This is a genomic window from Sphingomonas sp. P3_C6 (assembly GCF_056402595.1).
Genome location: NZ_JBFUHB010000004.1, coordinates 114,099 through 169,428 on the forward strand (window position 1 = coordinate 114,099; position 55,330 = coordinate 169,428).

Sequence of the window (55,330 nt, forward strand, 5' to 3'; positions counted from 1 at the left end):
TCTCGGCCCAGACCTGGCTACGGAAGTCATCACGCATCGCCATTCTCCTCTTCGCGTTGGCGTTGATCACGAACAGGGCTATGCGCTTTCCCGTTACGCGGGGCCAACAAATCGTTGGACATGATCCATAAGGCTGCCTTATCCAAAAGACATGCGCCGCATCCCGCCGCTCTCCGCCGTCCGCGTCTTCGAGGCCGCCGCGCGCCACGAAAATTTCACCGCCGCAGCGGCCGAACTCGGCATGACCCAGGCCGCGGTCAGCTATCAGGTGAAGCTGCTCGAGGAACGGCTCGGTGTTCAGCTTTTCCGCCGCGAGAAAAAACGCGTTGTGCTTACCGAGGCGGCACGGCGCATCGCGCCGCAGGTCGGCCGGGCCTTCGATGCGCTCGATTCGGCCTTCGCCACGATCCGCGCCGAGGATGAGGGGCTGCTGACTGTCTCCACCTCCAATACCTTCGCCAATACCTGGCTCGCCTGGAGGCTGGGCAGTTTCCAGATGGCGCATCCCGACATGGCCGTGCGCCTGCTGACCAGCGACGCCCTGTCCGATTTCGCGACCGACGATGTCGACGTCGCGATCCGCGCCGGCCGCGGCTCCTGGCCCGAGCTGTCGCAGGATCTGCTGTTCAAGATCGATTTCACCCCGATGTGCAGCCCCGGCTTCATGCGACGCCATGGCCCGAGCTTCGCGCCGACCGACCTGCTCCGCCTGCCGTTGATCAGCCCGCAGGACCCGTGGTGGCCGCACTGGCTGCGCGAGGCTGGCGTCGATATGCCCGAAGGGCCGATCCGCGCCGGTGTCAGGCTCGATTCCCAGGCGCATGAGGGACATGCTGCGATGGCCGGGCAGGGCATGGCGATGTTGACGCCCTTTTTCTGGCGGAACGACCTGGCGGAGCGGCGGCTGGTGCGGCCGTTCGATCTCGTGTCGACCCGCGGCTATGCCTATTGGCTCGTCTGCCCCGAAGCGCGACGCGGGGTGACGAAGATCAAGCGTTTCCGCGACTGGTTGATCGCCGAGCTGGCACGCGACCTGCCGAGCCCGGTCTGAGCACGCCGCTCTGATCCTAGCCTTGCCCGATTCCGCCTGCTAACCGGGGACCAATGCCTACGGAAATCCTTGAGCCCGATCCCTTCAATGCCATCGTCGATGCGCCTTTCGACAGCGCCCTGTCGGAGCGCTATCTCGTCTATGCGCTGTCGACGATCACCGCGCGCTCGCTGCCTGATGTCCGCGACGGACTGAAACCGGTGCACCGCCGCCTGTTATGGGCGATGCGGCTGCTGCGGCTCGATCCCACGCAGGGCTACAAGAAATGCGCCCGCGTCGTCGGCGACGTGATCGGCAAATATCATCCGCATGGCGACCAGTCGGTCTATGACGCGATGGTCCGTCTCGCCCAGAGCTTCGCCATGCGCTACCCGCTGGTCGACGGCCAGGGCAATTTCGGCAACATCGATGGCGATAACGCCGCCGCCTATCGATATACCGAGGCGCGGCTGACCCAGGTCGCGATCGACCTGATGGACGGCCTGGACGAAGACGCCGTCGATTACCGCCCGACCTATAATGGCGAGGAACAGGAACCCGAACTGTTCCCGGGCATGTTCCCGAACCTGCTCGCCAACGGCGCCGCCGGTATCGCGGTCGGCATGGCGACCAGCATCCCGCCGCACAATGCGGCCGAGCTGTTCAACGCCGCGATCCTACTGATCGACCAGCCCGATGCGACTGACGCCCAGGTGCTCGAGCATGTCACGGGGCCTGACTTCCCGACCGGCGGTCTCGTCGTCGACAGCGCCTCGGCTATCGCAGAGTCCTATGCCACTGGCCGTGGCGGCTTCCGCGTTCGCGCGCGCTGGCATGTCGAGGATCTGGGCCGCGGCACCTGGAACGCAATCGTGACGGAGATCCCGTACGGCGTGCAGAAGGGGAAGCTGATCGAGCAGATCGCGACGATCATCAACGACAAGAAGCTGCCGATCCTCGCCGACATCCGCGACGAATCCGATTCGGAAGTCCGCATCGTCATCGAACCGCGCGCACGCACGGTCGACGCGACGATGCTGATGGAAAGCCTGTTCCGGATGAGCGATCTGGAAAATCGCGTCAGCCTTAACCTCAACGTCCTGGATGCGCGCCGCACCCCGCGCGTGATGTCCCTGCGCGAGGCGTTGCTCGGCTGGGTCGAGCATCAGTTCATCGTGCTCCAGCGCCGCACCGCGCACCGGCTGAACAAGATCGCCGACCGGATGGAGCTGCTCGACGGCTACATCATCGCCTATCTCAACCTCGACCGGGTGATCCATATCATCCGCACCGAGGACGAGCCCAAGCCACTGATGATCGCCGAGTTCGAGCTGACCGAGCGCCAGGCCGAGGCGATCCTCAACATGCGCCTGCGCTCGCTGCGCAAGCTCGAGGAGATGGAGTTGCGCAAGGAGCGCGAGGGGCTGGAGAACGAGAAGGCGAGCCTTGAAGCGCTGTTGGGCAGCGACGCGCGTCAGCGCACGCGGCTGAAGCGCGACTTCGGCAAGCTGCGCGACCGCTACGGCCCCGAGACCGCGCTGGGCAAGCGCCGTACCACGATCGAAGAAGCGGCCCCCGCACGCGAAATTCCGCTCGAGGCGATGATCGAGCGCGAGCCGATCACCGTGATCCTGTCGCAACGCGGCTGGATCCGCGCCATGAAGGGCCATATCGAGGATGCCGTCGCGGCGGACCTGAAGTTCAAGGAAGGCGACGGGCCGTTCCTGCACTTCCCGGCGCAGACCACCGACAAGATCCTGCTCGCGGCCGAGAATGGCCGTTTCTATACCTTGGCGGCCGACAAGCTGCCCGGCGGGCGCGGTTTCGGCGAGCCGGTGCGCGCGATGATCGATCTGGACGGCGATGTCGGCATCGTGGCGCTGATGCCGGCAAGCAAGGCGGAGAAGTGGCTGGTTGCCGCCACCGACGGGCGCGGCTTCATCGTCAAGACGGCGGATACGATCGCCGAGACCCGCAAGGGCAAGACGGTGGTGACGCCGCGCATCGGGGCGAAACTAAAGATCGTCCGGCCGGTCGATCCGGAAGCCGATTATGTCGCGGCGATCGGCGACAATCGCCGCATGCTCGTCTTCCCGCTGGCCGAGCTTGCCGAGCTTTCGCGCGGCCAGGGCGTCCAGCTCCAGCGCTATCGCGACGGCGGACTGTCCGATGCGATCACCTTCGTCTTTGCCAACGGGCTGAGCTGGCCGATGGGCGGGGAAACCGGGCGTACGAGGACCGAGACGGATCTTGCCCCATGGCGCGCCGCGCGCGGTGCCGCTGGGCGCATGCCACCTACGGGATTTCCCAGGGATAACCGATTCTAGCCATTTTGACGGGATCAAGTGGCTGAAATATCGACAAGCTTCAGCCGCTCTTAACCTGTTTGAGATAGCACTACCCTGGATGATGCCGTTCAGGTCCCGGGTCTTGAAAACGGAAGAACCTCCCATGCCGGAGGCCGATGAGACGTGCATGAGCGACTCGGACCGGATCGCCGCTACGTTCGACCTGTTGCCGATCCCCGCCGCGATCGTCGTCGCATCGGGCGGCAACGTCTCCATCCAGATGGCGAATCGCCCGTTCCGCCAGGCGGGCCTCGGCAGCAGCACCGGATCGTCCCCGCTGATCTCGCTGATCGCGGCGCGAATCACGAACTTCATCGAAAGCGATTCGCTGCGTCAGGATTTCCCCTGGCAGTTCGGCGACGCGGTCGATTGTCGCTATTATCAGGTGACGCTCGCCCGCCTGTATCGCAATCCCGAGGGTCGCTGCCTGGTCACCCTGATCGACCAGACGTCGGAATTGCGCACCGAACATAATCTCCGCCGCGAGATGCTGACTGACAGCCTGACCGGCCTCGCCAACCGTGCGGGCTTCAGCGACCATCTGGAAACGCTGATCGATGACACGAACCAGCAGGCGCGTTACGCCGTTCTGATCGTCGATCTCGACCGGTTCAGCCGGGTCAACGCCTGTCTCGGGTCGATGGCCGGTGACGAACTGCTGATCACCGTCGCCCGCCGCCTCAAGGGGATTTTGCGGACGCATGACGTGCTGGCCCGCACCGGCGGTGACGAGTTCGGCATATTGCTGACTCTGGAAGACGGGCCGGGCGACGCCGATCATGTCGCAAAACGAATCCAGGGCGCGCTGGCCACGCCGTTCCAGCTTTCCGATTTCGAGATTCGCGTCGCCTGCTCGATCGGCATCGCCTTCGGGTCGAGCCAGGTCGATGACGCGGAGGAACTGATCCGCCACGCTCAGTTCGCGGTGCGGCGATCGAAGACCAGTGGTCGCGCCGAGGCCTATCAGACCCAGGCCTTCGACATCGCGCGCGAACAGTTCGGCATGGAGACGGCGCTGCGCCGTGCGCTCGATCGCGGGCAACTCAGGTTGAGCTATCAGCCGATCTGCGATCTCGCGACCGGGCAGATCGTGTGCTTCGAATCCCTCGCGCGCTGGCAGGACGAGAACGGCACCGAGCATTCGCCCAATGATTTCATTCCCGTTGCCGAGGAATCGGGCCTGATCGTGCCGCTCGGCCGCTGGGCGATCGAGGAGGCGGCCCGCACGCTGTCCAGATGGGATGCGCAGGCCGGGGGTGATTGCGGCGTGAAGCTCGCCGTCAACCTCTCGGCGATCCAGCTTCAGCGCGACATCATCGCCCCGGTGGTCGAACGGGCGCTCTCCGCCAACGGCCTGGACGGGTCGCGCTTCACGCTCGAATTGACGGAGAGCGCGCTCGTCTCTGATCCCGATCGCATCGCCGGCATCATGCATGCGCTGAAGGGCCTGGGCACCACGCTGGCCATGGACGATTTCGGCACCGGCTATTCCAACCTCGCCTATCTCCAGAAGCTGCCGATCGACATCCTCAAGATCGACCGCAGCTTTGTCACCGGCATGCTGGCCGACCGCGACAAGATCGCGATCGTGCGCGCCATCCTGTCACTCGCCCAGGCGCTCGGCATGCAGACCACGGCGGAGGGGATCGAGACCAACGAACTCGCCCAGACACTCGCCGCCCTTGGCTGCAGCTATGGCCAGGGCTTCGTCTATGCGCGGCCGCTCGAGGCCGACGCTGCCTATTCGCTGCTCGAAGCCCGCAGGAACTGATCGGTCGCCGCATCGGCGATCTGGTTCACACGTGCCGCGTCGGGGAAACCCTCGGCGATCCATTGTTCCTCGACCAGACGCAGCGTCTTGGCGACTTCAGGCCCCTTGCGCAGCCCACGCTCGACCAGCGCGCCGCCGGTCAGCGGCAGGGCAGGGGATTCCCATCCGATCAGCGACGCCGGTTCGCTCTCCGGCCGGCTCGACAGGAGCAGCCGATCGATGGCCAGATCCTTGCCGAGCCGATAGCCGATCACCGTCGCGGGCTCGTCGCCGACCGGTTCGACGGCACTGATCAGTCGCCGCCGTTCGATCTTGGAAAGCTTCAGCCGCGCACCGACGTCATCGGCGGCGCCCGTGTCGGCGGGGAGCAATGCGGAGAGCCGCCTGATCGGATCGGGCGCAATTCCGGCCGCCGCCTCGCGCCCGACCAGCCGCGCCAGCCGTTCGGCGCTGTCGATCTCGGGCAACACCGGCGCAAAGATGCCATGATCGATCATCAGCTCGACCACCCGCACCGCGTGCACCGCTACCAGCAGCCGAAGCAGTTCGGCGGCGATCCTCTCGCGCGACAGGGCCATCAGGTCGTTGGCCCGCTCGGTGCAGGCGTTCAGGCCAGCCTCATCCGGCTCGTCGCCGAATCGGGCGTGGAACCGGAAGAAGCGCAGGATGCGCAAATGATCCTCGGCAATGCGCTTCAGCGGATCACCGATGAAGCGCACCCTGCGCGCCTCGAGATCGTCGATGCCGCCGAAATAGTCGGAAATGCCGCCGGTCAGCGGATCGGCGTAGAGCGCATTCATCGTGAAATCACGCCGCGCCGCGTCTTCCTGCCAGTCGTCGGTAAAGGCGACGGTGGCATGTCGGCCGTCTGTCGCGACGTCGCAGCGCAGGGTCGTGACCTCGACGGGGCCGCCCGGAAGCACTGCCGTCACGGTGCCGTGCGCCAGGCCGGTCGGCACGACCTTGATGCCATTGGCCTTGAGCAGCGCGATCACCCGTTCGGGAGAATGGGACGTCGCAAGATCGACATCGGCGACGTCGATGCCGAGCAGCGTATCGCGCACCACGCCACCGACGAAACGCACCTTGCCCGCCGTCGCGCCGAGCACCTCGCAGAGTTCGGCCAGGCCGTCCCGCGTGCGCCACGCGGCATGCGGCAGGGTCACCCGTTCCATCGCAGCCGCCGCGAAAGATTGACGATCATCGCTGCGGTCGCACCCCAGATCCGGTGGCCGTCCCAGGTGATCTCGTAATAATGCCGGTTGCGGCCCTGCCATTCGACGGTCGCCTCGACGTGATTGGCGGTGTCGAGCACGAAATCCAGCGGCACCTCGAATACCTGCGCCACTTCGGCCGCGCTGGGAATCAGGATCAGGTCGGGCGGCACGATGCCGATCACCGGCGTCACCTCGAATCCGGTGACGGTGCGATAACGGTCCGCCTCGCCGATCACGGTCACGCGGTCGCGGGGCAGGGCGATCTCCTCCTCCGCCTCGCGCAGGGCCGCGGCGACCGGCCCGCTGTCGCCCGGGTCGATCCGGCCGCCGGGAAAGGCGATCTGGCCGGGGTGGCGCGACAGCGTGTCGGTGCGCTGGGTCAGGATCACGCCGGGCTCGGCCCGGTCGGTCACCGCGACGAGTACCGCCGCGTTCATCAGCGGTGCCGACTGGTCGAGTTCAAGGTCGCGATGGTCGCCGGTCAACAGCACGGTGTCCATGCCGTGTCCGGTTTCCAGGGCGTTGCGCAGGCGGTCGGCGAGGCTCATTCAGTCGGCTCCAGGGGAAAAAAGGCGCCGCCGCTCCACACGCCGGGCGGTACGTCGTCGCTCGCCAGCGCCATGGCGGCGAGATCGTAATAGACGGGCCGGGCGATCAGCGCCTCGAGCCCGCCGCGAACATGGAGATAGGGACGGGGACCGTCCTCGCGCTCCTCGAAACGCAGCGGGTGGTCGCCGCTTGCCGTTACCAGGTCGCCGGTATTGAGCCGAAAGGCCAGGCGCGTGTCACGACCTTCGCCCTCCGCTTTCATCTCGACGGCAATGAACGGCGCATCTTCCACCGCAATGTCGAGCTTTTCGACAGGGGTGACGAGCACATAGCCGCCATCCGCCTCGCGCCGCAGGATCGTCGAGAACAGCCGCACCATCGCCTGGCGCCCGATGGGCGATCCCTGGTGGAACCAGGTGCCGTCGCGCGCGATACGCATCTCGCTGTCGCCACAATGGCTTGGATTCCAGCGTTCGACTGGCGGCAGCTTCTGCTCCTCGGCCAGGCGTGCGATATCGGCGAGCGACAGCGCGGCAAGATCGGGAAGCGGTTCCATCGGCATCGGTCCGCGGTAGGACAGGCCCGCCCGGGCGTAAAGCTCGGGACGAAATGCTGGTGCGCCGCCGCTTTGGCCGGAATTGCTCTGTGCACCCTTCCATGTCGTCACCGCCGGGACCTGTACCGATGGCCATCGCGCCGCGAGAATCAGGTCGAAGATTGTGGAAGACCGGATGCTGGAACGAGTCCGGCATGATGGTTCCTTCAACCGATCGTGATGACGTCGCCTCGCGGATGCCCAACTAGGCGAGCGCGGCGATTCGCGGGCCGAGCATGCCGGCGCCGTCGGGCACCGAATCACCGAGTGCGAGGAGGCGGCGCTGCTCGACCGGCCCCGGGGCGCGCCAGCCAGCCGTGCGATCGGCGGTAAAGCCGAAGAAGCGGCCATAATATTCCGGGTCACCGATCAGCATCAGCGACCCGGCCTCGCCCGTGGCCACGGCGGCGTTCAGCGCGCAGAGCATCAGGTCTCGCCCGATCCCGTCGCGCTGCCGCGCCGGCTCGACCGCCACCGGGCCTACCATCACCAGCGGTACGTCATGGCCATCGTCGCCGTCGAACAGGATCGGCCAGCACTGGATCGTGCCGACCAGCGCGTCGTCCTCAAGGGCTGCGAAACTCAACCGGGGGATCGCCGACATGCCCTCGCGAATCCGGTAGGCCGTTCGCTCGTGCCGGCCCGTGCCGAACGCGCGGTCGAGCAGATGCTCTACCGCCTGCGGTTCAACTTCGGAAATCGGCGCGATCCTGATCAATAGAGTGGCTCCTGTGAGTCCCGGCATGGACGCAGCGGGCCGCGCGCTTTAGCGTTGATGCGCCTTAACACAAGCCGAATTGGAGGCGCGCGATGAAGCTGTACGATGCCGAATTCGCCCCGAGCCCACGCCGGGTGCGCATCTTCCTCGCCGAAAAGGGCGTGGAGGTTGAGCGCGTGATGGTCGATCTGCGCCGGAACGAGCAACTCGCCGACCCATATCTTGCGGTCAATCCACGCGGTGCCGTCCCTGCGCTCGAGCTCGACGATGGCGAGGTGATCTGCGAATCGGCTGCGATCTGCCGTTATTTCGAGGCGCTGCACCCGGAACCGACCCTGTTCGGCGCGACCGCGCTCGATATCGGGCGAATCGAATCCTGGACCAGGAGAATCGAGTCGGACGGCTATGCCGCCGCCGTCTATGCCTTTCGCAACGCGCATCCGGCGTTCGAGGATCGTGCCGCGCCCGGCAAATGGCCCAGCATGCCGCAGATACCGGAACTCGGCGCACGGGGGCTCATCATGTGGGGCGCCTTTATCGACGCGCTCGATGCGCGGCTCGCCGAGCGCGAATGGATCGCGAGCGACGCCCATAGTTTTGCGGATATCAGCGCGCTGGTGACGATCGACTTCGCGCGCGCTGCCAAGCTTCAGGTGCCGGAGAAGTGCCGGGCCGTCGCACGCTGGCACAAGGCGGCGAGCGCCCGGCCGAGCGCCTCGGCCTGACGCGGCTTTCCACCGCGCCGCCATCTGCTATGGCGCCCGCCACATTATGAAAGGCCCACGCTTGGACGATCGTCTCAGCCTCGAAGTGCATGATCTTGAGGTGCTGGTGCTCACCGGCATCTATTCGGAAGAAACCCATCTGCCGCAGCCGCTACGCATCTCGCTGACGGTCGATCTCGACTGCCCGGCGCATTTTGCGCCGGATTCGCCGCTTGGCGCGACCAAGAATTATCTCGACCTCAAGCGCGCGGCGACCACCGCGCTGCCCGAGGGACTGCACTTCACCCTGGTCGAAGGCGTGGCCGATCATATCGCCGAGACGCTGTTCCTTCAGGACAAGCGTGTTGCACGGGTCAAGGTGAAGATCGTCAAGCTGGCGATCGCCGAGGACGGCGAATCGATCGGCATCACATTGGTCCGTCACCGGAAATGACCGTCGAAGAGGCCGTTCGCGAATCGCTTGCGACGGCCCCTGGCGCGGTGGTCGTCAGCGCGGCGGCCGGACAGGCAGCGGAGGTGGTGCGGCAGATTCGCGCCTCCGGCGCCGATTTCGTCCTGCTCCTGATCGATTCACGCGTTCCGGCGCTCGAACGCGCGATGCTGATGGGGGCGATCGGCCCGCTTGCGATCGAGTTGGCCCCGACCACCCGAATCGGGGCGATCGACGCAGCGACAGGGGCCGATCCCGGTGACGTTGCCGCGGCGGCCCGCTTTCTTGCCGCTGCCAGGTCGACGACCGGCCAGATCCTGACCGTCGCCGCCGAGGCCTAGAAGCCGCCGCCGCGGTTGCAGGGGCCGAGTGAGCGAATCACGAATTGATAGTCCTCGCGCGCGATGGCCGCGTTGCTCTCGGTGAGCGAGGCCAGGCTTGAATCAGGCAATGCCTGGGGTAGCGCGCAGGCGAGGCGATACCAGAGCAGCGTATCGCGGGCCGGCGGCACGGCGCCTTCGCCGACCAGTTCGCTCAGGGCAACCGACCAGCGCGGCGGTTCCCCGGGGGTGCGCTGGATGCCGATCGATACCGGCCGGTTATCGGCCGTGGTGAGGAATATCTGGGTTTCGCCCGATCCCGGGAGGTCGCCCGTCACATGGAAGGCATTGCCGATTCCCGTCACCTTGGGCGCAGCATCCGGGCTGATCGTTTCCTGAACGATTCGCCGGGTCAGGGCGTCGACATCGGGCGACCAGTTGCGCTGTGCATCAGGTCGGACGAGTTGAATGAGCGTCGCATTACCCGGAACGGGCCGGGCGAACAGCAACACGCGCAACTTGCGCAATTTCGGCAAGTTGCCGCGTGCATCTACAGGAACATCAAGCACATAAGCGATTCGCGGCGGCAGGGCCGCCGGCCCGCGAATCAGGGCGAGAACATCCGCTTCTACATAAAGTCTGGCCTTTCCGGGGGCGACGCCGATCGCGTCCGGACCCTTCAGGCGGGTGGAGCTGCGAATGGTCGCGTCGATGATCGCGGGGGCCATCAGAACGAGGTCCGCGTAATCGGCGTAAAGGGGGCTAACTACCACCGAATCGGCGGGAATCGGCGCTCTTTGCTGAGCGGAGAGGGGGGCTGTGGCCGCTGCGAGCGCGACGGCAAGCGCGAGTTTCGGAGCTTTAATCATAGCTCGGGAGTTACGCTCTCGTTCCGATATTAAACAGAAATAATTCTGCCACGTCGGGATTGTACGTTTGTTGCGTGAGACAAAGCGTTTGCGTCAGAGTTTGGGGGGTCATATAGGATCGCCCCTGTCCAAGGATACATCAGCCCATGACAGGCGGATCGAACGAACGGACGTTACGGATCGGCGATACGCGTCGTGTACGGATAGAGGAGTTTCGTTTCTGAATGGCTTATGCTGACCGTAATGTAAGCGGTAACCGCGTGGTGGCGATCGTGATCGTGTCGGTGCTTGTCGCCGTCATGGGTTACGCGTTCGTCACCGGCCTCACGTACAAATACGTGAAAGCGGTGACGGAGAAGTTAAAAACCTTCGACGTAGAAGAACCGCCACCCCCGCCGCCCGATGAGCCGCCGCCTCCTCCGCCAGATCAGCCGCTGGAACCGCCCCCCGTGGTTTCGCCGCCGCCGATCGTGCAGACCCAGGCGCCGCCGCAAGTCGTCATCCAGACGGTGCAGGCTCCGCCGCCGGTTTACGTGCCGACGCCGGTCGCTGCTCCGCCGCCACCGCCCCCTGCGCCGCCCCGCATCTCGCAGGCAGCGTCGGTGAAGGGTAACCCCGGCCAGTTCTTCGGCAACGACGCCTATCCATCGGACGCGATCCGCGCCGGTGCTCAGGGTCGCGTTGTCGCTCGACTGACCGTTGGCACCGATGGTCGCGTGACGGCATGTACCGTGACCACGTCCAGCGGGAATAGCTCGCTCGACGACACCACCTGCCGCATCGCGCGCAGCAGGGTGCGGTACACGCCGGCAAAGGGCGAAGACGGTCAGGCGATTGCATCGACCGCAACGCTGCCGGTCCGATGGGTCCTGCCCGAGGATTGAGGATGAGGGATTCGGCCCGGCGCGCCACGCCCCGGGCCGTTTCTCGAAAATACGCAGTTAAAAATACAGCCTAGAGGAAACCCACAATAATGCTCACCACCATCCTTGCGGCCGGCGCCGCAGCAGCCGCCCCCAAGGGCGACAACCCGTACGGCCTGGTTCCCGCCCTTCGCGAGGGCGGTCTGATTTCGCAGACCGTGTTCGGCATTCTCGTGCTCATGCTCTTTGTTTCTCTCTACATCCTGTTCACGAAGCTGTTCGAGCAGCAGAAGGTGATCAACCAGTACAAGCGCGTCACCGCCGGCTTCTGGAACAACAACAGCCTGCGTGAAGCATCGGCCAAGCTCGAGAAGAACTCGGCTTACAAGCAGATCGTCGATGACGGCCTGTCGGCTCAGGAGCAGCACACCCGCCTGACCGATCCGGTCGAGGCTCATGACTGGCTGCACGGTTCGCTCGCCCGTTCGGAAGCGACCATCAACTCGCAGCTGAACTCGGGTCTGGCCTTCCTCGCGACCGTCGGCGCTACGGCACCGTTCATCGGTCTGTTCGGTACGGTTATCGGCATCTACCGCGCGCTCATCAAGATCGGCGCTGCCGGTCAGGCATCGATCGACGCCGTCGCCGGCCCGGTCGGTGAGGCGCTCATCATGACCGCTCTCGGTCTCGTCGTCGCCGTTCCGGCGGTGCTTGCCTACAACTGGCTGCAGCGTCGCAACAAGTCGATCGCCGAAGACCTGAACTCGTTCTCGAACGACGTTCTCGGTTACCTGGCATCGGACGGTGCGGTTCGCCCGACGGTTGCAGCCCGCAAGGGTCCGGCAGCTCCGGCAGCCAAGCCGGCTGCTACCACCACGGCTGCACGCTGATGATAGGGGCGGGGCGCGCCGTGTCGGTGCCGCCCCGCCTATCGCCGCCGGAGTTTCCCGGTGGTGCAGTTGCAAGGATAGGATAGTCCTCAATGGCAATTAGCGTTGGCGGCGACGGCGCCGAAGAAAAGCCGATGTCGGACATCAACACGACCCCGATGGTGGACGTGATGCTGGTGCTCCTCATCATCTTCCTGATCGCGGTTCCCGTCGTGTTGCAATCGGTGAAGCTGAAGCTTCCCGACATTCGTTACGATCCCACGACCACGAAGCCCGAGAATGTGTCGCTCTCGATCCTGCAGAAGCCCGATGGCAGCTGCGGCATCTATTGGGGGACGTCTCCGGTGGGTCATCAGGAACTGCTCGACCGGGCGGTCGCGAAGCTGAAGGCGGAGATTGCGCGTCAGGGTGGCGTCGGCAATCCCGACCTGGAACTTCCCGAGGCCCATATCCGCGGTGACGTGAACACGCCGTATCGTTGCATCGGTGGTGCAATCTACACGATGCAGATGGCAGGCTTTGCCAAGGTCGGCTTCATTTCCGAGCCTCCGCCCGGCGGCAACGCCGAGCGCATGTGACCGGTCAGAGCTTAGGAGTAATATGATATGGCAATGAGCGGTGGTTCCGATGACGGCCAGCCGATGATGGATCTGAACACGACGCCGCTTATCGACGTCATGCTCGTGCTCCTCATCATGTTCATCATCACCATTCCGATCCAGACTCACGCGGTGAAGGTCGATCTTCCGATCAACGACCCGAACAATCAGCCGCCGCCGATCGATCCGCAGAAGAACAAGGTCGTTATCGATCCTGCGGGCACGATCACGTGGAACGGTGCGCCGGTCGACAAGGTCACTCTCCAGCAATATCTGGAAGCGACCAAGGGTATCAACCCGGAGCCTGAACTCCACTTCCAGCCGGATCCCCAGGCGCGTTATGCGCGGGTTGACGAGGTTCTCGCGGTGATCAAGCGCTCTGGCGTGTCCAAGCTCGGCTTCATCGGGAATGAGCAGTATCGCAACGACTTCTGATTTTTCGATCAGGGTGACATCAAGGGCGGTCCTTCGGGGCCGCCCTTTTTTTATTGCCTGAAAGCCATGGTCTTCCCTCTCGCCGCTCTGTCGCAAAACTGTTGCGGAAGAGTCTCCGAAATGACACAACACTGTCATAAAAGTGAAACCTTTCGTGGAAAGGTCGGTAAGGAGAAGAGCAATGCGTATCGGTTTTGGAGTCTTGATCGCCGGAATTGTCGTGGCAGGTGCGGGCAGCGCCGCTGTTGCGAGCGACCGCACCGGCTACACGGCAATCAAACAGGGGGATTTCAGCACTGCTGAGAAGACCCTGGTCAACGAACGACGGATTTTCCCCGCACGTCCCGAGCTGATGCTGAATCTGGCGGCTGTCTATCGCAGCACGGGTCGCCAGCAGGAAGCGCGTGACCTCTATCAGGCTGTTCTGGAGCGGCCTGACATGCTGATGGACGTCACGACCGAACAGACGGCGTCGTCGCATATGCTGGCCAGTGCCGGCCTCGCTCGCCTCAATGCACGGCAGATGTCGTCACGCTGAAGGCAAATCGCTGGCCGGGCAGAGTCCAGCCATCTGACGAATTGGTCGCCGCGCGCGTGAGCCACGTGGGACGGCGGCCAACAGGTCATCAGGCCGGACGGAGCATTTAGCCTCGTCCGGCTTTTCTCTTATCGTGTTGGAAGGCGTCGAAGGACCCTATCAGAGCCGCGGCAGCGTCACGCCGCGCTGGCCCATATATTTGCCGGCCCGGTCGGCATAGCTCGTCTCGCAGGGCTCGTTGCCCTCCAGGAACAGGAACTGGCACGCCCCTTCGTTCGCGTAGATCTTCGCGGGCAGGGGGGTGGTATTGGAGAATTCGAGCGTCACATGCCCCTCCCAGCCTGGCTCGAGCGGGGTAACGTTGACGATGATGCCGCAGCGCGCATAGGTCGATTTACCGAGGCAAATCACCAGCACGTCGCGTGGTACCCGGAAATACTCCACCGTCCTCGCCAGCGCGAAACTGTTGGGCGGGATAATGCAGACGTCGGTCTTTCGATCGACGAAGCTGTTCGAGGAGAAATCCTTCGGGTCGACGATCACGCTGTCGATGTTGGTGAAGACCTTGAACTCGTCGGAAACGCGGGCGTCATAACCATAGGACGACAGGCCGTAGGAAATGCATCCGTCGCGCTGCTGCCGATCGACGAACGGCTCGATCATCCCATTGTCGAGCGCCTGCTCGCGAATCCACCGGTCCGACATGATCGACATAAAGCGCCTCCCTTTAGCCGACCGCTTTCGCGGGAATGGCCGTTCGGGGCAAGGCCGATCGAGTTGAAACCGTGACGGCCGGCACGCCCTCGCGACGCGTGCCGGCGCGCCCGGCGCTTACTGGGTGAGGATGCTGGCGATCAGGCCGGTGGCGGCGGCTACGAGCAGAAAATCGCCGCTGTTGTTGTTCTCCCGCACCCACTGATAGCCGCGCGGCGGCGTGCGCAGGCCGCGGCGATTCCAGTCGCTCACGACATAGCGACGGTCGTTGCGGGCCAGCTTCTGGCCCTTGCGCCATTTATGGCCGTGCGAGACGCCAACTTCGCGCCATGCGTTGCGTTGCGGACCATGTCCCTGAGGGGCGCGTCCTTGAGGACCATTTGCGTGAGGGCCGTGTCTGTCGGGACCATTCGGGCGGTACTGCGCGGCTGCTGGAAGGCTGACCGACGTGGCAAGCAGCGCGGCGACGACGCCGGCGCAAATTTTATTGTTCATGGGGGAGGTTCTCCTGGATAACCTCGGTCAATACGCGCCGCGGTACAGGACGTTCCAATAGGCCCGATGAGGCCATTTATTTCGTTGTAATAACGAGATAGTTTTTCCAAACCGCTTCGATTGTCGGCAAGGCTCCAAGGAGTGGAATCGCCGACATCAATCCTGAGACTTACGCCGTAGAGATTCACTGGACTTGAAGAATAGGTTCGCCGGGCCGCCGCGGCGGTTCGGTGATCAGTCTATCCCGAGATCGCCCGGCCCAAAAGCGTGGGGCAGCAATTCGGATAGCACATGCCGCTCATGGGCGTCGCCCTCGGCGCCTGCGCACCACACCACGATGTCGCGTTTGCCGAGCTGCGCCGCCTCGTTGATCACCTGACGACAACGGCCGCACGGGCCGACAGGCTTGGTACCGGTCGGCTTGCCCGTGGCGTCCATCACGCCGCCGATCACGCCGATCGCCACAACGTCGCGCAGCCGCCCCTGGGCGTTGGTAGTGGCCAGGGCAACCGTCTCGGCACAGAGGGACAGGCCATAGCTGGCATTTTCGAAATTCGTGCCGGTCACCACGCTGCCGTCAGTCAGCAAGACCGCCGCGCCGACGCCAAAGCGGGAATAGGGCGCATGGGCGTTCAGCGCCGCCTCGCGTGCAGCGGCGATCAGCCGGTCTCGGATCTCGGTCTCGGCCATCATGGTGCGACCACGTTCCAGCGCACCGGTCCGTCGATCCCGTCGATCCGCCGCATGTCATTTGCCTGCCACATGCGCCAGGGCCTTGCCGTATAATCGGGGGGAAAGAAATCCTGCATCGCCCACACGGTCCGCGGGATTGCGCCGGTCACCTGATAGGCCGCCTCGAACCGCTTGCTGATCTTGATCAGCGCCGGCTTGCCGCTGTGCGATTCGACCATCGTCAGGAAGCGCCGCAGCTCGCCGAGCACCACGTTGCGAACCGGGCGCGACTCGCAATCCGGGTCGAAATCAAGTTCGACGGCGGGCGGCAGGGCATCATCGACTCGCGGCACGGTGGTGTTGAAGTTGTTCGCCTGGTCGGCAGCGAGCCGGCACAGCGAAAAGACATGGATCGCCCCGCGCCGCAGGCCGGCGGCATAGGCATCCGACCAATTGGTCGCGAACCGCTCGTCACGTCCGTCGGCACCGAAGGTCGCGCGCAGATAGGCGAAATCCGCCCCGCCGGCCTTCACCGTCGACCATTCGATCACGCCCTGGTCGTCGGATATCTCGACTCCTTGGAAGCCATATTTGTCCGACGGGCGCCAGCTGAGTGCAAAGATCCAGGCGCTGACGCCGACTAATATCAGGACGATGCCGAGCGCGCCGATCTGTCCGATCCGGCGGCCCCAGAGAGGCGATGCCATGCCGTCAGCCCTTGATGTGCAGGACGCAGATCAGCGTGAACAATCGCCGCGCGGTGTCGAAATCGATCTCGATCTTGCCCTCCAGCCGTTCCTTCAGCAATTCGGCCGCCTCGTTGTGGATGCCGCGCCGCGCCATATCGACCGTCTCGATCTGCGCGGGTGTCGCGTTTCGGATCGCTTCGTAATAGCTGTCGCAGATCGCGAAATAATCTTTGATCGGCCGGCGGAAGCGCCCCATCGCGAGGACATAGGTCTCGAGATGCGACTCGTCCTCGCGGTGGATCGCAATGGCCAGCCGCCCTTCCTCGACCGCGAGCGCGATCCGGAAAGGCCCCGCATAGCCATCGGGGTAGGCGCGCTGCGGGCAGAAATAATTCCCTTCGACCAGATCGAAGATGGCAATGCGCCGTTCCTGCTCGATATCCGCCGACCGCCACAATATGGTGCGCTCGTCGAGGGAGACGGCGATGATGCGCGGGTCGGCCATCACGTTCCCGTAAAGAGGAAGGCCGCCGGGAACAACATGCTCCCTTCATCCGGGCCTTTCATCCGTCGCCGGAAACTTATCCCCGCTATTGTGCTGCGCTGTCCCTTGAGCCCGAGGGCGACCTCTGGAAAGGGATGGTAATGGCCACAGCGATCCTCCCGACACCGATTCTCCCTGACGCTCCCTCGCTCCCCCAGAATGTCGAGGCCGAGGCAGCGATGCTCGGCGCGATGATGATCGACAACCGGCTGGCCGACGATCTGATCGACCGGCTCGAGCCCGATCATTTCTTCGAGCCGGTGCACGGCCGCATCTTCGCAGCGATCAAGATGGCGCGCGGCAACGACATGCTCGCGACGCCAGTGACGCTTCGCCCGATGTTCGAGCAGGACGAGGGTATGAAGGAGCTTGGCGGCCCAAGCTATCTCGCCCAGCTCACCGGGTCGGGCGCCGGCCTGATCGGCGCGCGCCAGTTCGCCCAGCAGATCTACGACCTCGCCATGCTCCGCACGCTCGTGCGCGTCGGTCGCGGGCTGGTCGAGGGCGCAATGGACACCTCGGAGGAGGTAAATCCCCGCGCCCAGATCGAGGCGGCCGAGGAGGAACTGTACAAGGTCGCCGTCGACGGCGGCAGCGAGAACCAGACCAAGAGCTTCCTCCAGGCCGCCAAGGTCACCCTCAAAATGGCCGAGGTCGCCCTCAATTCGGGCGGGCACATCTCCGGCATCACCACTGGCATCGAGAGCCTGAATGCCAAGATCGGCGGCATGCACCGGTCCGATCTCATGATCCTGGCCGGTCGACCGGGCATGGGCAAGACCTCGCTCGCCACCAACATCGCGTTCAACGCCGCCCAGCGCTGGATGCGCGACATGGAGGACGGCATCGAGCCGGACCGGTCGCTCGGGGCGAAGGTCGCGTTCTTCAGCCTGGAAATGTCGGCCGATCAGCTTGCCGGCCGTATTCTGTCCGAACAGGCGCGGATCAACTCCGACGTGCTGCGCTCGGGCAAGATCAGCCACCAGGAATTCAGGCAACTCGCGACCACGGCAGGCGAGCTAGAGAATCTGCCGCTCTTCATCGACGATACGGCCGGCCTGACGATCGGCGCGCTGCACACCCGCGCCCGCCGGCTGCAACGCCGACACAATAATCAGCTGGGTCTGATCGTCGTCGACTATCTCCAGCTGTTGACCGGCTCGGCGAAGAGCGCAGGCGACGGCCGCGTGCAGGAGATTTCGGAGATCAGCCGCGGTCTCAAGAACGTCGCCAAGGACCTGAACGTGCCGGTGATCGCGCTGTCGCAGCTCAGCCGCGCGGTTGAGCAGCGCGAGGACAAGCGGCCTTTGCTGTCCGATCTTCGCGAGTCGGGCTCGATCGAGCAGGACGCCGACATGGTGATGTTCGTGTACCGCGAGGATTATTATCTCAACATGACCCAGCCCGAGATCCCGTCGCACGGCTCTCCGCCCGGCGTGGCGGACAAGCATGCGATGTGGACCGAGCATTTCATGCGTGTCCAGGGCCAGGCGGAACTGATCATCGCCAAGCAGCGCCACGGCTCGACCGGCAAGGTCACGCTCAAGTTCGAGCCGCACATCACCAAGTTCAGCGATCTGGCGCCCGGCGAGGGCTATCCGGCATAGCCGATCGCGCCGAGCAGGTCAGAAGACCGGTTCTTCGCCCGGCTTTTCGGCGACATGGATGCCGCACTCGACCTTGTCCCAGCCGCGCCAGCGACCGGCGCGCGGGTCTTCGCCCGGCTGCACCTTGCTCGTGCAGGGCTGGCAGCCGATCGACAGATACCCTTCGGCCTCAAGTGGATGGCGGGGCAGGGCGTTCGCCTCGAAATAGGCCTCGAGATCGCCCTTCACCCAGTCGCCTAGCGGGTTGACCTTCAGCCGGCCGTCCTCGACCTCGAAACGCGGAATGTTCTGGCGGGTGACCGACTGGAACGCCTTGCGGCCCGAGATCCAGCTGTCGAGCCCGGCCTTGGCCCGCCTCAACGGCTCGACCTTGCGGATGTCGCAGCACCCATCGGGATCGTAGGACCAGCGCAGGCCCTTGTCGTCCTTCGCCGCGAGGACCGCGGCATCGGGCTCGACCACCCAGCTGTTGGTCAGCCCGAACCGGCTCACCAGCGTCTCACGATAAGCGAGCGTCTCCGGGAACATCTTGAGCGTATCGACGAAGATCACCGGCACACTGGGATCGGCCTGCGCGACGAGATGCAGCAGGACGGCGCTTTCGGTGCCGAACGAGGAAACGACCGCCGTCGCGCCGAGCAGGCCTTCGGCGAACAGCGCCTTCAGCATTGCCGGCGTGTCGACACCCGCGAAACGCGCGTTCAGCGCGTCCGCATCCGCCTGGGTAAAGACGGGCCGGGCATCGATGACGTCGATCTTCCGCGCGGCCTCAGCCATGCCGAAGCTTCCACACTGGTACCCGGCCATCGGCCGCCGCCTGATAGACAGTGTCGTACCGCGCGAGCGACGCCTGCAGCGTCTCGCTGTCGATCTCGGCCTGGGGCGCGAAGCTGTCGAAGCCGCAGCGCTTCATCAGCGGGATCTGGTCGACCAGCACGTCCCCGGCCGCCCGCAGCTCGCCGGTATAGCCCGCCTCGCGCAGGATCCGCGCCGAGGAATAGCCGCGCCCGTCGCGAAAGGTCGGGAAGCTCACCTCGATCAGCGCGATCTGGCCGAGATGCGGGATCAGCCCGCGGACATCGTCGCCCGACTCGACCCGCACCGCGGTCGCGTTGGTCTGGCCCATGAAGGCGTCGAGCGTGACCGCCGGCTCGTCATGCGGCGCATCCTCGCGGAAGCGCAGCCACTGCTTCTCCTGAGAAGCGGACATCGGGGCCTCACCCATAGATCGCCTCCTTGAACGGATCGATGCCGACACGGCGATAGGTGTCGAGGAAACGTTCGCCCTCCTCGCGGAGCGCGACATAGCGGTCGGTCACGCGCTCGACCGCATCGACGATGCCGTCCTCGTCGAACCCGGGCCCGGTGATCCGGCCGAGGCTCGCATCCTCGGCCCCCGATCCGCCGAGCAGCAGCTGGTAATTTTCGGTGCCTTTCTTGTCGACGCCCAGGATGCCGATGTGACCGGCATGATGGTGGCCGCACGCATTGATGCAGCCGCTGATCTTCAGCTTCAGTTCGCCCAGGTCACGCTGTCGCGCCGGATCGGCGAAACGGCTGGCGATCTTCTGCGCGACCGGAATGGAGCGCGCATTGGCCAGGCTGCAATAATCCAGGCCGGGGCAGGCGATGATGTCGCTGATCAGGTCGAGATTGGCCTCGGCCAGCCCGCCTTCGTTCAGTGCCTGCCATACGGCGTAGAGATCGGCCTTGCGGACATGCGGCAGCACGATGTTCTGCGCATGGGTCACGCGCAGCTCGTCGAACGAATAGCGCTCGGCCAGCGCCGCCATCAACTCGATCTGCTCGGCCGTGGCGTCGCCCGGAATGCCGCCGGTCGGCTTCAGGCTGATGTTGACGATGGCATAACCCGGCTGCTTGTGCCCCTTGACGTTTTGGTCGAGCCACACCGCGAAATCGGGATCGCTGCGGCTGACCAGCTCGCTCGCGCCCTGTTCGAACTTCGGCGGCGCGAAAAAGGCGGTGATCCGATCGAACTCGGCCTTGGGCGGGTCGATGCCCAGCGCCTTCACCGCGATGAATTCCTCCTCCACCTGGCGGCGATATTCGTCGGCACCAAGCTCATGGATCAGGATCTTGATCCGCGCCTTGTAGATATTGTCGCGCCGGCCATAGCGATTGTACACGCGCAGGCATGCCTCGATATAGCTGAGCAGGTCGTCCGCGCCGACAAAATCCTTGATCTCGGGCGCCACCATCGGCGTACGGCCCATGCCGCCGCCGACGAAGATCTTGCCGCCGAGCTCGCCGTCCCGCTCAAGCAGCTGGATGCCGATATCGTGCAGCCGCATCGCCGCCCGGTCCTCATCGGCCGCGATCACCGCGATCTTGAACTTGCGCGGCAGATAGGTGAACTCCGGGTGGAACGTGCTCCACTGGCGCAGTAGCTCGGCCCAGGGGCGCGGATCGGCCACCTCGTCCGCTGCGGCGCCGGCATATTGATCCGACGAGATGTTGCGGATGCAATTGCCGCTGGTCTGGATCGCATGCATCTCGACCGTGGCGAGCTCGGCCAGGATATCGGGCGCATCGGCCAGCTTGATCCAGTTATACTGGATGTTCTGCCGCGTGGTGAAATGCCCGTACCCGCGATCATATTTGCGCGCGATATGGCCGAGCATCCGCATCTGCCGCCCGTCCAGCGTGCCGTACGGGATGGCGACGCGCAGCATGTACGCATGAAGCTGCAGATACAGGCCGTTCATCAGCCGCAGCGGCTTGAACTGGTCCTCGGTGATCTGCCCGGCAAGGCGGCGCTTCACCTGGTCGCGAAATTCCTCGACGCGCGCATCGACGATCGCCTGGTCATATTGGTCGTATTTATACATCTCAGATCACCCAGCTCCCCGCGGCCGGATCGGCGGGCTTCAATGTCAGGTCGAGCCGCACCGTCGGGCCCAGGGCGCGCACGCGGTCCTTGATATGGGCAGGGCGGGGGCCGTTCTCGGTCAGCGTCGCGTCGATCACATAAGCCGCATTGGTGCGGCGCGCGCCTTCCTCGGCGCGGGCGATCGCCTCGCCCATGTCGCCGACATCGGCGGCGTCTTCGACATGGCGCGACCAGCCTTCACCGGTCCACCAGATCACGTCGCCGGTCGGCAGGTCGTTCCCGGTCAGCAATTTCACGCCACGCTCTCCGCAATTCTGGCCCAGCGGCCAAGCTTGTCCTCGGCGTCCGACAGCTCGACGACCTCGCCCACGACGATGATCGCCGGGCTCGCCACCTTCTCGCGGTCGACCATGGACCCGAGATCGGCCAGCAGCGTCCTGATCGCCCGGCTGCCCTTCAGCGTGCCGCGCTCCAGCACCGCGACCGGCATGTCGGGCGCAACGCCGTCGCGCATCAGCTTGTCGGCAATGTCGTTCGCCGTCGCGACGCCCATATAGATGACGAGGGTGCGGCCTTTGCCGGCGAGCCCCGACCAGTCCTGCTCGGTCAGGCCTTTGCACTGGCCGGCGACGAAGCTGACCGCGCTCGAATGGTCGCGGTGGGTGAGGGGCAGCATCGCCTCGGCAGCGCAGCCAAGCGCCGCGGACACGCCGGGAATGACTTCGACCGGCAGCCCGGCTGCGCGCACCGCCTCGACCTCTTCGCCGCCACGGCCGAAGATGAACGGGTCGCCGCCCTTCAGCCGGACGACGATCGCGCCGGTCTTCACATGCGCGACGATCAGCGCGTTGATCGCCTCCTGCGGCAATGTATGCCGCGCGCGCTGCTTCGCGACCGAGATACGCTGCGCCGAGGCAGGCGCGATATCGAGAACGCGCGGATCGATCAGCCCGTCATGGACCAGTATGTCGGCGGTCTTCAGCGCCTCGACCGCACGAACGGTCAACAGCCCGGGATCGCCCGGACCGGCACCGACAAGAATCACGCGCCCACGCGCGGAAGGATCGAGAAGGCTTGCCATGGAGAGGGCAGATGGTCCCCGGGGCGGCAAGTCGCAACGGATGCTTGCTTTGCGGGGGCTTAGCGAATCTATGCGGCTTGTCGGACGAGGCCCGCCACGGCAAGGGCGTCGCGCGACGGCCGGTTAGCCTGTCCCTGCCTTCTGCCTCGAGGCGGCGACCTGCCAAAGCCAGAAGCTGGTCGAAATGAACCACGACATCAGAATGGCGACGAAGACGCGGTTGGTGATGCCATAGGGCGCTCCGCGGTGAAGGCTGAGGAACTGGGCGACGAATGCGGCAATCAACAGTGCCGCAAATCCCAGCGCGGGATATTTTCGGCGCTGCCAATGGTCGCTGCCGCCGTAGCTCAGCCCCAGGAAAATGGCCGCCAGAAGGGCGCTGGCGACATTCACGAGGAAGCTCAACGTGTGGATATCCCCCGTTCGCGTCGACGGGGCAGTTTCAAGGTCCGTGGGGAAAATGGCCGTGACCATCAGACCTGCGGAAACCACGATCAACGCGGTCGAGCCAAGTCGGCCCGGCCACGTCGCCGGCCCTTCCCGGAACATCCCGATCGACAGCGCCAGGCAACCCACCGCGGCTGCGACGAAGGCTGTCGTCATGATCCAGCCGAACCGTCCCACCGCATAGTCGCTGATCATATGATCCACGATCGTATAATCCGGCCGAATGAGGTGCATCACCAACAGGGCCGCGACGAAGTAGGAGAAGCAGCACGCCGCTATCGTCGCCAGCAGCGTGGAGGGCGGGTTGGGCGCAATATCGCCTCGATCGTTTCCTGCCGTCACCAGAATCGTCCCCCATATAGTCTCAGTCCCGACGTCCCCGCGGCCGGCAGGCCATCGCGGATCGTCGCTGCCTCGGGCGTGAGCGCGACGGAACGGGGCAGCGCATCCAGCACCCGCTTCGCGGTGGCACGGTCGCCGACATTGGCGCTCAGCAGGCGAGGGGCTTCACTGTTGAGAAACAGCAGGTGCACGCTGCCGAACCATTCGCGAACCTCGACATGGTCGATGCTCGCAAAGGGCAGCCGGCTTTCCCGGAACACCTTGAAATGGATGGCGCCGGGCGCGATCACGAAGCGCGGGTTGATGCTGTTGTGCGCGTTGCTGCCGAACAAACCGCCCTGGCGCCGGTACAGCGCGCGTACGGGCACAGTCATCGTCCCGCCCGGCGCGGTGACGGGTGGTGCAGCCTGCGAAGCCGTCACTTTTCGCCTGCGCAGCATTACCACGGTGCCGATGATCGCGAACAGCAATACCGGCAACGCCGTCACCAGGGCGTGAAATATGACTTGGCCGGGCGCGACGCTCATGGCTCTGCCCGGTCGGGTTCCACCAACCGCATCCGGGCGAGTATGGCACGCGCCTCCGGCGTGTCGGCGACGGCGTCGAGCCGGGGCGAGGTGCGAACCAGGCCCATCGAGGTCCGGATCGCGAAGATCATGATCGCGCCCGGCGCCACCGCGATGTCGAGCGGCGCGACGGCCGATGGACCGGGGGCGCCGGGGATGTCTGCAAACAGGCGGTGTGCCCCTGCCGGCAACGCCATCATGGTGAAGCGCTTCGGCATCAACTGGGCGATCACCACGTCATCGACCGACACGTCGAAGCCGATCGACCCCGCGGCGTTGGTCTTGTCGCGCATCACGACGATCCAGCCGGCCCCAGGGCTTGGCGGAAAGGCGAGCAATTCCGCCTTGCGAGCATCGGTCGCTACCGGCATCCGTCGATTGCGCGCCAGCGCATTCAGGCCGGTAAGCAAGCCCGAGCCGAGGACCATCGGCAGGACGAACTTGGTCGCGCCGAGGTCCAGGCCAGGCGTACTGGCCTCGGCAAGGATCAAGGCGATGAACAAGCAGCCGCCGACGGCGACCGCAATCGCCAGGTTTCGCAGCGTCCTCATCGTCTTTTACAGGCCGAAGCTGATGCCGACGCGCCCGGCGGTCGATCCGCGCACGGTCGATCCGCCGACGCCGGCATTGACATAGACCTTGGGGCTCAGCCGCCCGACCACCGCTCCCGAAAAGCCCTGTTGCCCGCGATAGGTCGCCAGGTTGAACGACATCGAGAGCGCGCTGTCCGGCACGATCATCGTGCCACCCAGGGCCACTGCCGCGGCAATGCCGCCATTCGCCTCCTGGATGTTCCGGCGCAGCCCGCTGACCGAGGTCTGCAGCCCGCCGACCTGATCCTGCAACGTGCTGATCTGGTTCGACTGGACGGTGTTCACCGCCTCGATCGCCGTCATCCGCGTATCCTGGGTGAGGTTCCTCGCCTCGACCGATGTCAGCCTGGTATTCTGCGTGACATTCTCGGTTTCCACTGAATCCAGGCGCGTGTTCTGCACGCTATTAACATTCTCGACCGAGGTCAGCCGCGTATCCTGCACCTTATTGACGGTCTCGACGTTGGTCAGCCGCGTGTCCTGCTGGACGTTGGTCGCCTCGACGGCGGTGATGCGCGTGCCCTGATCGTTCACCTGGTTCGTCAGGTTGGTGACATTCCCGGCGACGCTCTCGATCGCGCTATCGACATAGTCCTTGTTCGCCGCATCGGTCCCGGCGATCGGCGCCCCGATATTCTGGATTCGGTTTCCGCCGGCGTCGATCGTGGTGCCGGGGGTGATCGCCAGCTTGCCGCTGATCGTCACCGAGGAATTGAACGTCGCTTTCGACGTGCGGAGCTCGGTGATCTCGGCCAGGCCGGTCGCGAAGCTGTTCGACGTCAGCGATCCGCCGAAGCTTCCATTGCCGGTCGCGGCGAGCGACCCGGTGTTGATGCTCCTGGTGGTCAGATTGCCGGCATTGTTGATGGAGTTCGTATTGAGCTGGTCCACAGTCGTGAAGCCCGTGAAATTCGCCTGGCCGTTGAACTGCGCCCCCCCGTTGAAAATGGCACCCCCGTTGAAGGTCGCGAGGCCGTCGACACCGTCGAGAATGACATCCCGCCCGTCAGGACCGACCCTGATCCTGGTTTCGTTGTAGTAGACCGGGAAGCTGTCGCAGCCATCCTCGTCACCAAAGCCGATCACGCCGCCCGAGGAGCAGATAGCCGCCTGACCTCCTCCGCTACCTGGTTCGATGCGGACCTGGGCTGCGGCGGGCAGCGGGATGAGCGCGGCGGCGAGTGCAAGGCCGCCAAGGCCGCTAAGGTTGATCGGCGTCCAGATGCCGCGGTGACGCAGCGGAAATTCAGTGATCATCGACGAAGCCCTTTCCCGAAATAATGGGTTACCGACGCCCGAATTCCCGCCGTCGCTACCACTTCGGGGTCATTCGGTCGTTGATTGGGCTATGGCGGAGCGGTACCGTGCTCAGCGCTCCCCGTTTGGGTAGGAGGTCGAGAAATCGCCATGAAGTTCGCGGTTGTTGATGTCATGCCGGACGAGCGGTGCATCCATGACCGCCTGCTGCTCGGGTAGGAGACGCCCGACCGGCTGATCGGCCAGATCTACGAATGCCCCCTTGGTCCGTCCCGGTGGGACGGGACGATCGAGCAGACCAGAATGGCGCTGCGCCCGGCCGAATGGCGAACCCGCGCGCAACGGGCAACTGATCGATACTGACGACATCCTGCCGCGCGAGGAACTACGAAAGAACGGCCTCTACGAGAATTTTCTGGCGGCGATGAAGGTCGATCGGACGCCGTGCCTCATGCTCGATCGTCGTGACGGCGAACGGCTCGGCCTCTTGCTGACAGGGCTGGGAGATGCCGATCTCACTATGCTGTGCCGTGGCCTCCGGGTTCTGGGCCCGCATATCCAGCGCGCCGTGCGGATCAGCCATCGCATTGCCAGCCTGGAAGTGGCGGCGGGGGCGCCGCTCAGAAGGCGAGCCGGACGCCGACCGACCCGCCATTGTCCTGCCAGTTCGATCCGAACTGGCCGCGATAGGAGACGAAGCCGGTCCAGCGGCCTTTGTGGACGGTGAGGCTGGTGCCGAGAGACAGGCTGTCCTGAGGCAGGCCGATGCGGTTGCCGGCAAAGGCAGTGCCGTCCTGCGCGACCAGCGTTATCGGCATGCCGCGCGCGGACTCGCTATGGCGGTAGCCGAACTGGACGTCGGGAATGATCTGCGTCCCGTCGGCCCGCTCGACCGTGTAGGACCAGCCGACCTGCGCGAAGGGCGTGACGAAAGTGCGTGCGCCTTTTACACCGCTGACCAGGAATGCCGCCGGAGCGCCGCTTTGCTCCGCGAAACCGTCGATCTGCAACCGTGAGACGATCACGCCCGCAATGGGGGTGATCGTCGCGCCGGCCAGCTGAAACGGGATCGCCGCCTGCGCGCCGCCAAGCCACTGCGTCGCCGCCCGCTTCGCATGGGCCGCGCCGATCCCGGTCGCGCGATCGGTGTCGATCCAGGCATGGGCGTAACTGCCGACCGCCGAAAGACCGATCGGTCCGAGCGATTGCGACGCATAGACGCTGACGCGCACCGTGTCGGAACGGCCGCTGCCGCCGGACGCATCGTCGAGCGCCTGGCGATCATAGCCGACGGCACCGCCGAGCCGGCCCGTGCTTCCGACGGTGGCGTCCACGCCGCCCTCGATCGCGTAGTTGGTCGACTGGAAGGGCAGGGGCACGCGCGATCCGCTGGCCCGCAAACCGCTGCCGCCGGCCTGAATCCAGGTGCGGACATGCGGGCCGGCGGCAAGGCCCAGATTGTAGGAACTATGCCCGCCGCCGTCCGCGTTGGTCCGTGAAAGCAGTGCGATGGCGTCCTGCTCGTTGGCCGTCGCGAAGGCGAAGGTCTGCGCACTGAAAATCCGTGCGTCCGCCGGAGCGACGATCGTGGGGGTTGGCGTTGGGGTCGGCGTCGGCGTCGGCGTCGGCGTGGGTGTTGGGGTCGGCGTCGGCGTGGGTGTTGGGGTCGGTGTTGGCGTTGGGGTCGGCGTGGGTGTCGGCGTCGGTGTCGGCGTCGGTGTCGGTGTCGGTGTCGGTGTCGGCGTCGGCGTCGGCGTCGGCGTCGGTGTCGGTGTCGGTGTCGGTGTCGGAGTGGGCGTAGTACCGGCGAGCTTCAGTTGCGCATCGGTGTTCGTGTAGGCCACGCTGATGTCGAACCCGCCGGGCGCGCTGGTCCCCGAAGCGTTGGCGACGGAGGCAAAAATGCCCGAGAGCGCAGTCGTCGAATGCAGGAAGCTGCGCGTGCTGGCGGTGTAGGTCCCCGGCGCCCAGGCAAAGGTTACCTTCCCGGCCACGCTGGCATTGCCGGTCACCGACACCTGGTCGATCGCGCCGGGCGACACGCCGATCACCAGATTGCCGGTTGAAGTCTGCGTATAGCCGCCCGTGACGCTCAGCCGATTGCCGCCCAGGCTGCCGTTGGCGAGGCTGACGGTACCCGCGTTGACCAGATCGACCACGATGCCGCTCTGGCCGATCTTGGGGTTCACCCCATTGCCGGCATAGAGCGTGGATGTGGGGTCGATCGAGACGGTGCCAGCACCGAGACTGGGGCCGAATAGATTCCCGGTCAGCGTCAGTGCGCTGCCCCCGGTAAGGTTGACCGTCTGCCAACCCTGAATCCCTATGCCGCGGCTGGCGTCGCTCGAGAAGTCGCCGCCGCGCAACAAGACATTGTTCAGATTCAAGGTGTCGTAGAAGCCGCCTTGCAGTCGAGTCGTCGCTGCGAGGTCGGCGGCCGTGAGGCCGGTCAGGTTGACCACATTGCCCGGCGCGTTCGAGCCGAACGTCGCGCTACCGAGATCGACCTGAATGGCGCCAGCCAGCGAGCCGCTCGTCCAGTCGATCGTGGCCGGGCCGCCGGCGCTGCGGGTTCCGCTCACGATGATGTCACCCGTCACCGCGCCGCCTCGCAGATCGACTCTGCTGTTGGGGCCCAGGATGACGACGGCCGGCTGCCCTCCGACGCCAGTGATCGTGCCGGTGTTGATAAGGGTGGTCGTCGGGCGCGAAAAAAGGGTCTGCGTGATAGTGCCGGCATTGGTGATGGCCATGTTGCCGCCCTGGCTCGTATAGCGGTTTACCGACACCTGCCCATCGACCACGCCTCCCGCGCCGATCGAGAGCGAGGCGCTCTTGCCGAGACCGACCTGAAGCTCAACCGCAATAGGGGCGTTGGGGGCATAGCCGTTGTTGCCCGCCTGTCGGCCGATCACCTTGCCGTTGACCACGACCGCGACCGCTCCTTCGGCGGCGATCGCGACGCCTGCGTCCACCGTCGCGCCCGCGCCCACTGCGATGTTCAATTGACCGGGGCCGCTGGCATGGATACCCGCCAGCGTTCCGCTCCGGTCGGTCACATCGGCGTTGGCGTTGATCGTTACCAAACCCGGCGTGGACGACGAGGCGACCGTCTGGTCGGCGCCGATCACGCTGTCGTGGAGCAGCCCTGAGATCAACGGACCAGTGCGCGTGATCGCGCCGTCGGCGGTGATGGTGATCGCGCCGCCGTTCGTGCTGGTGGCATAGATGGCCCGGTAGGTTGAATTGACGGTGCCGCTGCTTGTGATGTGGATGTCGGTTGGGCCGGAAGCGGCGTGGGTGAATATCCCAAAGGAATTGGTGGGGGTGCCCAGCGCGCCGCTGCTCGCGACGGCACCGGATGCCGTCACCGATATGGCGCCGGCGCCCGGTGTGCCGACTTCGATCGCCCTGCTCGTGGCAGAGACGTTGTGGACGTTCACCGTCACGATGCCGCCGGTCAGGCCTCCGCCACTGCCGTTGACCGCGAACACGCCGTGCTCGTCGCCAGTCAACGTGCCTGTCGACGTTACGGTGACATTGCCGCTGCCCAAGGCGCTGGCAAAGATCGCGCCCCCGTTGGTGCCGGTCACGTCAACCGTGGTGATCGTGAGCGTGCGTGCGGCGTTGGCGTCGCTCGCTTCGGCATTGATGCCCCACTGGGCGTAGGGACTGCCGCCGGCCTTCTGCACCACCGGGCCGGTGGTGGTGATCGCGATATTGCCGCCGAAGCTCTGGGCATGAATGCCGGAGTTCGCGCCATTCACTGCAGCGGCGTTGATCGTGAGATTGCCCTGGCTCTGGGCGTAGATGCCGATGTCGGTGCGGCCGGTGACGACACCGTTGGTGGTCAGGCTTATGTCCCCGCCGGGGGTGGAGCTGAAGAATTTCACGCCCACGGCCTGGCCGGTGATCGTCGCGTGGTTCGTGTCGGTGAAGCTGCCTTGGGCGGAGATGTCGATCGCATCGCCGCTGGCTGTGTCGATCGAAAAGCCGGGATCGGTGGTGATGGTGAGAGGCGTGGAAGACGTGATCGTCTGGGTGGTCGTCACCGTGCCGGCCGGCGAGGTGCAGATATAGGTGTTGCTGCCCGGCGATTGCGGTACGCAGCCCTGCGCAGCCGCCTCCCCGCGTTGCGAACCCATCACGGCCGCCAGGGACGATGCGCCAAGCGCAAGGTGCCGAACGCTCAAATACCGCCGATTCATGATCGCCCCTTTGCTGCCGGATTGCCGTCTCGCCGAAAAGTCCATTCGGTCGTTGATCGGGATATGGCCGGGCGGTACCGTGCGCAGCGCTCTTCGTTTGGGTAGGAGGTTGCAAAATCGCCATGCAGTTCGTGGTTGTTGAGGCTATGCCGGAAGAGCGGCATATTCGGGATCGCCTGCCGCTTGGGTGGGACACGCTCGACCGGCTGGTCGGTCAGATCTACGAATGCGCGCTCGACCCGTCCGGATGGGATGCGACGATCGAGCAGATCAGGCTGGCGCTTTGTCCGCCCGAATGGCGAACCGCTTTTCTGATGCTGGAACGACGCAATCCCCCAAGCGCGAAATTTATCGCGTCGACCAATGTCGGGCCGGGTGTCGAATTAATGTACAGCGCGGTCTTCGCGTACAACAACCCTTGGTCGCAACGGACATGGCCGGCGCGAAATGGCCAGCTGATCGATACCGACGAAATCCTGCCGCGCGAGGAGCTCCGCAAGACGGGCCTCTACAAGAATTTCCTTGCGGCGATGAATGTTGACCGCACGCTTTGTCTTATGCTCGACCGTCGTGATGGCGAGCGTCTCGGCCTGTTGCTGATCGGGCCGGGGGATCGCGACCTCACCGTGCTGCGCCGTGGTCTCCGGGTTCTGGGCCCGCATATCCAGCGCGCCGTGCGGATCAGCCACCGCATCGCCAGCCTGGAAGTGGCGGCGGGGGCGGCTCGGGCGGCGGCTAACCGGTCGCGTTACGCCCTGATCAGCCTCGACAAGGATTTCAATATCCTGTCGGCCAATGATCGTGTCGCGCATTACGAGGCGGCGGGCCTCATAACGACCAAGGGCGGAAAGCTGGCCTTCGTCGATCCGGCCAGCCAGCAGAAGCTGGCGATCATGGGCTCGAGCCCGTCGCGCGACGACCTCGCCTTCCACGCGATTGACCGCGCGGGCCTGGAACACCCGGTGCTCGGCATGCTGATCAAGCCCAAGACCGTGCCCTATATCGGCGGTGCCATTCCCGATGCCGCGATGATCGTCACCATCGGCAGCGGGGTGGGCGAGGGGCCGGTCCTGGGCATCGACCGATTGGCGCAGTGGTTCGGACTGACACCCTCCGAGGCACGCGTCGTCGACGCCCTGGTCGAGGGGCAGACACCCCAGGATTATGCAAGCCGCAACGGCGTCAGTGTTAACGCAGTGCGCTTTCACCTGAAGCACATCTTTCTCAAGACCGAGACGGCCAGCCAGGCGCAACTCATTGCCCGGATCGCAAATATGCCGCGGTGAAGTGTGGGTGGACAATAGGGTTTGACATCCCCCTGGGTCAGCACCTGCACCTTGCCGTTGAACGAAGACTAAAGTTCGCGAGCCTTACGCCCAAAAGGGGCTTTTGGGGTATTGCGGGCTGTCTGGAAGCTGCCGATTGGCTCAGCCCGTCAATCCCTTGGCAAATGCCTGCCAGGCCGGAGTCGCATTGAGGGCGAGGCGCAGAACTTGCGTCGCTAAAAAGAACCCGCCGCCCCAGATCGTCGCCGGGTGCAACCTGCCGCGCGTCCGTACGTCGTGGAATATCAGGGCCGCCAGCATGATATCCGTCAGGATCATCCCGCCCAGCGCCGGCGTCAGGCCGATATGGGTAAACCGCGTGATCCGGGCGAGCGGCGTGGTCAGGATCGCCGCCGTGCCGAGCAGCATCAGCCGTTTGTGCCAGGCAGGCCGCTTGCGGATCGCGACTCCGGCGCCAACCAGCACTGCGAACGTCAGGATCGCGCCGAGGGGAAAGATCAGGGGCGGCCCCTGCGGCGGCACGTGATGGGCGACGGCAACGCGCTTGGTGGTGATCGCCGTCGCGATGCCCAACGGCACCATCACGCCTGCGAGCACCACGGCGGCGTATCCGGTGATCCGGTGAATATCGGCGCGCCCTGCGGAGATCAGCACGGTCTGCGCGACGTAGAGCACTATCCAGGCGGTGAAAACGACGCCGTGGACATGGAGCAGCGCCGACAACGGCTTGGCGCTGAACATCGGCGCCAGATAATAACTCGGTGCGAAACCCACGAACGTTGCCACCGACACGATGATCGCCATCGCCGCGAAGAATCGACGCTCGTCGCCGGAACCAACCCGAGCCGCCGCCGTCAGAATCGCCACAATTACCTCCCTGAAGCCGACGCCCGCCTGATCACCGCCCGACCTCCCGATCTGCCATTCGGCAAATGACGGGCATCAAGTTGTTGATCGAACCATGGCGCTACACCGGGCTTCGCCGCGCTCTTCGTTTGGGTAGGGTGGTGCGAAATCGTCACGCAGCTCACGGCTGGCGCGGCCGGCCCGCCGGGTCGCCTGATTTTCCTCTCTTGAACTGGTGCTCGACCGGCACACGGCCTGAAACAACACCGCGGCAACGAAGCAAGCAATCCACTGAGCAAGAACGTGCCCACGCGCGGAAGGATCGAGAAGGCTTGCCATGGGGAGGACAGATGGTCCCCGGGGCGGCAAGTCGTGCTCAGCGCGGATAATTGAGCGCCGCGACGACCTTGGCCAGATCCGCCGTTCCTGCCGCGGTCAAAAGCATGTCGCCACCAGTCTTCGCCGGCGTGGGGCCGAAATCCCGAATCAGGTGATCGCGCATGGGTTGTGAAACCAATGCATCGTCCTGAACGAACTGAGGGCGGTGCATCAGCGAAGCGGCGTGGGCATCGTCGGCCTCCTTATCTCCGGTGAGATCCCCGATCCGCTCCATCACGATCGGATAGGCCGAGGGGTTCCGCATCGCATTTCCGGCCGTCAGCAGAATACCGTCCATCAGCATGATCTTCGGCGTGGTGACGATATTGAAGATCATGTAACAGGGAAGATACCGGACGGTGTCGGTGGCGATCACGAAGACCTGACCTTCGATCGGCAATATCGAACCGACGTAGCGAACATCAGGACCACCGAGCTCAAACCTGAGGAGCCCTGCATCGCCGAGGCGGATCATGCCGTGTTCGTGGAAGAACCTGCCGGGGGCGATGACTGCAGGATGAGTCGCCCGCCAGAAGCCTTCATAGCCTTCGCCGCGTAGCCGGGTCGATCCAAAAGCGGCGTCCAGCGTCTCCGCCGGAAGGTCGAGCCCCGACGGTCGATCGTCGAGCGGGTGCACGAAGTCGACTCCGAACAAGGCAGCGAAGTCAGCAGGCGCGCGCTCCCAATCCAGCAGCGTCAGGCCGGGAAGCTTTTCGGCGAGCAAGCGGGTCAGGCGTTCGAGATTGTGGCCCGAGGGACGAACCGTTCCCGACGCCCATCGCCCGACCAGCGACTTGTCGACCTCCAGTTCGGCGGCGAGCCGGCCCCGGCTCATCGACAGCGCCTTCAGTGCCAGCGTGAGCCGATCTCCAAAGCTGTTCGACATCGGCCACCCTCCGGTCCGGAGCCTGACCGGTCACCCCGCCAAATGCAACCCGTTGCATTTCGAAGCAGCGTCCGCCGACGGCCGGTGCACCTGATCGTGGGGCCGCCCCTGATCCATCGAGCCGCAGCCCGGCTTCGGCTGCCGCATCGACCCCCCGTGGATGTCGGTCAGCAGGGGACGGGCGCCAATCAGGAACAGTGGAACCCGCATCATGAACGCAATGATTTCGAATCTCGCCCCGCCCGGACCGCGCCGCGGCGCGCACCGTCGGAAGATCGCGCGGCTCGCGGCTCTGGCCGCCTCGGCCAGCCTCACGGCGATCGCCTCGCCGGCATATGCGCAATGCGTCGAAGGGCCGCCGGCCACCTTCACCTGCGCGGGCCAGACCGACGTGGCGCAGGCTATCATCGCCGACGATGCGAAGGTGACCGCCAATCCCGCATTCGAAGTCGATACAAGCGGCAATGGCAACGGCCTTGCACTCGACGTGAGCGGAGACGGCCTGATCAGCTATGAGGGCGGCGAAGCCTTTACCGGCGCGGGCGTGCGCTTCGCGACGACCGGGAGCAGCGGCCTGTCGGGTGGCGAGCTCAGCATCTTTTCGAACGCCGACATCTTCGCCAATGGCACGCGCGGGCTTCGCCTCGAAAACAGCGGCGGTGGCGACACCGTGGCCAGCTGGCTCGGGACGATCTCGAACATCGCCGGCGACGGAGTCTTCTCCAGCAGCGATTTCGGCGCGGGCGATCTCAGCCTGATCGTCAAGGATGTGAGCGCGCGCGACGATGGCATCCGCATCGCTTACGGTGCGAACGGATCGGCGACGGTCACTGCGGTCGGTCCGGTGTCCGGCCAGACGGGCGCGGGCGTGCGCATCATCGCGGGCGACGCGTCCGACGATGTCGACCTCACCGTCGGCGAGGTCACCGGTGGCACTTTCGGCATCATCGTCGACAGCACCGGCACCGACCTGGTCAAGGTCGACGCGGGCGGGACCGTGACAGGGCTGAGCGCCGACGGCATTCGCGTCTCCGCCGGTGCCGATACCCTCGGAATCGACATTCGCACCGCGCAGGTGAACGGCGCGACAAGCGGCATCACCGCCAGCAGCCTGGGCAGCGGGAACCTGTCCATCGTCGCGACCGGGCTGGTCGCCGGTGCGAGCGAGAATGGCATCTTCGCGTCCAGTCAGGGCCTCGTCGGCGACCTGTCGATCACCGCCACCGACGTGATCGGGGATACGGGCATCCGCACCTATAATAGCGGCGTTGGCACCACCACGGTCATCGCGACCGGCACCGTAAGCGGCTTCGGCGATGACGGGATCAACGTCCTCGGAGACGTGGCCACCACCGACATGCTGGTCGATGTGCATGACGTCGTGGGTGCGACCCGGGGCATTCGCGCCGAAAATCTTGGATCGGGCGACACGGTCGTGCGCGCCAGCGGGCAGGTGACTTCGGCATCGACCGGCATTTCGATCCTCACGACCGCCGCGAGCCAGAGCGCATTGATCGAGGCCGTCGACGTGACCAGCGACACCACCGCCATCACCTTGACGCATGAAGGAATCGGGCTTGCGCAGGTGAACGCGACCGGAAACCTCATCGGCACCCTGGGCAGCGGAATCTCGGTCGTCGCCGGCATGGGAGCGACCGATATCCGGGTCAACGCCGTCAATGTGACCGGCGGCAATTTCGGCATGTATACCCGCAACGAAGGCACCGGCGAGACCTTCATCGCCGTCACCGGGCTCGTCGTGGCCACCGAATCCAGCCCCTATGGCTATGGCATCCTCGCGCAAAATCGCGAGGGAAAGACGACCGATCTCTTCCTACGCGCAGCCGAGGTCCAGTCAAGCCGATATGGCATCGTTGCGGAGAGCGACGGGTCGGGGACGATGACCGTGCTCGCAGACAAGGTGACCGGCCAGACCGCGGCTGCCGTGCGGGTCTATGCCGAAGAGGCGGTCAGCGCAGTCAATGTCAGCATCGGCGAGGCGACGGGCGGCACCACGGGCATCGAAGTCTTCAACATGGCGAGCGGGTTCGCCAGCATCGAGGCGACCGGGACCGTCACGGGACTGAGCGAAACCGGCATCTCGGTGGAGGCCGGTATCAATTCCACCGGCATCGACATCCGTGCCAACCAGGTCAATGGCGAGCTCGCCGGGATCGCGGCCATCAACAACGGCACTGGAAACACCGCGATCACTGCCTCCGGACGGGTCTCCAGCAATTCGGGCTACGGCATCGTCGCCACCAACGATTCGTCCGCAAACGCCATCGCGATCACGTCCGCCGATGTCGTCGGGGCATTTGGCATCGTCGCGATCAACTCGGGCAGCGGATCGACCGGCGTCACCTCGACCGGCGACGTCGCCGGCTCCACCTTCGATGGCATCCGCCTGGCAAACGCATCGACGGCGACCGACCTGTCGGCCGATGTCGCCAATGTCGAAGGCCAGCAGATCGGGATCAACCTCTCGAACAACGGCACGGGCGTCACCAGCGTTCGTGCAAGCGGCACCGTCACCGGCATCACCGGAAGCGGCATCGGGATCCAGACCGGGACGGCGGCGACGGACGTTTCGGTCGAGGTTGTCGATGTCGCCGGAAGCTCCGGGATCGCCGTCACCAATTTCGGTGTCGGCGCGACCGGCATCACCGCGACGGGCAGCGTCAGCGGCACCGCCGTCGATGGGGTTGGCATCGGCGTGACCAACGGGACCGGAGCGACCGACATCCGCGTCGCTGCGGTCAGTGTCGCGGGCGGAGACCGCGGCATCAGCACCGTCAACGACGGGTCGGGCGAGACGCTCATCTCGGCGACCGGGCTCGTCTCGGGGTACGAATTCGGTGTCTTCGCGCAAAACGGCGGGGGCGCGAGCGATCTGACGGTGCGCGCCAGTGCCGTGGCAGCCAATGGAGACGGCATCGGTGTCGCAAATCTTGGCAGCGGCACCACCAGCGTCATCGCGGCGGGGACCGTCTCGGCCGAGACGGGAGCCGGCATCCGGGCGCTCGCGGGAGCAACCGCCGGCGACCTGACCATCGAGGCCGGCACGGTCGCGGGCCGCACCTTCGGCATTTACGCGCAAAATGATGGGCTTGGCGCCGCTTCGGTCACCGCCACCGGGCTTGTCAGCGCCGAGGATTTCGGCATTTACGCGCGGACCGAATTCACCTCGACCGACATGACGATCCGCGCGGCCGACGTCCAGAGCAGCAGCTACGGCATTGCGGCGACCAATTTGGGAACCGGCACCACCACCATTATCGCCACCGGTCAGGTCAATGGCGTGGATGAGGCCGGAATCACTGCGGGCGGCGGCGCGAACAGCGGCGACCTCACCGTCCTTGCCGCCCGCGTGTCGGGCGGCGTGAGCGGCCTGCGCATCGACAATGAGGGCACCGGCGCAACGTCGATCCGGACAACCGGGGTCGTCACCGGTGGCGAATTCGGGATCCTCGCCGAAAATGACCAGAGTACGACCAACCTGACGATCCGCGCGACCGAAGTTCAGGCCGTCGGCAACGCAATCACTGCCGAAAATCTTGGGAGCGGCGAGACCGCGATCGTCACCACTGGCACAGTCACCTCGCAGGATAAGACGGGCATCCTCGTCTTCGCCGGCGGCAACTCGGGTGACATCACCGTGGAATCGGGCAACGCATCCGGCGGTCTGAGCGGCATCTCGGCGATCAATTTCGGGCTGGGCGACACGCGCATCACCGTGAACGGTGTTGCGCAGGGTAACACCAACGGCGTCGAGGCTTTCTCCGACGGCAACCAGCAAGTGGTGATCGTCAACAACGGCACGATTCGCAACGTCTCCGGGCTAGGATCGGGCAGGGCGATCAGCGCGAGCGGAGGGGCGGTTGCTATCGGCAATACCGCGACCTTGCTCGGCACCGTCGAAATCGCTGGCGACAGCAGCTTGCTGCTCAACTCGGGCACCTGGCGGAGCACCGGCGGCATCAGCAACTTCGCGACGCTCGACGATACCCTGCTCAATTCCCCAACCGGTACCATTCTCGGTGGCGTATTGGGTGCGACGGCCGAAACCACTGTCTGGCAGGGGCTTGAGCGTTTCCAGCAAGGCGGCCTGCTCAGGCTCCAGGACGGCGGCGTCGGCGACATCGTCCAAACCTCGGCGGCTACGACCTTCGCAAACGGTTCGGTGCTGTCGGTGGACATTGCCGGGCTGAACGCCGCGGACAGTTTCCGCACGACGGGGAAGGTCACGATCGAGACGGGCAGCAGGCTGCAGGCGACGACGACCCTACCGCTGGTGCTCTACGGCAAACATGTCGTGGTTCAGGCGGATGGCGGGCTAACCGGCCAGTTCGTTTTCGAGGATCAATTCCTGACGGCTTTCGCAGGGCTTCGCGACGGCTACACACCGACGAGCGCGTTCCTCGAATTCGCCCAGCTCAAGCCGCTGGCCAGCGCAGGGCTCACCCCCAACCAGAAGGCGGCCGCGGCGGGCGCGGACAGCCTGCCCAACGGCAATCCGGTCAAGGACGCCTTGCTGCTGCTGCCGACCGACGCCGCGGCGCAGGTCGCCTTCGACCAGCTTTCCGGCGAGATCCATCCATCCGCGCGAAACGCGATGGTTGAGGACAGCCGGCTGGTCCGGGGCGCCGTGCTCGACCGCCTTGCCGACGGCCAGCCGGGCTGGTCGGTCTGGGGCCGCCTGTTGACCACCTCGGGGATCAGCGATGGCGATTACAACGCGGCTGAACTCGATCGCGATACCAAGGGCGGGGTGATCGGGCTGGACCGCAGCGTCGGGCCGGTGACGATCGGGGTGGCCGGCGGCTGGACCGACACGAAGCTAAGACTCGACCACCGCGACAGCAGCGGTTCGATCGAGGGTCTTCACGGGATGGTCTATGCCGGCGCACGCTTCGGCGGGTTCGGCCTTCGGGGCGGGGTTGGCTATGCCCGCACCTCCACCAAGACGACGCGCCGGATCGCGTTCCAGGGGTTCAGCGCGTCGCCGACCGCCGACTATCACGGCTCGGTGCTGCAGGGCTTTGTCGAGGTCGGCTATCGGGTGCCGCTGGGCAGGGGGTATGTCGAGCCGTTCGTCGGCCTGACCGCCATTCGCGCCAGGACCGATGCGTTCACCGAAGCCAGTGGTCCGGCGGCGCTGTCGGGCGCTGCGATCAGCGAAAAGACGATCGGCTCCACGCTGGGCGCGCGCTTCGAGACCAGCCGCGCCGGTCCCTTCTCGCTGCGCGGCACCGTGGGGTGGCGCCACGGCTGGGACGATCTGGAACCGGTCGGCCGTCATGCCTTTGCCGGCGGGACGCCCTTCACCGTGCTCGGCACGGCCGGATCGAAGGATGCAGGTCTGTTCAATGCGGAGGCACGGTTCCGGCTATCCCCGAGCGCCACTTTGAGTGTCGGTTACGACGGGGTTCTGGGAGTCGGCACAGCCGACCACGCAATCACCGGAGGCCTCAAGATCATCTTCTGATGATCGGCACCGGCGGGCAGGTCCGTTCCTGAACCTGTCCGGCCCCCGGGTGGCTTGCGCCACCCGGGGGATTGAAATGTAACGAAGCCGGGCCCGTTTCTCACGCTCCGTGGCCAATGGTCGCCTGTCTGTTACTGGCCCAATAGCAGCAGCTCTCATCCCAAATTATCCCACCTCATCCCCAACATCCCCAACATCCCGAATAACCACGGACCCAGACCGAGAATCCACAAGGATTTCCTCGTGATAGGGATCATAATCGCCTTCCCCGTCGCGTTCCCACCGCTTCGCTTCCCATTCCTTGTCGGCGCGCTCGGCCAGATTGAAGATCGCATATTGCGCGCGCTTCTGCTGCGCCTCGGCCTCCTGCACCAGCGCAGCCCAGCGGCGTTGCGCGGTCGGGTTGCCCTTGAGCGCCGCATCGCCCATCGCGCGCAGCACCGCCTGGTTCATCGGCATCAGCATCACCGTGTCGCCGTCGCGCACCTCGACCAGGCGATAGGCTTCTTCCAGGATCATCTGCCGCGTCGGTTCGGTGGCGCCGCGCAGCCGGTCGCCCGGCGCGCCTGAGGCGGCCCGGCGCGGCCGGCCCGCCGGATTGCCCGACTTTCCTTTCTTGAACTGATGCTCGACCGGCGGCTTGCCCTGCGCCGCACCCGGTTTGTTCGATTCAATGTTCTGTCGCGTCATGTCATCGCCTCATGGATGAAGGATCGCGCCATAAAAGCAGCTTCAGAGGGGCGGTTGAATCAACCCGCCCTGTTATCCGCAGGGTCTCGCCCTGTTATTTCCAAACACCCGCCCTGTTCCGTGAAATTTCCACCCTGTTATGGCAGAACAGGGCGAGCGCCCGATAATCATCTGAGATACAAGTGGAATTTCTCCAACAAAGTTGGAGATAACAGGGCGAGAAAAAATTCGCCGCCCTGTTCCGCCCTGTTCTTGCCGATAACAGGGCGCCTGGACCGCCAACCTTGCGGGACACTGAAGTCGGGTAGCCGTGACCCCCGATCGCCGATAGCAATGTCCGGTACAGTCGGTTTTTCGGGAGTTGGACAATGTCGTTCGAAGGAAGCTGCCATTGCGGCGCGGTCACATTCACCGTCGAGGGGGATGTGCCCGCCACCGCCATCTCCTGCAATTGCTCGCATTGCCGCCGCAAAGGCCTGCTGCTCGCCTTCACGCCGCGCAGCAGCTTCACCCTCGACAGCGGGGAGGAGTCTCTCACCACTTATCTCTTCAACACGCACCAGATCGAGCACCAGTTCTGCCGGACCTGCGGCACGGAGCCGTTCGCTTATGGCGTCAGCCCCGACGGGTCAGAAACCAGCGCGATCAACCTGCGCTGCGTGCCGTCCGCCGATCTGGATTCGCTCGACCTTCACCGGTTCGACGGCGCCAGTCGCTGATACCGGACTACCCGGTCGCTCAGCCCTCGCGCAGGCCGACCCCGATCGACGCGCGGGCCTGGTCGGCCTCGCTCGACACTACGGGATAGGCGGCATAATCGGCCGCATAAAAGGCGGTCGGCCGGTGGTTGCCCGACAGGCCGATCCCGCCGAACGGCGCCTTGATCGAGGCGCCGTTGGTCGGCTTGTTCCAGTTGACGATGCCCGCCCGCGCATTGGCCCAGAAGCGATCGTACAGCGCCGGATCCTGGCTCAGCAGGGAGGCGGACAGGCCGTATCGGGTGTTGTTCGCCTCGGCGAGCGCATCGTCGAAGGTCTTGGCGCGGATCACCTGCAGGATCGGCCCGAACAGCTCGATATCGGGCCGGTCGCGCATCTCGGTCGTGTCGATCAGCGCCGGGATCAGGAAGGGGCGCCCCTCGACCACGCGCTCCAGATGGCGGATCGGGCGACCGCCGCGCATCATCAGCTCCAGGAAGCTCTCGGTCAGCAGGTCGGCTGCTTCATTGTCGATCACCGGCCCCATGAAGGGGGCCGGATTGGCGTGCGGCTCGCCGACGATCAGGCGGCCGACCAGCTTGTTCACCGTCTCGATCAGCGGCTCGTACAGTCTTTCGTCCACGATCAGCCGCCGCGCGGCGGTGCAGCGCTGCCCGGCGGTGGTGAAGGCGGACTGTACGATGACGATCGCCGCGCTGTGCAGGTCCGGCGTGTCCCACGCGATGATGGGGTTGTTGCCACCCATCTCCAGCGCCAGGATCTTGTCCGGCCGGTTGGCGAAGGCACGGTTGAGCGAGACGCCGGTATGCGCGGATCCGGTGAAGAGCAGCCCGTCGATGCCGTCATGCACGGCAAGCGCCTTGCCCTCGGCCGGCCCGCCGATCAGCACGCGGATGCAGCCCTGGGGCACGCCGGCGCCGTGGAAACACTCGACGAGAAAGGCGCCGCTGGCCGGTGCCTTCTCCGATGGCTTGAACACGACCGCATTGCCCGCGAGCAGCGCGGGCACGATATGCCCGTTCGGCAGGTGTGCCGGAAAATTGTACGGCCCGAGCACCGCCAGCACGCCGTGTGGTTTGTGGCGCAGCGCCACGCGCGACCCCATTGGCGCGTCGAGCCGGCGCTGCGAGGTGCGCTCGGCATAGGCGCTGACCGAGATGTCGACCCGCGCGATCACCGATTCGATCTCGGTACGCGATTCCCACAGCGGCTTGCCGGTCTCGCGGGCGATCAGGTCGGCAAAGGCGTCCGCCTTGGCGCGCACCACATTGGCGAAGCGGCGCAGCGTCTCGATTCGATAGGCGAGGGGACGGGCGGCCCATTCGGCCCAGCTCGCCCGCGCCATCGCGACCTCGGCATCCACATCGCCGATTTCGCGCCGCCAGAGAATCGCGCCGGTCGCTGGTTCTGTCGAAACGATCTCGGATGCCATGCTAAATCGGTCTTGCCCTAATTTGTGCCCCAATTCCACTAATCCGGTTCAGCGGGAAGACAGCGCGTCACCCATCTCGCGTATCGCGGCGACCTTCGCGTGAAAGGCGGACCAGTCGTCATGCCCGTCGATTCCCGACCAGATCGATTCGACCTCGTCGATCAGCATCGAACAGGGCGCGCCCTGCCAATAGCGGTGCTCGCGGTTGCTGCGCGGCGCATAGGTGGCCAGCACCGACCTGACCTCGTCGAACGCGGCGCCGTAACTCTCTGGCAGCGTTCCACCGAACGCGTCGAAGAAGAACCGGTCGATAGAGGCGCTTTCGCTGCGCAGTACGCGTTCGACCGCCTGCACCAGCGCCCGGTCGCTTTCGGCATCGCGCGGCGTCAGGCCAAGCCGCCAGAGGATCGCGCCCGATACGGCTGGCTGGTAGTGCTCGCCGAACCGTTCGAGCACCGCGATCAGCGGCTCGGCGTCGCTGATCAGGCGCAGCGACACCGCAAGCTGCATCACGTCCCAATGGATCGCCTCGGGCTGGCGCCCGAACGCATAGAGCCCGGCATGGTCGAAATAGGCGGCGGTGAAGCCCGGGTCCCAGGTCGGCGCGAAGCGCCACGGCCCGTAATCGAAGCTCTCACCGGTCACGTTGATATTGTCGCTGTTGAGCACCCCGTGGACGAAGCCCGCCGCCATGTAGCTCGCGGCCAGCGTTGCGCCGCGCCGGACGACATGGTCGAGCAGCCGCACCGCGGCGTCGTCCCCGGCTTCCTCGCCATAATAGTGGCGCAGCACATAGGCCGTCAGCGCCCGGATGCCGTCCTCGTCGCGGTGGTAGGCGAGCCGCTGGAACGTGCCGATCCGGATATGCCCATGGCTCAGCCGCACCAGCACTGCGGAACGGGTGGGCGAGGGCTCGTCGCCGCGCTCCAGCGCTTCGCCGGTTTCGATCAGCGAGAAGCTGCGCGACGTCTCGACGCCGAGCGCTTCCAGCATCTCGGTTGCCAGCACCTCGCGCATGCCGCCCTTCAGCGTCAGCCGCCCGTCGCCGAAGCGGCTCCACGGCGTCTGGCCGGATCCCTTGGTGCCCAGGTCCATCAGCCGCCCGCGGTCGTCGCGCAGTTGCGCGAACAGGAAACCGCGCCCGTCGCCGATATCGGGGTTGTACACGCGGAACTGGTGCCCGTGATAGCGCAGCGCCAGCGGCCGGCTCAGGCTGCCTTCCACAGGCTGGAAACGGCCGAAATGCGCCACCCATTCGGTATCGCTCAGCCCCTCCAGTCCAAGGCTCGCCGCCGCGCGATCGTTGCGGAATCGCAGCCTCGTCTCGGGGAAGTCGGCCGCATCGACCGGGTCGTAGAACCGGTCTCCCAGGTCGAGGATCGCGGTTTCGGGCCGATATGCTTGCGGGGGGCGGGTCATCCGGCGATATGGGAGCCGCCAACCGCAGGATGCAACCATGTCCACCTATGAAAATCGTTATTGGTGGTCGAACGACGGGCTGCGGCTGCATTATCGCGACTATCCCGGGCGGGACGATCGCCCACCGATCCTCTGCCTGCCGGGCCTGACCCGCAACGCCCGCGATTTCGAGGATGTAGCGGCTCGGCTTTCGCCCGAATGGCGCGTCATCGCGATCGATCTGCGTGGGCGGGGCGAGAGCGCCTATGCCAAGGATCCGATGAGCTATGTCCCGCTTACCTATGTCCAGGATGTCGAGGCGCTGCTCGGCGAGCTTGGCGTGTCGTCCTACATCGCCTTCGGCACGTCGCTCGGCGGCATCGTGACGATGCTGCTCGCCGGTACCGCGCGGGAGAAGATCGTCGGCGCCCTGCTCAACGATGTCGGGCCGGAGATCGAATCGGCGGGCCTGTCGCGCATCCGCACCTATGTCGGCAAGTCGAACACCTGGCCGACCTGGATGCATGCGGCGCGCGCGGTCGCCGAGGCGAATTCGGATGTCTATCCGGCCTATGAGGTCGAGGACTGGCTGGCCATGGCCAAGCGCCTCTACCGGCTCAACAGTTCGGGCCGCATCGTGCTCGACTATGACATGAAGATCGCGGAGCCGTTCCGCGTGCCCGGCAACGAGGCCGGACCCGACATGTGGAGCGCGCTCAATCGCCTGAAGCAGGTGCCGACCCTGATCGTGCGCGGTGGCCGGTCCGACGTGCTGAGCGCCCGCACGGCGGAACGCATGGCCGCATCGCTCGACGATGCCGAACTGGTGACGGTCGATGGCGTCGGCCACACGCCAACGCTGGACGAGCCCGAAGCAGTAGCGGCGGTCGATCGCCTGCTAGCGCGCATCGTACGTCAGTGAGAAGTCGTCGCGCGACAATGTTATGGGCGGCTACCCTGGTCTTTGTGACCGGAGCGTCATCCGCTGCCGTGCCAGCAAGGGCGGGCTATGAGCTTTCGGCCGAGCATGACCGGTGCATGGTGTCCGGCGACGCTGCACGCGGCGTGACGGCCGCCATCGTCGATTGCAACAGGGAAGAACTGGACCGACAGGATGTGCGCCTGAACGCGGCCTATCGAAAGGTCATGGCGCGGCTCGGCCCCACTCGGAAAGCCAGACTGAGAACCGCCGAACGCGCCTGGATCAAAGATCGCGAGCGAGCCTGCGAAAGAGCCGCCGAGCCAGAGGCGGGAGGGACGCTTGCGCTGATCCTTCGCTCCGCCTGCTTCGCGAAAGAGACAAAGGACCGCGCCGACTATCTGGAAGCATATCGCTAGCTGGGGCGGAACCCGGCGCGGCCTGAGCCGTCTTCCTTCATATCAACGGGAGGCACATATGCTCGATCTGTCGGACGCCCATACCGAAGTCGTCGGTCTCGCCGGCAAGCGCGCGATCATCACCGGCGGCACGACCGGTATCGGCCGCGCCATTGCGGTGCTGCTCGCGTCGGAGGGCGTGCGGGTCTTCATCTGCGGCCGCGACCCGGACCATCTGGACGATGCGCTCACGCGGATCCGCGAGGTTGGTGAGGGCGATGGCATCGCCACCGACTTGGCCGTTCCCGACAATGTCGCCGCCTTTGTAGATGCGGGCATCGCCTGGCTCGGCGGGCTCGACATCGCGGTCATCAACGCCGCGATCGCCGCCGAGGCGCTCAGCGACATGTCCGAAAAGGATCTGCGCTATGCCATCGCCACCGACTTCACCGCCTATCTGCTTACGGCGCATGCAGCGGTCGAAAAGCTTGACGGGCAGGGCGACATCATCCTGATCGGCTCGATGAGCGCGCATGTGCTCGGGCCGCAATCGACCGTCTATGCCGGCATCAAATACGGCATCCAGGGCTTCGCCGAGGCATTCCGCCGCGAGATGGGGCCAAAGGGCGTCAAGGTCGCGCTTGTCGAGCCCGGCAAGACCGGTGCCGACATGCAATTACCCGACATCCCGCCCGAGAAGCAGCGCGAGATGATCCACAAGGGGGAGATGCTGCGCGCCGAGGACATCGCCGTCGGTGTCCACTACATCCTCACTCAACCCAACCGTGCGGTCGTCCAGCAACTGACGATCACGCCCCGCATGCAGGCTGATGAATGACCTTTTCCTTCGACCGTCTCGTCTTCGCTCCTGCCGACGTCGACCTGTCCCGCTCGCCGCTCGCCGGCAAGCTGGGCGTGGAGACCTATATCCTCGGCGCGTTCAATCCGGGCATGACGCGCTTGCCCAACGGCAATTTGCTGCTGATGGTGCGAGTGGCGGAAGCGCTGCGCACACCGATCCGCGACGGGCATATCCATGCGATCCGGTGGGAGGACGGCGGCTACAGGCTCGACGCCTGGCCGCTCGAATATGTCGATACGTCCGATCCCCGGAAGTTCATGATGCGCGGTGGCGGCTGGAAAGTGATGGCGCTGACCTCGCTGTCCTGGCTGCTGCCGGTCGAGCTTTCGGCCGACGGCCGCAGCGTCGTCGCGGTGCATTATGACCGCGCCATCGTGCCGCGCGCGTCGTATCAATGTTACGGCGTCGAGGATGCACGGATCAGCAAGGTCGGCGATCGCTATCTGATGACGACCTGCTCGGTCAGTCCGGAACGCCATTCGACGACGCTCTATAGCTCGGATGACGCGATGGAATGGAAACTCGAGGGCATCGTGCTCGATCACCAGAACAAGGACATGCTGATCTTCGAAGGGCTGATCGGCGGCAAGCATTGGGCGCAGACCCGCCCGCTCGGCGATCTCTATTTCGCGTATCCGCCCGGCAGCGAATGGCGGGCAGGGCCATCGATCAACCTCGCGACCTCGCCTGACGCGCTTCACTGGAAGCCCTATGACGAACCGGGCATCCGCCCGCATTCCGCCACCATGGCGACCGCGCGCATGGGGGGCGGCGCGCCGCCGGTCCTGACGGAGGATGGCTGGCTGAGCCTGTGGCATGGTGTCGAGCCGCTCGGGGTGGTCGGCATCTACCGAACCTACTGGTCGCTGCTGGACCGCGACGATCCGTCGAAGGTGCTCCGCACCAGCCACGATCCGCTGATCCAGCCCGCACCCGCGCTGACCGAGCCGCTGAAGGACCTGATGTATCTGGAGAACGTCGTTTTCACGACCGGCATCGTGGATGCGGGCGATCACTATATCGTGGCGAGCGGCGAGGCCGATCTGGCCTGCCGCATAACACATATCCCCAAGACGGCGTTCGCTTGATCCCTCTCTCGCTTGCGGTAGGGGCGCGAAGTAATGACGCCCCGATCATTTCCCGCTAACGCACCGTCCCGATGTCACCGCCGATCAATATCCTGCACCTGCATTCCACCTTCAGCCTAGGCGGCAAGGAGGCGCGTGCGGTTCGCCTGATGAACGCGTTCGGGGATCGTGCGCGGCACACCATCGTCTCCGGCATGCCCGACCAGCTCGGCGCGCGCGACGCGATCGCGGCGGGGATCAGATACGAGATCGCGCAGAACCCACCCTCACTCACCGGCAAGCCCTCGGTGTCGCGTTACGAGGCGCTGGCGAAATATATGCGCCGGTTCGATCTGGTGCTGACCTACAATTGGGGGGCGGTCGATGGCGTGATGGCGCGGCGCGTCTTTTCCAAGGGCATGCCACCGCTGGTCCATCACGAAGACGGCTTCAACGCGGACGAGGCGGGTGGCCTGAAGATCGAGCGCAACATGTACCGTCGGTTTGCGCTGCCGGCGGCGCATGCGCTGGTCGTGCCCTCGCAGACGCTCGAGAAGATCGCGCAGCGCAGCTGGAAGCAGCCGGCCGTCCGTCTTCACCGCATCTCCAATGGCATCGATACCGCGCTCTACGCGGCGAAGCCCGATCCCAAGGCGATCCCGGGCTTCCGTCGCAAGCCTGGCGAAGTCGTCATCGGCACGCTCGCCGGTCTGCGCGAGGTGAAAGACCTGCCCGCCCTGGTCCGCGCGGCCGGCGGTGTTTCCGCCCGGGTGCGGCTGGTCATCGTCGGAGAGGGGCCTGAGCGCGAGCGGATCATGGATGCCGCCGAAGCGATGGGCATGGAGGATCGTATCCATCTGCCCGGCTTCCTGCCCGATCCACACCGCTATATCGGCCTGTTCGATATCCTCGCACTATCGTCGAAGAGCGAGCAATTCCCGATCGCGGTGGTCGAGGGCATGGCCGCCGGTCTGCCGATCGTGGCGCCGAACGTCGGCGACGTGCGGCATATGGTGGCGCTAGAGAACGAGGTGTATATCGTCGACCGCGGTGAGGTTCGGCTGCGGGATTCGCTGCAGGCGCTCGCGGGCGCCTCGCCGGCTGCGCGTGCCCAGCTTGGGTCCCGAAACAGGGCAAAGGCAGTGGCCGAGTATGACGAACGGGTGATGATTGCCCGCTATATCGGGCTTTACGAAGAGGCGATGGGCAGGCCGAGCACCCTTGGCTAAGTCGCAATTTTCTCGCTAAGCGCAACCCAAACGCTATATCGAACGTAAGTCAAAGTTGGAGGTCGTGTGTTTAAAGGTCTGAAGCCCATCATCTATAACGGTCAGGAAGTATGGCCGCTGGTGGAGGGTGGAAAAGGCGTTGCCGCGACCAACCACGCGTCTGCGGGGGCCTGGGCTGCGGCCGGTGGAATCGGCACCGTATCCGCCGTGAATGCAGACAGTTACGATCCCGACGGCAAGATCATCCCCCAAATCTATCGTGCGCTCAATCGCCGCGAGCGGCACGAGGAACTCATCGACTATGCGATCGAGGGCGCGGTTCAGCAGGTGAAGCGCGCGTTCGAGATCGCTGGCGGCAAGGGCGCGATCAACATCAACGTGCTGTGGGAAATGGGGGGCGCCCAGCGCATCCTTCACGGCGTGCTGGAGCGGACTCGCGGCATGGTCGCGGGCGTCACCTGCGGAGCCGGCATGCCTTACAAGCTCAGCGAGATCGCGGCGTCTTACAATGTCCATTACCTGCCGATCGTCAGCTCGGGCCGTGCGTTCCGCGCACTGTGGAAGCGCGCCTATTCGAAGGCCGCGGAATGGCTGGCCGCAGTCGTCTATGAGGACCCCTGGCTCGCCGGTGGCCATAACGGCCTGTCGAACGCGGAAGACCCGCTGAAGCCGGAAGATCCCTATCCGCGCGTAAAGGCGCTGCGCGAGACGATGCGCGAAGGCGGCATTTCCGACGACGTGCCGATCATCATGGCCGGCGGGGTCTGGTATCTGCGCGACTGGAACAACTGGATCGATAACCCCGAGCTGGGCAGCATCGCCTTCCAGTTCGGCACGCGCCCGCTGTTGACGCAGGAAAGCCCGATCCCGGAAGGCTGGAAGACAAAGCTGACCAATATCGAGGAAGGCGAGGTCCTGCTTCATCGTTTCTCGCCGACCGGTTTCTATTCAAGCGCCGTCCGCAATCCCTTCCTGCGCGCGCTCGAAGCGCGGTCGGAGCGACAGATCGCCTTTTCCACCCAAGAAGCCGGCGACCACATCTTCCAGCTCGACGTAGGCGTGAAGGGGAAGAATTTCTGGGTGACCCGCAACGACCTGCTCCGCGCGCGCCAATGGTTCGGCGAAGGCTTCACGGATGCGCTGAAGACCCCCGACAACACGCTCGTCTTCGTATCACCCGAGGAAAAGGGCGTGATCCGCAAGGACCAGGCCGATTGCATGGGCTGCCTCAGTCAGTGCGCCTTTTCCTCCTGGGCCGATAGCGAAACCAATTCCACCGGGCGCCTCGCCGATCCGCGCAGCTTCTGCATCCAGAAGACGTTGCAGGACATCGCCCATGGCGGGCCCATCGACCAGAACCTGATGTTCGCCGGGCATGGCGCTTATAATTTCAAGAAGGATCCGTTCTATTCGAACGGCTTCGTGCCGACGGTGAAGCAGCTCGTCGACCGAATCCTGACCGGCGACTGAGGCGGTTAGGACTATGCTGCCTGCAATATTGACGCAGGTGGCTCCTCGCTCGTAAACACCCGCTCCGGGCGGCCCGGCTGGGCCGCCCTTTTCTATTGAGGAGACCTGCGGTGCCCATCACCCCACTCATGCCCGTCTACCCGCGTTGCGGCGTGCGGCCGGTGCGAGGCGAGGGCTGCTATCTGATCGGGGAGCAGGGCGAACGCTATCTCGATTTCGCCAGCGGCATCGCGGTCAACGCATTGGGCCATGGCCATCCAAAGCTCGTGAAGGCGATCGCGGATCAGGCTGCGACCCTGATGCATGTGTCGAACCTGTACGGCAGCCCGCAGGGCGAGCATTTCGCACAGCGGCTGATCGATGCGACCTTCGCCGATACGGTGTTCTTCACCAATTCGGGGGCCGAGGCGGTCGAATGCGCGATCAAGACGGCGCGGCGCTATCACTATGTCGCCGGCAACCCGCAGCGGCATGACCTCATCACCTTCAACAACGCGTTCCATGGCCGCACTCTAGGCACGATCAGCGCGACCAACCAGTCCAAGATGCGCGACGGCTTCGAGCCGCTGCTGCCGGGCTTCAAATATGCGCCGTTCAACGATCTAGAGGCGGCGCTTGCGCTGGTCGACGACAATACGGCAGGTTTCCTGGTCGAGCCGATCCAGGGCGAGGGCGGCCTGACGCCTGCGACTGAGGCGTTCCTTCAAGGGCTGCGCAAGGCCTGTGACGATAAGGGCCTCCTGCTCGTCCTCGACGAGGTCCAGGCCGGCTATGGCCGCACCGGCAAGCTGTTCGCGCATGAGCATTACGGCGTGGTTCCGGACATCATCGCTGTCGCCAAGGGTATTGGCGGCGGCTTCCCGCTCGGCGCGTGCCTCGCGACCGAGGAAGCAGCCAAGGGCATGGTGATCGGCACGCACGGCTCCACCTATGGCGGCAACCCGCTCGCCATGGCTGCGGGCGAGGCGGTGCTCGACGTGATCCTGGAGCCGGGTTTCCTCGACAACGTCACTACGATGGGCGAACGCCTTCGCCAGGGTCTGGAGCAGATGATCCCCAACCATGATCACCTGTTCGACAGCGTGCGCGGCAAGGGGCTTATGCTCGGCGTCAAGCTCAAGTCCGACAGTCGGCGATTTGTCGCGCACTGCCGTGACAATCACGGCCTGCTCACGGTCGCGGCAGGCGAAAATGTCGTGCGGATCTTGCCGCCGCTGGTGATCGACGAAAGCCATATCGCCGAGTGCATCGAGAGGTTGTCCGAGGCGGCGCGGGCGTATGTGCCCGCATCGGACGACTAGCGTGTCGATCCGTCATTTCCTCAACCTGTCGGACGCCGGCGCGGACGGCATCGCCTCGATGCTGTCCGACGCGATCGATCGCAAGGCGGCACGTGCCGGCTGGCCAAAGGGGAGGGCGGACGCCGACGCGCCGCTCGCCGGCCATGTGCTTGCGATGGTGTTCGAGAAGAACTCGACCCGTACCCGAGTGTCGTTCGACATGGCGATCCGCCAACTCGGCGGCAGCTCGGTCGTGATGGACGCCGGCACGACGCAGCTCGGCCGCGGCGAGACTGTCGCCGATACCGCCCGCATCCTGTCGGGCTATTGCGACGCGATCATGATCCGCACGGACGACCATGCAAAGGTCGAGGAGATGGCAGCCTATGCCAGCGTGCCGGTCATCAATGGCCTGACCGACTTGTCGCATCCCTGCCAGCTCGTCGCCGACCTGCTGACCATCGTCGAAAGCGGCAAATCGTTGCCCGGACTCAAGGTGGCCTGGCTGGGTGACGGCAACAATGTGCTCACCTCGCTCATCGAGGCGGCGTCGCTCCTGCATTTCGACGTGACGGCTGCCTGTCCGCAAGGATACCAGCCCGAGGAACACCTGATCGAGCGCGCCGGTGGCCGTGCCCGCGTTGTCGCCGATCCGCGCGAGGCGGTCGAAGGGGCTGATGTGGTCGTCACTGACACCTGGATTTCGATGGGCCAACTGCATGCCGAGACCAAGCTTGCGGCGATGCTGCCCTATCAGGTCACCGAAGCGCTGATGGCGATGGCCAAACCCGAGGCGAAGTTCCTTCACTGCCTGCCGGCCCACCGCGAAGAGGAGGTCGTCACCGCCGTGATCGACGGCCCGCAATCGCTGATCTGGGAAGAGGCGGAGAACCGCCTGCATGCCCAGAAGTCCGTCCTCCGCTGGTGCTTTGGCCAGATCGGTTGATAGGCGCTTCGGCGCACCTATCTTCAAGTCGATAGAATCCCGTCCGCCCCAAGCCAGTCGAGGGGCCGTTCTTGCTTCGTCGAAGGAAGATTGGGGCTTCGAACAGCTCAGCCGAAATGGTGTGGAATGAACGAGACAAAATCCCAGGATCTGGACCGCGCGCTTGGCTTCACCATCGCGACGCGCAACGCGCGCGGCCGCGTCGTGCGCTTGGGACCCGTGCTCGACGAGATTCTGTCCGCACATGCCTATCCCCCGGCGATCGAAGCCCTGCTTGCCGAGGCGTTGACACTTGCTGCGCTGATCGGATCGACGCTCAAAGATGCCGGCGGCCAGCTTACGCTTCAAGCCCAGACCGATGGCGGTGTCGTGAAGCTTCTCGTCTGCGATTATCGCGGCGGGGAAGTCCGCGGTTATGTTCAGTTCGACGCTGAACGTCTGGCGGAGGGCCCGCAGGATCCGACTCTGTTCGCACTGTTCGGGCAAGGCTATCTCGCCATCACCTTCGATCAGGCGGCGACCAAGGAGCGCTATCAGGGGATTGTCCCGCTCGATGGTGCGACCCTGGCCGAGGCGGCGCAGAATTATTTTGTCCAGTCGGAGCAGATTCCCACCTTGATCCGTGTCGGAATCGCGCGGGACGAAGAGGGCCGTCACGTCTCGGGCGGGCTATTCCTCCAGCATTTGCCCGAGGGCGAGGATGGTCGCGAACGCATTCATACCCGGCTCGATCATCCCGAATGGGAGCATGTAGTGGCCCTTGGTCAGACCATGGGGGCCGATGAACTCGCCGATTCGTCGATCCCGCTCGACGCGTTGGTGTGGCGCCTGTTCAATGAAGAGGAGGAGGTTCGCCTTTTGCCCGCGGCATCACTTGTGCGCGGCTGCCGCTGCTCGCCTGACTACATCGCCTCCGTCCTGTCGAAATTCCCGGCCGAGGAGCAGCGGTCCATGGCTGATGAGAACGGGATGATCGTGGTCGATTGCGCATTCTGCGCGCGGACGTTTCCGGTGCCCGTCGTCGATCATTACGCGGCCTGAACGGTGTTGAATCTCGTTCGCAAGTGCGGCAAACATAAAACGGGTCGCTGGCTTGATGCCCCGGAGGGGCACCCGTGGCGAGCGAGGTTCTAGATGATCGATGTTCAGCGTATCGCGCGGCGCGGATTGGCAGGCCTGCTCCTTGCAGCAGGCCTGGTCACTGCCGCCCCCGCGCGCGCACCGCAACTTGCAGTGCTCGCGCGCATCGAGACCGGGCAGTGGCAGCTTCGCGAATCTGGTTCGACCGCGGCAGGGCGGTCGATCTGTGTTTCCGATCCGGCGGTGCTGCTCCAGATCGGGCATGTCGGCGCGCAGTGTTCGCGTTTCGTGATTGCCGATACGCCCGATAGCGCGACGGTCCATTATACCTGCCCCGGCGCGGGCCATGGCCGCACCGCGCTGACGCTCGAGACGCCGCGACTGCTGCGCCTGCAGACTCAGGGCATGGCAGGCGGCGCGCCGTTCGACCTGGATTACGAGGCTCGCCGGGTGGGGGCCTGCGCACCCAAGGCACTCGCGGCGCATTAACGCGGTGGTTACCGCATCGCCTTACAAGGAGGCTCGTGTCATTCGTGGGCACGGTTTTCTCCCTAATGGCTCCATGGAGCATCACTGGGTCGCTCTAGAGGCGGCCCGTTTTTTGTGAAGAGACGCACGGGATTGCGGAGCGGCGATGCAGTCCCTAGTTCTGCGCGCATCATGACAAGTTCAACGACCCTGGCGGTCGCCCTTGTGTCGGGCGGCCTGGATTCGATGGTGGCGGCGGCGCGTGCGCGTGAGGACGGCCATCGCTTGCTCGCGCTTTCAGTCGATTATAACCAGCGACACCGGCTCGAACTCGCGGCCGCGCGGCGCATCGCGACCCTGCTCGGGGCGGAGCGCCATGTCGTGCTGCCGCTCGATCTCTCGGCCTTTGGCGGATCAGCGCTCACCGACGACATCGCCGTGCCCAAGACCGGTGTGGAGGAGGGCATTCCCATCACCTATGTACCGGCGCGCAACACGATCTTCCTCAGCCTCGCATTGGGCTGGGCCGAGGCGGCCGGCGCGCGGGACCTGTATATTGGCGTCAACGCGCTCGATTATTCGGGATATCCCGATTGCCGCCCAGAATTCATCGCCGAGTTCGAGAAGCTCGCCGAAGTCGCCACCAAGGCGGGTATCGAAGGGCAACCCTTCCACATCCATGCGCCACTGCAGAATATGACCAAGGCCGATATCGTGCGCGAGGCGGCGCGGCTCGGGCTCGATGCCGGGATCAGCTGGTCATGCTATGATCCGGCGCCGGGCGGGGTGCATTGCGGCCTGTGCGACAGCTGCCGCCTGCGCGCCAAGGGCTTCGAGGAGGCCGGGCTCCCCGATCCTACTCGCTACGCCGACCTCACCTGAGCCGATCGGCGATGAGCTACGCGGTCAAGGAGATGTTCCTCACCCTGCAGGGTGAGGGCGTGAATGCCGGGCGTCGCGCAGTGTTCGTGCGCTTTGCCGGCTGCAACCTATGGTCGGGCCGCGAACAGGACCGAGCGGCGGCTGTTTGCCGTTTCTGCGACACCGACTTTGTCGGGACGGACGGCGCAGGCGGTGGCAAGTTTGCCGATGCTGCGGCGCTGGCGGCGGCTGTAGCCGATCATTGGGGTGAGGGGGCATCTGAGCGTTTCGTGGTGCTGACCGGCGGCGAGCCGATGCTGCAGGTCGACGATGCGCTGGTCGTCGCCCTTCATGGCGCAGGATTCACCATTGCGATCGAGAGCAACGGCACGATTGCCGCGCATCCGGGCATCGACTGGGTCTGTATCAGCCCCAAGGCCGGCAGTATCGTCGTGCAGCAATCGGGTGACGAGCTTAAGCTGGTCTGGCCGCAGGCCGGCACCGATGTCGAGGCGATCGAGGGTTGGGACTTCAGCCATTTTCTCGTCCAGCCGATGGACGATGCCCGGATCGCAGAAAATCAGGCAGCGGCGATCGATTTCGTGCTCAACCGCCCGCATTGGCGCCTGACTTTGCAGGCGCACAAGGCGCTGGGACTGCGCTAGAATTCGTTTCGAACGTCGTCGAGAAACAGGCCGCAGACGCTAAGCAGGGTTTCTCGACGATGCCGGAAACGAACGGGCAGGATCGAGATCAGTTGATAGTGCTCACCTGAAAGGCGCCGCATTTCTTGGTGACCCAATTGCCCTTCTTGTCCCAGCACATCTCGTCGAGCCGGGGCAGGGCGCCTGCCTGGCGGGTGTAGAGGATGCCGCGCGGGAAGCGCTGCTCACCGGTGGGGACCAGACTGTTGCGCAACTCGCGCGTGCGGTTTTCGGCGATCTGGTAGAAGGAACCGCGCGGTACGAAGATAGCATCGCGCGCGATCGATGCTGCGGTCTGGCAGAAGCCATATTGTGCAGCGACCGTGGTGAAGCCCGAATAGGTACGGGTGCCGAACTGGTCGAGCGCGGTCTGGCCGGCCTTTACCGTCTTCGCCGTGCGCGCGAAATATTTGGTCAGAACGTCATAGGATTTCTTCAGCTCGTCCTCATGGTTGAGCAGGATGACGTTGTAGTTCGCCTGGGTCATCAGCGTCGGCTCGAACTGGCATTGCAACGCGGCGACGTTGAGCGCCGCGCGCATGTTCCAGACCAGGGCTGCGCGCTGCTCGGCTTCGGTCGCACCGGGCAGCTCTTGGCCGAGGCCGGTTTCGTGGCCGCGCACCGCGATTCCCTTCATGTCTTTCTCGACAAGGAAGAACTGCGCCGAGGCGGGCGCTGCGTGGAGTGTGCCAGCCGCGACGGCGGAGATACAAAGGATATGCAACAGCTTCATGATCGCCTCGTCATCCTCTCGAAGACTTGTCGAATGGGGTTAAGGCTTTTCGATTCCCAACCCAAGCCTTTTTCCACGCGGCAATTTTCCTGCCTGAAATCGAATGGCGGTTGAATCGAAAGGGCCGCCCGGTTTCCCGGACGGCCCCCAAAGCAATCAAGCCCGAAGGGCGATTACTGAGTGTTCGTGGTCGTGGTGGTCGAAGTTTCGTTGGTCACGACTGCGGT

The 55,330-nt window shown here is 65.0% G+C and carries 56 protein-coding genes (2 of these 56 only partly in view); 27 read left to right on the top strand and 29 right to left on the bottom strand.

Annotated elements, in window-relative coordinates; all coding sequences use genetic code 11:
* Nucleotides 1–37 carry the start of a hypothetical protein gene (locus AC1DT7_RS06845; protein ID WP_478035121.1) on the bottom strand. It extends 146 nt beyond the left edge of the window, so only the first 37 of its 183 coding nucleotides appear in the window; it begins with the start codon at nt 35–37; its stop codon lies beyond the left edge, outside the window.
* Nucleotides 38–151: 114 nt separating this feature from the next.
* Between AC1DT7_RS06845 and gcvA the strand changes: the two genes are divergently transcribed.
* The 3 genes from gcvA (at nt 152) to AC1DT7_RS06860 (ending at nt 5,149) form a co-directional block, all read left to right on the top strand.
* The gene (gene gcvA / locus AC1DT7_RS06850) at nt 152–1,051 is read left to right on the top strand and encodes a transcriptional regulator GcvA (RefSeq protein ID WP_478035123.1); all 900 of its coding nucleotides are present in this window, start codon (nt 152–154) and stop codon (nt 1,049–1,051) included.
* A gap of 53 nt (nt 1,052–1,104) precedes the next feature.
* Complete coding sequence (gene parC / locus AC1DT7_RS06855; protein WP_478035125.1) at nt 1,105–3,357, top strand: DNA topoisomerase IV subunit A; 2,253 nt, start codon at nt 1,105–1,107, stop codon at nt 3,355–3,357.
* Nucleotides 3,358–3,505: 148 nt separating this feature from the next.
* Nucleotides 3,506–5,149, top strand: a complete 1,644-nt coding sequence (locus tag AC1DT7_RS06860) for a putative bifunctional diguanylate cyclase/phosphodiesterase (protein ID WP_478035126.1) — start codon at nt 3,506–3,508, stop codon at nt 5,147–5,149.
* Here AC1DT7_RS06860 and AC1DT7_RS06865 read toward each other — a convergent pair.
* From AC1DT7_RS06865 to AC1DT7_RS06880, 4 genes are all read right to left on the bottom strand, one after another.
* A complete protein-coding gene (locus tag AC1DT7_RS06865) occupies nt 5,119–6,324 on the bottom strand; it encodes a CCA tRNA nucleotidyltransferase (RefSeq protein ID WP_478035128.1) in 1,206 nt (401 codons plus the stop codon). The genes AC1DT7_RS06860 and AC1DT7_RS06865 overlap by 31 nt on opposite strands.
* Nucleotides 6,312–6,914 carry a CoA pyrophosphatase gene (locus tag AC1DT7_RS06870; RefSeq protein WP_478035130.1) on the bottom strand — a complete coding sequence of 201 codons (603 nt, stop codon included), beginning with the start codon at nt 6,912–6,914 and terminating at the stop codon, nt 6,312–6,314. Before AC1DT7_RS06870 ends, AC1DT7_RS06865 begins: the two co-directional genes overlap by 13 nt.
* Nucleotides 6,911–7,477 carry a DUF1285 domain-containing protein gene (locus AC1DT7_RS06875; RefSeq protein ID WP_478035131.1) on the bottom strand — a complete coding sequence of 189 codons (567 nt, stop codon included), beginning with the start codon at nt 7,475–7,477 and terminating at the stop codon, nt 6,911–6,913. The genes AC1DT7_RS06870 and AC1DT7_RS06875 overlap by 4 nt, the downstream gene beginning before the upstream one ends.
* Nucleotides 7,478–7,715: 238 nt before the next feature.
* Nucleotides 7,716–8,228 (bottom strand): GNAT family N-acetyltransferase, encoded by a 513-nt coding sequence (locus tag AC1DT7_RS06880; protein ID WP_478035133.1) that lies wholly within the window; start codon nt 8,226–8,228, stop codon nt 7,716–7,718.
* A 92-nt stretch (nt 8,229–8,320) separates the two neighbouring features.
* Here AC1DT7_RS06880 and AC1DT7_RS06885 point away from each other — a divergent pair, with 92 nt between their 5' ends.
* The 3 genes from AC1DT7_RS06885 (at nt 8,321) to AC1DT7_RS06895 (ending at nt 9,724) form a co-directional block, all read left to right on the top strand.
* Nucleotides 8,321–8,953: a glutathione S-transferase family protein gene (locus tag AC1DT7_RS06885; protein WP_478035135.1), complete on the top strand. Its 633-nt coding sequence runs from the start codon at nt 8,321–8,323 to the stop codon at nt 8,951–8,953.
* A gap of 61 nt (nt 8,954–9,014) precedes the next feature.
* Nucleotides 9,015–9,386 (top strand): dihydroneopterin aldolase, encoded by a 372-nt coding sequence (locus tag AC1DT7_RS06890; RefSeq protein WP_478035137.1) that lies wholly within the window; start codon nt 9,015–9,017, stop codon nt 9,384–9,386.
* Nucleotides 9,383–9,724, top strand: coding sequence for a Rossmann fold domain-containing protein (locus AC1DT7_RS06895; RefSeq protein WP_478035138.1), 342 nt, complete (start codon nt 9,383–9,385; stop codon nt 9,722–9,724). The genes AC1DT7_RS06890 and AC1DT7_RS06895 overlap by 4 nt, the downstream gene beginning before the upstream one ends.
* On the opposite strand, the gene AC1DT7_RS06900 is transcribed toward AC1DT7_RS06895, so the two are convergent.
* Complete coding sequence (locus tag AC1DT7_RS06900; RefSeq protein WP_478035140.1) at nt 9,721–10,572, bottom strand: hypothetical protein; 852 nt, start codon at nt 10,570–10,572, stop codon at nt 9,721–9,723. The genes AC1DT7_RS06895 and AC1DT7_RS06900 overlap by 4 nt on opposite strands.
* Nucleotides 10,573–10,796: 224 nt before the next feature.
* On the opposite strand from AC1DT7_RS06900, the gene AC1DT7_RS06905 reads away from it, so the two are divergent.
* From AC1DT7_RS06905 to AC1DT7_RS06925, 5 genes are all read left to right on the top strand, one after another.
* Nucleotides 10,797–11,456 (top strand): energy transducer TonB, encoded by a 660-nt coding sequence (locus AC1DT7_RS06905; RefSeq protein WP_478035142.1) that lies wholly within the window; start codon nt 10,797–10,799, stop codon nt 11,454–11,456.
* 89 nt (nt 11,457–11,545) lie between these two features.
* Nucleotides 11,546–12,325, top strand: a complete 780-nt coding sequence (locus tag AC1DT7_RS06910) for a MotA/TolQ/ExbB proton channel family protein (protein ID WP_478035143.1) — start codon at nt 11,546–11,548, stop codon at nt 12,323–12,325.
* 92 nt (nt 12,326–12,417) lie between these two features.
* The gene (locus AC1DT7_RS06915) at nt 12,418–12,903 is read left to right on the top strand and encodes an ExbD/TolR family protein (protein WP_478035145.1); all 486 of its coding nucleotides are present in this window, start codon (nt 12,418–12,420) and stop codon (nt 12,901–12,903) included.
* A gap of 27 nt (nt 12,904–12,930) precedes the next feature.
* A complete protein-coding gene (locus AC1DT7_RS06920; protein ID WP_478035147.1) occupies nt 12,931–13,359 on the top strand; it encodes an ExbD/TolR family protein in 429 nt (142 codons plus the stop codon).
* Nucleotides 13,360–13,540: 181 nt separating this feature from the next.
* Entirely contained in the window at nt 13,541–13,897 is a 357-nt protein-coding gene (locus AC1DT7_RS06925; RefSeq protein WP_478035148.1) for a tetratricopeptide repeat protein, read from the top strand.
* Between the two features lie 159 nt (nt 13,898–14,056).
* On the opposite strand, the gene dcd is transcribed toward AC1DT7_RS06925, so the two are convergent.
* The 5 genes from dcd to AC1DT7_RS06950 all read right to left on the bottom strand — a co-directional run bounded on the left by dcd (nt 14,057) and on the right by AC1DT7_RS06950 (nt 16,972).
* On the bottom strand, nt 14,057–14,611 hold the full coding sequence (gene dcd / locus AC1DT7_RS06930; RefSeq protein ID WP_478035150.1) for a dCTP deaminase: 555 nt from the start codon (nt 14,609–14,611) through the stop codon (nt 14,057–14,059).
* Nucleotides 14,612–14,728: 117 nt separating this feature from the next.
* Entirely contained in the window at nt 14,729–15,106 is a 378-nt protein-coding gene (locus AC1DT7_RS06935) for an RcnB family protein (protein ID WP_478035152.1), read from the bottom strand.
* 234 nt (nt 15,107–15,340) lie between these two features.
* On the bottom strand, nt 15,341–15,796 hold the full coding sequence (locus AC1DT7_RS06940; protein WP_478035356.1) for a cytidine deaminase: 456 nt from the start codon (nt 15,794–15,796) through the stop codon (nt 15,341–15,343).
* On the bottom strand, nt 15,796–16,485 hold the full coding sequence (locus AC1DT7_RS06945; protein WP_478035153.1) for a glycoside hydrolase family 25 protein: 690 nt from the start codon (nt 16,483–16,485) through the stop codon (nt 15,796–15,798). The genes AC1DT7_RS06940 and AC1DT7_RS06945 overlap by 1 nt, the downstream gene beginning before the upstream one ends.
* Before the next feature lie 4 nt (nt 16,486–16,489).
* Complete coding sequence (locus AC1DT7_RS06950) at nt 16,490–16,972, bottom strand: UPF0262 family protein (RefSeq protein ID WP_478035155.1); 483 nt, start codon at nt 16,970–16,972, stop codon at nt 16,490–16,492.
* A gap of 140 nt (nt 16,973–17,112) precedes the next feature.
* On the opposite strand from AC1DT7_RS06950, the gene AC1DT7_RS06955 reads away from it, so the two are divergent.
* On the top strand, nt 17,113–18,618 hold the full coding sequence (locus AC1DT7_RS06955) for a replicative DNA helicase (RefSeq protein WP_478035157.1): 1,506 nt from the start codon (nt 17,113–17,115) through the stop codon (nt 18,616–18,618).
* 18 nt (nt 18,619–18,636) lie between these two features.
* On the opposite strand, the gene AC1DT7_RS06960 is transcribed toward AC1DT7_RS06955, so the two are convergent.
* From AC1DT7_RS06960 to AC1DT7_RS07010, 11 genes are all read right to left on the bottom strand, one after another.
* On the bottom strand, nt 18,637–19,395 hold the full coding sequence (locus tag AC1DT7_RS06960) for a phosphoadenylyl-sulfate reductase (RefSeq protein WP_478035158.1): 759 nt from the start codon (nt 19,393–19,395) through the stop codon (nt 18,637–18,639).
* Nucleotides 19,388–19,828, bottom strand: a complete 441-nt coding sequence (locus AC1DT7_RS06965) for a DUF934 domain-containing protein (RefSeq protein ID WP_478035357.1) — start codon at nt 19,826–19,828, stop codon at nt 19,388–19,390. The genes AC1DT7_RS06960 and AC1DT7_RS06965 overlap by 8 nt, the downstream gene beginning before the upstream one ends.
* Nucleotides 19,829–19,835: 7 nt before the next feature.
* Complete coding sequence (locus tag AC1DT7_RS06970) at nt 19,836–21,467, bottom strand: nitrite/sulfite reductase (RefSeq protein ID WP_478035160.1); 1,632 nt, start codon at nt 21,465–21,467, stop codon at nt 19,836–19,838.
* Nucleotide 21,468: 1 nt separating this feature from the next.
* Entirely contained in the window at nt 21,469–21,765 is a 297-nt protein-coding gene (locus AC1DT7_RS06975; protein WP_478035161.1) for a DUF2849 domain-containing protein, read from the bottom strand.
* The gene (gene cobA / locus AC1DT7_RS06980; RefSeq protein ID WP_478035163.1) at nt 21,762–22,550 is read right to left on the bottom strand and encodes a uroporphyrinogen-III C-methyltransferase; all 789 of its coding nucleotides are present in this window, start codon (nt 22,548–22,550) and stop codon (nt 21,762–21,764) included. Before cobA ends, AC1DT7_RS06975 begins: the two co-directional genes overlap by 4 nt.
* A gap of 123 nt (nt 22,551–22,673) precedes the next feature.
* Entirely contained in the window at nt 22,674–23,339 is a 666-nt protein-coding gene (locus tag AC1DT7_RS06985; protein ID WP_478035164.1) for a DUF998 domain-containing protein, read from the bottom strand.
* Nucleotides 23,336–23,866 (bottom strand): hypothetical protein, encoded by a 531-nt coding sequence (locus tag AC1DT7_RS06990; RefSeq protein WP_478035166.1) that lies wholly within the window; start codon nt 23,864–23,866, stop codon nt 23,336–23,338. Before AC1DT7_RS06990 ends, AC1DT7_RS06985 begins: the two co-directional genes overlap by 4 nt.
* Entirely contained in the window at nt 23,863–24,456 is a 594-nt protein-coding gene (locus AC1DT7_RS06995; RefSeq protein WP_478035168.1) for a hypothetical protein, read from the bottom strand. The genes AC1DT7_RS06990 and AC1DT7_RS06995 overlap by 4 nt, the downstream gene beginning before the upstream one ends.
* A gap of 6 nt (nt 24,457–24,462) precedes the next feature.
* Entirely contained in the window at nt 24,463–25,755 is a 1,293-nt protein-coding gene (locus tag AC1DT7_RS07000) for a hypothetical protein (protein WP_478035169.1), read from the bottom strand.
* 385 nt (nt 25,756–26,140) lie between these two features.
* Nucleotides 26,141–26,338, bottom strand: coding sequence for a hypothetical protein (locus AC1DT7_RS07005; RefSeq protein WP_478035171.1), 198 nt, complete (start codon nt 26,336–26,338; stop codon nt 26,141–26,143).
* A gap of 37 nt (nt 26,339–26,375) precedes the next feature.
* The gene (locus tag AC1DT7_RS07010; protein ID WP_478035172.1) at nt 26,376–29,900 is read right to left on the bottom strand and encodes an autotransporter domain-containing protein; all 3,525 of its coding nucleotides are present in this window, start codon (nt 29,898–29,900) and stop codon (nt 26,376–26,378) included.
* Nucleotides 29,901–30,085: 185 nt separating this feature from the next.
* Between AC1DT7_RS07010 and AC1DT7_RS07015 the strand changes: the two genes are divergently transcribed.
* Nucleotides 30,086–31,249: a helix-turn-helix transcriptional regulator gene (locus AC1DT7_RS07015; RefSeq protein WP_478035174.1), complete on the top strand. Its 1,164-nt coding sequence runs from the start codon at nt 30,086–30,088 to the stop codon at nt 31,247–31,249.
* A gap of 141 nt (nt 31,250–31,390) precedes the next feature.
* Here the strand turns inward: AC1DT7_RS07015 and AC1DT7_RS07020 are convergent, their stop codons facing one another.
* Together AC1DT7_RS07020 and AC1DT7_RS07025 are read right to left on the bottom strand one after the other, a co-directional pair.
* Complete coding sequence (locus AC1DT7_RS07020; protein WP_478035175.1) at nt 31,391–32,116, bottom strand: hypothetical protein; 726 nt, start codon at nt 32,114–32,116, stop codon at nt 31,391–31,393.
* 355 nt (nt 32,117–32,471) lie between these two features.
* Nucleotides 32,472–33,359 (bottom strand): helix-turn-helix domain-containing protein, encoded by an 888-nt coding sequence (locus tag AC1DT7_RS07025; RefSeq protein ID WP_478035177.1) that lies wholly within the window; start codon nt 33,357–33,359, stop codon nt 32,472–32,474.
* Nucleotides 33,360–33,570: 211 nt separating this feature from the next.
* Between AC1DT7_RS07025 and AC1DT7_RS07030 the strand changes: the two genes are divergently transcribed.
* Complete coding sequence (locus tag AC1DT7_RS07030) at nt 33,571–38,847, top strand: autotransporter domain-containing protein (protein ID WP_478035178.1); 5,277 nt, start codon at nt 33,571–33,573, stop codon at nt 38,845–38,847.
* Nucleotides 38,848–39,012: 165 nt separating this feature from the next.
* On the opposite strand, the gene AC1DT7_RS07035 is transcribed toward AC1DT7_RS07030, so the two are convergent.
* Nucleotides 39,013–39,537 (bottom strand): DUF5681 domain-containing protein, encoded by a 525-nt coding sequence (locus AC1DT7_RS07035; RefSeq protein ID WP_478035180.1) that lies wholly within the window; start codon nt 39,535–39,537, stop codon nt 39,013–39,015.
* Nucleotides 39,538–39,905: 368 nt separating this feature from the next.
* Here AC1DT7_RS07035 and AC1DT7_RS07040 point away from each other — a divergent pair, with 368 nt between their 5' ends.
* A complete protein-coding gene (locus AC1DT7_RS07040) occupies nt 39,906–40,256 on the top strand; it encodes a GFA family protein (RefSeq protein ID WP_478035181.1) in 351 nt (116 codons plus the stop codon).
* 19 nt (nt 40,257–40,275) lie between these two features.
* Here the strand turns inward: AC1DT7_RS07040 and astD are convergent, their stop codons facing one another.
* Together astD and AC1DT7_RS07050 are read right to left on the bottom strand one after the other, a co-directional pair.
* The gene (gene astD, locus AC1DT7_RS07045) at nt 40,276–41,688 is read right to left on the bottom strand and encodes a succinylglutamate-semialdehyde dehydrogenase (protein ID WP_478035182.1); all 1,413 of its coding nucleotides are present in this window, start codon (nt 41,686–41,688) and stop codon (nt 40,276–40,278) included.
* Nucleotides 41,689–41,736: 48 nt separating this feature from the next.
* Nucleotides 41,737–43,107, bottom strand: coding sequence for a protein adenylyltransferase SelO (locus AC1DT7_RS07050; protein ID WP_478035183.1), 1,371 nt, complete (start codon nt 43,105–43,107; stop codon nt 41,737–41,739).
* 37 nt (nt 43,108–43,144) lie between these two features.
* On the opposite strand from AC1DT7_RS07050, the gene AC1DT7_RS07055 reads away from it, so the two are divergent.
* The 12 genes from AC1DT7_RS07055 to queE all read left to right on the top strand — a co-directional run bounded on the left by AC1DT7_RS07055 (nt 43,145) and on the right by queE (nt 54,331).
* Nucleotides 43,145–44,008 (top strand): alpha/beta fold hydrolase, encoded by an 864-nt coding sequence (locus tag AC1DT7_RS07055; RefSeq protein ID WP_478035185.1) that lies wholly within the window; start codon nt 43,145–43,147, stop codon nt 44,006–44,008.
* A 116-nt stretch (nt 44,009–44,124) separates the two neighbouring features.
* Nucleotides 44,125–44,424 (top strand): lysozyme inhibitor LprI family protein, encoded by a 300-nt coding sequence (locus AC1DT7_RS07060; RefSeq protein ID WP_478035186.1) that lies wholly within the window; start codon nt 44,125–44,127, stop codon nt 44,422–44,424.
* Between the two features lie 58 nt (nt 44,425–44,482).
* On the top strand, nt 44,483–45,241 hold the full coding sequence (locus AC1DT7_RS07065) for an SDR family oxidoreductase (RefSeq protein WP_478035188.1): 759 nt from the start codon (nt 44,483–44,485) through the stop codon (nt 45,239–45,241).
* Nucleotides 45,238–46,353 carry a glycoside hydrolase family 130 protein gene (locus AC1DT7_RS07070; RefSeq protein WP_478035189.1) on the top strand — a complete coding sequence of 372 codons (1,116 nt, stop codon included), beginning with the start codon at nt 45,238–45,240 and terminating at the stop codon, nt 46,351–46,353. Before AC1DT7_RS07065 ends, AC1DT7_RS07070 begins: the two co-directional genes overlap by 4 nt.
* 71 nt (nt 46,354–46,424) lie before the next feature.
* The gene (locus AC1DT7_RS07075; protein WP_478035190.1) at nt 46,425–47,561 is read left to right on the top strand and encodes a glycosyltransferase; all 1,137 of its coding nucleotides are present in this window, start codon (nt 46,425–46,427) and stop codon (nt 47,559–47,561) included.
* 66 nt (nt 47,562–47,627) lie between these two features.
* Nucleotides 47,628–49,031, top strand: a complete 1,404-nt coding sequence (locus tag AC1DT7_RS07080; RefSeq protein ID WP_478035192.1) for an NAD(P)H-dependent flavin oxidoreductase — start codon at nt 47,628–47,630, stop codon at nt 49,029–49,031.
* Nucleotides 49,032–49,141: 110 nt separating this feature from the next.
* Nucleotides 49,142–50,332, top strand: a complete 1,191-nt coding sequence (locus AC1DT7_RS07085) for an acetylornithine transaminase (protein ID WP_478035193.1) — start codon at nt 49,142–49,144, stop codon at nt 50,330–50,332.
* 7 nt (nt 50,333–50,339) lie between these two features.
* Entirely contained in the window at nt 50,340–51,257 is a 918-nt protein-coding gene (gene argF, locus AC1DT7_RS07090; RefSeq protein ID WP_478035358.1) for an ornithine carbamoyltransferase, read from the top strand.
* Nucleotides 51,258–51,383: 126 nt separating this feature from the next.
* Nucleotides 51,384–52,298, top strand: a complete 915-nt coding sequence (gene hslO / locus AC1DT7_RS07095; protein ID WP_478035195.1) for an Hsp33 family molecular chaperone HslO — start codon at nt 51,384–51,386, stop codon at nt 52,296–52,298.
* A 93-nt stretch (nt 52,299–52,391) separates the two neighbouring features.
* Nucleotides 52,392–52,826 carry a DUF3617 domain-containing protein gene (locus AC1DT7_RS07100; RefSeq protein ID WP_478035196.1) on the top strand — a complete coding sequence of 145 codons (435 nt, stop codon included), beginning with the start codon at nt 52,392–52,394 and terminating at the stop codon, nt 52,824–52,826.
* A gap of 171 nt (nt 52,827–52,997) precedes the next feature.
* Nucleotides 52,998–53,687 (top strand): 7-cyano-7-deazaguanine synthase QueC, encoded by a 690-nt coding sequence (gene queC / locus AC1DT7_RS07105; RefSeq protein WP_478035197.1) that lies wholly within the window; start codon nt 52,998–53,000, stop codon nt 53,685–53,687.
* A gap of 11 nt (nt 53,688–53,698) precedes the next feature.
* Nucleotides 53,699–54,331, top strand: coding sequence for a 7-carboxy-7-deazaguanine synthase (gene queE / locus AC1DT7_RS07110; protein WP_478035199.1), 633 nt, complete (start codon nt 53,699–53,701; stop codon nt 54,329–54,331).
* A gap of 88 nt (nt 54,332–54,419) precedes the next feature.
* Here the strand turns inward: queE and AC1DT7_RS07115 are convergent, their stop codons facing one another.
* A complete protein-coding gene (locus AC1DT7_RS07115; RefSeq protein WP_478035200.1) occupies nt 54,420–55,103 on the bottom strand; it encodes a hypothetical protein in 684 nt (227 codons plus the stop codon).
* Nucleotides 55,104–55,276: 173 nt separating this feature from the next.
* Nucleotides 55,277–55,330 carry the final stretch of a hypothetical protein gene (locus AC1DT7_RS07120; protein WP_478035202.1) on the bottom strand. It continues 201 nt past the right edge of the window, so only the last 54 of its 255 coding nucleotides appear in the window; its start codon lies off the right edge, out of view; it ends in the stop codon at nt 55,277–55,279.

Excerpts from the sequence above, each read along its gene's own strand:
- AC1DT7_RS06895 (WP_478035138.1), top strand. The coding sequence starts at position 9,383 with ATGACCGTCGAAGAGGCCGTTCGCGAATCGCTTGCGACGGCCCCTGGC.
- AC1DT7_RS06875 (WP_478035131.1), bottom strand. The coding sequence starts at position 7,477 with ATGCCGATGGAACCGCTTCCCGATCTTGCCGCGCTGTCGCTCGCCGAT.
- AC1DT7_RS06915 (WP_478035145.1), top strand. The coding sequence starts at position 12,418 with ATGGCAATTAGCGTTGGCGGCGACGGCGCCGAAGAAAAGCCGATGTCG.
- AC1DT7_RS07040 (WP_478035181.1), top strand. The coding sequence starts at position 39,906 with ATGTCGTTCGAAGGAAGCTGCCATTGCGGCGCGGTCACATTCACCGTC.
- AC1DT7_RS07055 (WP_478035185.1), top strand. The coding sequence starts at position 43,145 with ATGTCCACCTATGAAAATCGTTATTGGTGGTCGAACGACGGGCTGCGG.
- AC1DT7_RS07010 (WP_478035172.1), bottom strand. The coding sequence starts at position 29,900 with ATGGGTTCGCAACGCGGGGAGGCGGCTGCGCAGGGCTGCGTACCGCAA.
- AC1DT7_RS06870 (WP_478035130.1), bottom strand. The coding sequence starts at position 6,914 with ATGAGCCTCGCCGACCGCCTGCGCAACGCCCTGGAAACCGGACACGGC.
- AC1DT7_RS06990 (WP_478035166.1), bottom strand. The coding sequence starts at position 23,866 with ATGAGCGTCGCGCCCGGCCAAGTCATATTTCACGCCCTGGTGACGGCG.
- AC1DT7_RS07100 (WP_478035196.1), top strand. The coding sequence starts at position 52,392 with ATGATCGATGTTCAGCGTATCGCGCGGCGCGGATTGGCAGGCCTGCTC.
- AC1DT7_RS07015 (WP_478035174.1), top strand. The coding sequence starts at position 30,086 with ATGCAGTTCGTGGTTGTTGAGGCTATGCCGGAAGAGCGGCATATTCGG.
- gcvA (WP_478035123.1), top strand. The coding sequence starts at position 152 with ATGCGCCGCATCCCGCCGCTCTCCGCCGTCCGCGTCTTCGAGGCCGCC.
- queE (WP_478035199.1), top strand. The coding sequence starts at position 53,699 with ATGAGCTACGCGGTCAAGGAGATGTTCCTCACCCTGCAGGGTGAGGGC.
- AC1DT7_RS06910 (WP_478035143.1), top strand. The coding sequence starts at position 11,546 with ATGCTCACCACCATCCTTGCGGCCGGCGCCGCAGCAGCCGCCCCCAAG.
- AC1DT7_RS06865 (WP_478035128.1), bottom strand. The coding sequence starts at position 6,324 with ATGGAACGGGTGACCCTGCCGCATGCCGCGTGGCGCACGCGGGACGGC.
- AC1DT7_RS06995 (WP_478035168.1), bottom strand. The coding sequence starts at position 24,456 with ATGAGGACGCTGCGAAACCTGGCGATTGCGGTCGCCGTCGGCGGCTGC.
- AC1DT7_RS07050 (WP_478035183.1), bottom strand. The coding sequence starts at position 43,107 with ATGACCCGCCCCCCGCAAGCATATCGGCCCGAAACCGCGATCCTCGAC.
- AC1DT7_RS07005 (WP_478035171.1), bottom strand. The coding sequence starts at position 26,338 with ATGGCTGATCCGCACGGCGCGCTGGATATGCGGGCCCAGAACCCGGAG.
- parC (WP_478035125.1), top strand. The coding sequence starts at position 1,105 with ATGCCTACGGAAATCCTTGAGCCCGATCCCTTCAATGCCATCGTCGAT.
- AC1DT7_RS06950 (WP_478035155.1), bottom strand. The coding sequence starts at position 16,972 with ATGGCCGACCCGCGCATCATCGCCGTCTCCCTCGACGAGCGCACCATA.
- AC1DT7_RS06960 (WP_478035158.1), bottom strand. The coding sequence starts at position 19,395 with ATGGCTGAGGCCGCGCGGAAGATCGACGTCATCGATGCCCGGCCCGTC.
- AC1DT7_RS06925 (WP_478035148.1), top strand. The coding sequence starts at position 13,541 with ATGCGTATCGGTTTTGGAGTCTTGATCGCCGGAATTGTCGTGGCAGGT.
- AC1DT7_RS07025 (WP_478035177.1), bottom strand. The coding sequence starts at position 33,359 with ATGTCGAACAGCTTTGGAGATCGGCTCACGCTGGCACTGAAGGCGCTG.
- AC1DT7_RS06905 (WP_478035142.1), top strand. The coding sequence starts at position 10,797 with ATGGCTTATGCTGACCGTAATGTAAGCGGTAACCGCGTGGTGGCGATC.
- AC1DT7_RS06885 (WP_478035135.1), top strand. The coding sequence starts at position 8,321 with ATGAAGCTGTACGATGCCGAATTCGCCCCGAGCCCACGCCGGGTGCGC.
- AC1DT7_RS06945 (WP_478035153.1), bottom strand. The coding sequence starts at position 16,485 with ATGGCATCGCCTCTCTGGGGCCGCCGGATCGGACAGATCGGCGCGCTC.
- AC1DT7_RS06955 (WP_478035157.1), top strand. The coding sequence starts at position 17,113 with ATGGCCACAGCGATCCTCCCGACACCGATTCTCCCTGACGCTCCCTCG.
- AC1DT7_RS06965 (WP_478035357.1), bottom strand. The coding sequence starts at position 19,828 with ATGTCCGCTTCTCAGGAGAAGCAGTGGCTGCGCTTCCGCGAGGATGCG.
- AC1DT7_RS07070 (WP_478035189.1), top strand. The coding sequence starts at position 45,238 with ATGACCTTTTCCTTCGACCGTCTCGTCTTCGCTCCTGCCGACGTCGAC.
- AC1DT7_RS07065 (WP_478035188.1), top strand. The coding sequence starts at position 44,483 with ATGCTCGATCTGTCGGACGCCCATACCGAAGTCGTCGGTCTCGCCGGC.
- AC1DT7_RS06940 (WP_478035356.1), bottom strand. The coding sequence starts at position 15,796 with ATGGCCGAGACCGAGATCCGAGACCGGCTGATCGCCGCTGCACGCGAG.
- cobA (WP_478035163.1), bottom strand. The coding sequence starts at position 22,550 with ATGGCAAGCCTTCTCGATCCTTCCGCGCGTGGGCGCGTGATTCTTGTC.
- AC1DT7_RS06900 (WP_478035140.1), bottom strand. The coding sequence starts at position 10,572 with ATGATTAAAGCTCCGAAACTCGCGCTTGCCGTCGCGCTCGCAGCGGCC.
- AC1DT7_RS07075 (WP_478035190.1), top strand. The coding sequence starts at position 46,425 with ATGTCACCGCCGATCAATATCCTGCACCTGCATTCCACCTTCAGCCTA.
- AC1DT7_RS07035 (WP_478035180.1), bottom strand. The coding sequence starts at position 39,537 with ATGACGCGACAGAACATTGAATCGAACAAACCGGGTGCGGCGCAGGGC.
- queC (WP_478035197.1), top strand. The coding sequence starts at position 52,998 with ATGACAAGTTCAACGACCCTGGCGGTCGCCCTTGTGTCGGGCGGCCTG.
- AC1DT7_RS07030 (WP_478035178.1), top strand. The coding sequence starts at position 33,571 with ATGAACGCAATGATTTCGAATCTCGCCCCGCCCGGACCGCGCCGCGGC.
- dcd (WP_478035150.1), bottom strand. The coding sequence starts at position 14,611 with ATGTCGATCATGTCGGACCGGTGGATTCGCGAGCAGGCGCTCGACAAT.
- AC1DT7_RS07000 (WP_478035169.1), bottom strand. The coding sequence starts at position 25,755 with ATGATCACTGAATTTCCGCTGCGTCACCGCGGCATCTGGACGCCGATC.
- AC1DT7_RS06860 (WP_478035126.1), top strand. The coding sequence starts at position 3,506 with ATGAGCGACTCGGACCGGATCGCCGCTACGTTCGACCTGTTGCCGATC.
- hslO (WP_478035195.1), top strand. The coding sequence starts at position 51,384 with ATGAACGAGACAAAATCCCAGGATCTGGACCGCGCGCTTGGCTTCACC.
- AC1DT7_RS07115 (WP_478035200.1), bottom strand. The coding sequence starts at position 55,103 with ATGAAGCTGTTGCATATCCTTTGTATCTCCGCCGTCGCGGCTGGCACA.
- astD (WP_478035182.1), bottom strand. The coding sequence starts at position 41,688 with ATGGCATCCGAGATCGTTTCGACAGAACCAGCGACCGGCGCGATTCTC.
- AC1DT7_RS06935 (WP_478035152.1), bottom strand. The coding sequence starts at position 15,106 with ATGAACAATAAAATTTGCGCCGGCGTCGTCGCCGCGCTGCTTGCCACG.
- AC1DT7_RS06970 (WP_478035160.1), bottom strand. The coding sequence starts at position 21,467 with ATGTATAAATACGACCAATATGACCAGGCGATCGTCGATGCGCGCGTC.
- AC1DT7_RS07060 (WP_478035186.1), top strand. The coding sequence starts at position 44,125 with ATGGTGTCCGGCGACGCTGCACGCGGCGTGACGGCCGCCATCGTCGAT.
- AC1DT7_RS06920 (WP_478035147.1), top strand. The coding sequence starts at position 12,931 with ATGGCAATGAGCGGTGGTTCCGATGACGGCCAGCCGATGATGGATCTG.